Annotated in this window: 54 protein-coding genes (2 of these 54 cut by a window edge); 25 read left to right on the top strand and 29 right to left on the bottom strand. The window is 63.2% G+C overall.

Annotation, left to right across the window (positions count from 1 at the left end):
* From iolD to V7S54_RS04075, 4 genes are all read right to left on the bottom strand, one after another.
* Positions 1–1,767 carry the 5' portion of a 3D-(3,5/4)-trihydroxycyclohexane-1,2-dione acylhydrolase (decyclizing) gene (iolD, locus tag V7S54_RS04090; RefSeq protein WP_065372180.1) on the bottom strand. 87 nt of this gene lie to the left of the window's left edge, so 1,767 of the gene's 1,854 nt are visible here — the first part of the coding sequence; it begins with the start codon at positions 1,765–1,767; its stop codon lies beyond the left edge, outside the window.
* Between the two features lie 75 nt (positions 1,768–1,842).
* Entirely contained in the window at positions 1,843–3,780 is a 1,938-nt protein-coding gene (locus V7S54_RS04085; protein WP_065372181.1) for a bifunctional 5-dehydro-2-deoxygluconokinase/5-dehydro-2-deoxyphosphogluconate aldolase, read from the bottom strand.
* A gap of 124 nt (positions 3,781–3,904) precedes the next feature.
* Positions 3,905–4,759 (bottom strand): MurR/RpiR family transcriptional regulator, encoded by an 855-nt coding sequence (locus tag V7S54_RS04080; RefSeq protein ID WP_065372182.1) that lies wholly within the window; start codon positions 4,757–4,759, stop codon positions 3,905–3,907.
* Positions 4,760–4,944: 185 nt separating this feature from the next.
* On the bottom strand, positions 4,945–6,072 hold the full coding sequence (locus V7S54_RS04075; RefSeq protein WP_065372183.1) for a Gfo/Idh/MocA family protein: 1,128 nt from the start codon (positions 6,070–6,072) through the stop codon (positions 4,945–4,947).
* Between the two features lie 272 nt (positions 6,073–6,344).
* Between V7S54_RS04075 and V7S54_RS04070 the strand changes: the two genes are divergently transcribed.
* Complete coding sequence (locus tag V7S54_RS04070; RefSeq protein WP_065372184.1) at positions 6,345–7,151, top strand: class II glutamine amidotransferase; 807 nt, start codon at positions 6,345–6,347, stop codon at positions 7,149–7,151.
* A gap of 277 nt (positions 7,152–7,428) precedes the next feature.
* Here V7S54_RS04070 and coaBC read toward each other — a convergent pair whose 3' ends face one another.
* Positions 7,429–8,649 carry a bifunctional phosphopantothenoylcysteine decarboxylase/phosphopantothenate--cysteine ligase CoaBC gene (gene coaBC, locus V7S54_RS04065; protein WP_065372185.1) on the bottom strand — a complete coding sequence of 407 codons (1,221 nt, stop codon included), beginning with the start codon at positions 8,647–8,649 and terminating at the stop codon, positions 7,429–7,431.
* 345 nt (positions 8,650–8,994) lie between these two features.
* Between coaBC and V7S54_RS04060 the strand changes: the two genes are divergently transcribed.
* On the top strand, positions 8,995–10,809 hold the full coding sequence (locus V7S54_RS04060; RefSeq protein ID WP_065372186.1) for a sensor domain-containing diguanylate cyclase: 1,815 nt from the start codon (positions 8,995–8,997) through the stop codon (positions 10,807–10,809).
* A 162-nt stretch (positions 10,810–10,971) separates the two neighbouring features.
* The gene (locus tag V7S54_RS04055) at positions 10,972–12,552 is read left to right on the top strand and encodes an ABC-F family ATP-binding cassette domain-containing protein (protein WP_065372187.1); all 1,581 of its coding nucleotides are present in this window, start codon (positions 10,972–10,974) and stop codon (positions 12,550–12,552) included.
* 9 nt (positions 12,553–12,561) lie between these two features.
* Here V7S54_RS04055 and V7S54_RS04050 read toward each other — a convergent pair whose 3' ends face one another.
* Positions 12,562–13,464, bottom strand: coding sequence for a cation diffusion facilitator family transporter (locus tag V7S54_RS04050; RefSeq protein ID WP_065372188.1), 903 nt, complete (start codon positions 13,462–13,464; stop codon positions 12,562–12,564).
* 196 nt (positions 13,465–13,660) lie between these two features.
* Here V7S54_RS04050 and V7S54_RS04045 point away from each other — a divergent pair, with 196 nt between their 5' ends.
* Positions 13,661–14,440 (top strand): bestrophin-like domain, encoded by a 780-nt coding sequence (locus tag V7S54_RS04045; protein WP_065372189.1) that lies wholly within the window; start codon positions 13,661–13,663, stop codon positions 14,438–14,440.
* A 3-nt stretch (positions 14,441–14,443) separates the two neighbouring features.
* Here V7S54_RS04045 and V7S54_RS04040 read toward each other — a convergent pair whose 3' ends face one another.
* The 8 genes from V7S54_RS04040 to ubiE form a co-directional block, all read right to left on the bottom strand.
* Complete coding sequence (locus tag V7S54_RS04040; RefSeq protein WP_336408055.1) at positions 14,444–15,712, bottom strand: MFS transporter; 1,269 nt, start codon at positions 15,710–15,712, stop codon at positions 14,444–14,446.
* A 215-nt stretch (positions 15,713–15,927) separates the two neighbouring features.
* Positions 15,928–16,365, bottom strand: a complete 438-nt coding sequence (locus V7S54_RS04035) for a nucleoside deaminase (protein ID WP_442892534.1) — start codon at positions 16,363–16,365, stop codon at positions 15,928–15,930.
* Between the two features lie 65 nt (positions 16,366–16,430).
* On the bottom strand, positions 16,431–17,024 hold the full coding sequence (locus V7S54_RS04030) for an ankyrin repeat domain-containing protein (protein WP_065372443.1): 594 nt from the start codon (positions 17,022–17,024) through the stop codon (positions 16,431–16,433).
* A 400-nt stretch (positions 17,025–17,424) separates the two neighbouring features.
* Positions 17,425–18,204, bottom strand: coding sequence for an SDR family oxidoreductase (locus V7S54_RS04025; RefSeq protein WP_065372192.1), 780 nt, complete (start codon positions 18,202–18,204; stop codon positions 17,425–17,427).
* 168 nt (positions 18,205–18,372) lie between these two features.
* Entirely contained in the window at positions 18,373–18,633 is a 261-nt protein-coding gene (locus V7S54_RS04020) for a hypothetical protein (RefSeq protein WP_065372193.1), read from the bottom strand.
* Positions 18,634–18,803: 170 nt separating this feature from the next.
* On the bottom strand, positions 18,804–19,334 hold the full coding sequence (locus V7S54_RS04015) for a GNAT family N-acetyltransferase (RefSeq protein WP_065372194.1): 531 nt from the start codon (positions 19,332–19,334) through the stop codon (positions 18,804–18,806).
* Positions 19,335–19,560: 226 nt separating this feature from the next.
* Positions 19,561–21,135: a 2-polyprenylphenol 6-hydroxylase gene (ubiB, locus tag V7S54_RS04010; protein WP_065372195.1), complete on the bottom strand. Its 1,575-nt coding sequence runs from the start codon at positions 21,133–21,135 to the stop codon at positions 19,561–19,563.
* 5 nt (positions 21,136–21,140) lie between these two features.
* Positions 21,141–21,917 (bottom strand): bifunctional demethylmenaquinone methyltransferase/2-methoxy-6-polyprenyl-1,4-benzoquinol methylase UbiE, encoded by a 777-nt coding sequence (gene ubiE / locus V7S54_RS04005; RefSeq protein ID WP_065372196.1) that lies wholly within the window; start codon positions 21,915–21,917, stop codon positions 21,141–21,143.
* A gap of 173 nt (positions 21,918–22,090) precedes the next feature.
* Here ubiE and mutM point away from each other — a divergent pair, with 173 nt between their 5' ends.
* From mutM to dnaA, 4 genes are all read left to right on the top strand, one after another.
* Complete coding sequence (gene mutM, locus V7S54_RS04000) at positions 22,091–22,981, top strand: bifunctional DNA-formamidopyrimidine glycosylase/DNA-(apurinic or apyrimidinic site) lyase (protein WP_065372197.1); 891 nt, start codon at positions 22,091–22,093, stop codon at positions 22,979–22,981.
* Positions 22,982–23,031: 50 nt separating this feature from the next.
* Complete coding sequence (locus tag V7S54_RS03995; protein WP_065372198.1) at positions 23,032–23,805, top strand: enoyl-CoA hydratase; 774 nt, start codon at positions 23,032–23,034, stop codon at positions 23,803–23,805.
* A 187-nt stretch (positions 23,806–23,992) separates the two neighbouring features.
* Positions 23,993–24,259, top strand: a complete 267-nt coding sequence (rpsT, locus tag V7S54_RS03990; protein WP_034797494.1) for a 30S ribosomal protein S20 — start codon at positions 23,993–23,995, stop codon at positions 24,257–24,259.
* Between the two features lie 1,041 nt (positions 24,260–25,300).
* Entirely contained in the window at positions 25,301–26,746 is a 1,446-nt protein-coding gene (gene dnaA, locus V7S54_RS03985) for a chromosomal replication initiator protein DnaA (RefSeq protein ID WP_065372199.1), read from the top strand.
* 56 nt (positions 26,747–26,802) lie between these two features.
* On the opposite strand, the gene gcvA is transcribed toward dnaA, so the two are convergent.
* The gene (gcvA, locus tag V7S54_RS03980; protein WP_065372200.1) at positions 26,803–27,747 is read right to left on the bottom strand and encodes a transcriptional regulator GcvA; all 945 of its coding nucleotides are present in this window, start codon (positions 27,745–27,747) and stop codon (positions 26,803–26,805) included.
* Between the two features lie 119 nt (positions 27,748–27,866).
* Here gcvA and V7S54_RS03975 point away from each other — a divergent pair, with 119 nt between their 5' ends.
* The 6 genes from V7S54_RS03975 to V7S54_RS03950 all read left to right on the top strand — a co-directional run bounded on the left by V7S54_RS03975 (position 27,867) and on the right by V7S54_RS03950 (position 32,231).
* Entirely contained in the window at positions 27,867–28,841 is a 975-nt protein-coding gene (locus tag V7S54_RS03975) for a DMT family transporter (RefSeq protein WP_234792853.1), read from the top strand.
* A gap of 122 nt (positions 28,842–28,963) precedes the next feature.
* Entirely contained in the window at positions 28,964–29,338 is a 375-nt protein-coding gene (locus V7S54_RS03970; RefSeq protein ID WP_065372201.1) for a YciI family protein, read from the top strand.
* A complete protein-coding gene (locus V7S54_RS03965; protein WP_065372202.1) occupies positions 29,335–30,609 on the top strand; it encodes an RNA polymerase sigma factor in 1,275 nt (424 codons plus the stop codon). The genes V7S54_RS03970 and V7S54_RS03965 overlap by 4 nt, the downstream gene beginning before the upstream one ends.
* Positions 30,610–30,688: 79 nt before the next feature.
* Positions 30,689–31,102 (top strand): DoxX family protein, encoded by a 414-nt coding sequence (locus V7S54_RS03960; protein ID WP_065372203.1) that lies wholly within the window; start codon positions 30,689–30,691, stop codon positions 31,100–31,102.
* A gap of 35 nt (positions 31,103–31,137) precedes the next feature.
* Positions 31,138–31,503, top strand: a complete 366-nt coding sequence (locus V7S54_RS03955) for a DUF1801 domain-containing protein (protein WP_065372204.1) — start codon at positions 31,138–31,140, stop codon at positions 31,501–31,503.
* Between the two features lie 113 nt (positions 31,504–31,616).
* Positions 31,617–32,231 (top strand): glutathione S-transferase family protein, encoded by a 615-nt coding sequence (locus V7S54_RS03950; protein WP_065372205.1) that lies wholly within the window; start codon positions 31,617–31,619, stop codon positions 32,229–32,231.
* 28 nt (positions 32,232–32,259) lie between these two features.
* Here V7S54_RS03950 and hemW read toward each other — a convergent pair whose 3' ends face one another.
* From hemW to rph, 4 genes are all read right to left on the bottom strand, one after another.
* A complete protein-coding gene (gene hemW / locus V7S54_RS03945) occupies positions 32,260–33,444 on the bottom strand; it encodes a radical SAM family heme chaperone HemW (RefSeq protein WP_065372206.1) in 1,185 nt (394 codons plus the stop codon).
* An 82-nt stretch (positions 33,445–33,526) separates the two neighbouring features.
* Positions 33,527–34,171 carry an RdgB/HAM1 family non-canonical purine NTP pyrophosphatase gene (gene rdgB, locus V7S54_RS03940; protein ID WP_065372445.1) on the bottom strand — a complete coding sequence of 215 codons (645 nt, stop codon included), beginning with the start codon at positions 34,169–34,171 and terminating at the stop codon, positions 33,527–33,529.
* 17 nt (positions 34,172–34,188) lie between these two features.
* Complete coding sequence (locus tag V7S54_RS03935) at positions 34,189–34,608, bottom strand: VOC family protein (protein WP_065372207.1); 420 nt, start codon at positions 34,606–34,608, stop codon at positions 34,189–34,191.
* A gap of 14 nt (positions 34,609–34,622) precedes the next feature.
* On the bottom strand, positions 34,623–35,342 hold the full coding sequence (gene rph, locus V7S54_RS03930) for a ribonuclease PH (RefSeq protein ID WP_065372208.1): 720 nt from the start codon (positions 35,340–35,342) through the stop codon (positions 34,623–34,625).
* A gap of 160 nt (positions 35,343–35,502) precedes the next feature.
* Between rph and hrcA the strand changes: the two genes are divergently transcribed.
* A complete protein-coding gene (gene hrcA, locus V7S54_RS03925) occupies positions 35,503–36,582 on the top strand; it encodes a heat-inducible transcriptional repressor HrcA (RefSeq protein WP_065372209.1) in 1,080 nt (359 codons plus the stop codon).
* Positions 36,583–36,745: 163 nt separating this feature from the next.
* Positions 36,746–37,363 carry a nucleotide exchange factor GrpE gene (gene grpE / locus V7S54_RS03920; RefSeq protein WP_065372210.1) on the top strand — a complete coding sequence of 206 codons (618 nt, stop codon included), beginning with the start codon at positions 36,746–36,748 and terminating at the stop codon, positions 37,361–37,363.
* Positions 37,364–37,455: 92 nt separating this feature from the next.
* Here the strand turns inward: grpE and V7S54_RS03915 are convergent, their stop codons facing one another.
* Together V7S54_RS03915 and V7S54_RS03910 are read right to left on the bottom strand one after the other, a co-directional pair.
* On the bottom strand, positions 37,456–38,691 hold the full coding sequence (locus V7S54_RS03915; RefSeq protein WP_065372211.1) for a D-arabinono-1,4-lactone oxidase: 1,236 nt from the start codon (positions 38,689–38,691) through the stop codon (positions 37,456–37,458).
* Between the two features lie 11 nt (positions 38,692–38,702).
* Positions 38,703–39,470 carry an SDR family NAD(P)-dependent oxidoreductase gene (locus V7S54_RS03910; RefSeq protein WP_065372446.1) on the bottom strand — a complete coding sequence of 256 codons (768 nt, stop codon included), beginning with the start codon at positions 39,468–39,470 and terminating at the stop codon, positions 38,703–38,705.
* A 153-nt stretch (positions 39,471–39,623) separates the two neighbouring features.
* On the opposite strand from V7S54_RS03910, the gene V7S54_RS03905 reads away from it, so the two are divergent.
* Complete coding sequence (locus V7S54_RS03905; protein WP_065372212.1) at positions 39,624–40,436, top strand: helix-turn-helix transcriptional regulator; 813 nt, start codon at positions 39,624–39,626, stop codon at positions 40,434–40,436.
* Positions 40,437–40,478: 42 nt separating this feature from the next.
* Here V7S54_RS03905 and ptsN read toward each other — a convergent pair whose 3' ends face one another.
* From ptsN to lptC, 6 genes are all read right to left on the bottom strand, one after another.
* Entirely contained in the window at positions 40,479–40,943 is a 465-nt protein-coding gene (ptsN, locus tag V7S54_RS03900; RefSeq protein ID WP_057247991.1) for a PTS IIA-like nitrogen regulatory protein PtsN, read from the bottom strand.
* 172 nt (positions 40,944–41,115) lie between these two features.
* Positions 41,116–41,688 carry a ribosome hibernation-promoting factor, HPF/YfiA family gene (gene hpf / locus V7S54_RS03895; protein WP_057247992.1) on the bottom strand — a complete coding sequence of 191 codons (573 nt, stop codon included), beginning with the start codon at positions 41,686–41,688 and terminating at the stop codon, positions 41,116–41,118.
* 225 nt (positions 41,689–41,913) lie between these two features.
* Positions 41,914–43,452 (bottom strand): RNA polymerase factor sigma-54, encoded by a 1,539-nt coding sequence (gene rpoN, locus V7S54_RS03890; protein WP_065372213.1) that lies wholly within the window; start codon positions 43,450–43,452, stop codon positions 41,914–41,916.
* Positions 43,453–43,595: 143 nt separating this feature from the next.
* Positions 43,596–44,414 carry an LPS export ABC transporter ATP-binding protein gene (gene lptB / locus V7S54_RS03885; protein ID WP_057247994.1) on the bottom strand — a complete coding sequence of 273 codons (819 nt, stop codon included), beginning with the start codon at positions 44,412–44,414 and terminating at the stop codon, positions 43,596–43,598.
* A gap of 12 nt (positions 44,415–44,426) precedes the next feature.
* Positions 44,427–44,987, bottom strand: a complete 561-nt coding sequence (locus tag V7S54_RS03880; protein WP_065372214.1) for an LptA/OstA family protein — start codon at positions 44,985–44,987, stop codon at positions 44,427–44,429.
* A 15-nt stretch (positions 44,988–45,002) separates the two neighbouring features.
* Positions 45,003–45,671 (bottom strand): LPS export ABC transporter periplasmic protein LptC, encoded by a 669-nt coding sequence (lptC, locus tag V7S54_RS03875; RefSeq protein WP_057247996.1) that lies wholly within the window; start codon positions 45,669–45,671, stop codon positions 45,003–45,005.
* Between the two features lie 263 nt (positions 45,672–45,934).
* Here lptC and sppA point away from each other — a divergent pair, with 263 nt between their 5' ends.
* From sppA to V7S54_RS03860, 3 genes are all read left to right on the top strand, one after another.
* Positions 45,935–46,894 (top strand): signal peptide peptidase SppA, encoded by a 960-nt coding sequence (gene sppA, locus V7S54_RS03870; RefSeq protein WP_065372215.1) that lies wholly within the window; start codon positions 45,935–45,937, stop codon positions 46,892–46,894.
* Positions 46,895–47,023: 129 nt separating this feature from the next.
* Positions 47,024–47,323, top strand: a complete 300-nt coding sequence (locus V7S54_RS03865) for an integration host factor subunit beta (RefSeq protein WP_065372216.1) — start codon at positions 47,024–47,026, stop codon at positions 47,321–47,323.
* A 97-nt stretch (positions 47,324–47,420) separates the two neighbouring features.
* Positions 47,421–47,765: a LapA family protein gene (locus tag V7S54_RS03860; protein ID WP_065372217.1), complete on the top strand. Its 345-nt coding sequence runs from the start codon at positions 47,421–47,423 to the stop codon at positions 47,763–47,765.
* A 35-nt stretch (positions 47,766–47,800) separates the two neighbouring features.
* On the opposite strand, the gene V7S54_RS03855 is transcribed toward V7S54_RS03860, so the two are convergent.
* Positions 47,801–48,259 (bottom strand): SRPBCC family protein, encoded by a 459-nt coding sequence (locus tag V7S54_RS03855; RefSeq protein ID WP_057248000.1) that lies wholly within the window; start codon positions 48,257–48,259, stop codon positions 47,801–47,803.
* Between the two features lie 307 nt (positions 48,260–48,566).
* Between V7S54_RS03855 and V7S54_RS03850 the strand changes: the two genes are divergently transcribed.
* From V7S54_RS03850 to V7S54_RS03830, 5 genes are all read left to right on the top strand, one after another.
* Positions 48,567–49,721, top strand: a complete 1,155-nt coding sequence (locus tag V7S54_RS03850; protein WP_065372218.1) for a class I SAM-dependent rRNA methyltransferase — start codon at positions 48,567–48,569, stop codon at positions 49,719–49,721.
* Positions 49,718–50,578: a TrmH family RNA methyltransferase gene (locus V7S54_RS03845; RefSeq protein ID WP_065372219.1), complete on the top strand. Its 861-nt coding sequence runs from the start codon at positions 49,718–49,720 to the stop codon at positions 50,576–50,578. Before V7S54_RS03850 ends, V7S54_RS03845 begins: the two co-directional genes overlap by 4 nt.
* Positions 50,575–51,066, top strand: coding sequence for a signal peptidase II (gene lspA / locus V7S54_RS03840; protein WP_093234084.1), 492 nt, complete (start codon positions 50,575–50,577; stop codon positions 51,064–51,066). Before V7S54_RS03845 ends, lspA begins: the two co-directional genes overlap by 4 nt.
* 55 nt (positions 51,067–51,121) lie before the next feature.
* The gene (locus V7S54_RS03835) at positions 51,122–53,398 is read left to right on the top strand and encodes a hybrid sensor histidine kinase/response regulator (RefSeq protein ID WP_065372221.1); all 2,277 of its coding nucleotides are present in this window, start codon (positions 51,122–51,124) and stop codon (positions 53,396–53,398) included.
* Between the two features lie 120 nt (positions 53,399–53,518).
* Positions 53,519–54,409 (top strand): GNAT family N-acetyltransferase, encoded by an 891-nt coding sequence (locus tag V7S54_RS03830; RefSeq protein ID WP_065372222.1) that lies wholly within the window; start codon positions 53,519–53,521, stop codon positions 54,407–54,409.
* A 340-nt stretch (positions 54,410–54,749) separates the two neighbouring features.
* Here V7S54_RS03830 and V7S54_RS03825 read toward each other — a convergent pair whose 3' ends face one another.
* Positions 54,750–55,988: the 3' portion of an NADP-dependent malic enzyme gene (locus V7S54_RS03825; protein WP_065372223.1), read on the bottom strand. Its footprint extends 1,047 nt past the window's final position; the window shows 1,239 of its 2,286 coding nt (coding positions 1,048–2,286); its start codon lies beyond the right edge, outside the window — the gene reads right to left on this strand; its stop codon occupies positions 54,750–54,752.

Below are 55,988 nucleotides of genomic sequence, written 5' to 3'. Positions count from 1 at the left end.
GACATCCCACCAGTGGCCGCCGGCCTCGGTGGTAATCAGCGGGTCGGTGTCGATGACGATCACCGTCGTGCGCGTCTCGCCCGCCGTCTCCTTGAGGGCCGCTTCGAGCTCGGAGATCGAGCCGACCTTGCGGGTTACGGCGCCCATGGCGGCGGCATGTGCCGCGAAGTCGATCTGCGGCAGCTCCACGTGGTGCGTGTCCTTGAGCAGATTGTTGAAGTTCGCACCGCCGGTTTCCATCTGCAGTCGGTTGATGCAGCCGTAGCCGGCATTATCCAAGAGAACGATGGTGAACTTGGCGCCCAGCATGATCGAGGAGGCGATCTCGGAGTTCAGCATCATGTAGCTGCCGTCGCCGACCATGACGATCACGTCGCGCTCGGGCTTGGCGAGCTTCACGCCAAGACCGCCGGCGACCTCGTAGCCCATGGTCGAGAAGCCGTATTCCATGTGGTAGCCGCCAGGCTCTTCCGCCTGCCAGAGCTTGTGCAGCTCGCCGGGCAGACCGCCGGCGGCACAGACGAGGGTCGTCTTCTTGCCGCCGCGGGCGCGCTGGACGGCGCCGATCACCTGGGCGTCGGAGGGAAGCGCCGCATTGGTCGTTGCCGTCGCCTTGTCGGCAGCCGTCAGCCATTCGGCCTTGCCGGCCTTCGCCTTCGCAGTCCAGCTCGGATCGGCCTTGTAGCCGCCGAGCCCGCCGGAAATCCGGTTGAGGCCGGCGCGCGCGTCGGAGATCAGCGGCAGGCCGTTGTGCTTGCCGGCATCGAACGGTTGGACGTTGAGGCCGATGATCTTCAAGGCATCATTCTTGAACAGCGCCCAGGAACCGGTGGTGAAGTCCTGCAGGCGCGAGCCGACAGCAAGCACCACGTCGGCCTCTTCTGCGAGCGCGTTGGATGCGGAGGTTCCGGTCACGCCGACCGAGCCCATGTTGAGCGCGTGTGAGTGCGGCAGCGCCGACTTGCCGGCCTGGGTCTCGACGACGGGGATGCCGTGCTTTTCAGCGAAGTCGCCGAGTTCCTTGGTCGCTTCCGAATAGAGCACGCCGCCGCCAGCGATGATGATCGGCTTCTTCGCTTCCTTGAGAGCCGCAATCGCTGTCGCCAGCTCGTCGAGATCGGGCTCGATCCGGCGCGGCACCCAGACCTTCTCGTCGAAGAAGTTTTCCGGATAGTCGTAAGCCTCCGCCTGCACGTCCTGGCAGAGCGACAGCGTCACCGGACCGCAATCGGCCGGATCGGTCAGCACCTGCATGGCGCGGCGCAGCGCCGGGATGATCTGTTCAGGGCGGGTGATGCGGTCGAAGTAGCGCGATACCGGACGGAAGCAGTCATTGGCCGAGATCGTGCCGTCGCCGAAGCTCTCGACCTGCTGCAGCACCGGATCGGGGCGGCGGTTGGCAAAGACATCGCCCGGCAGGAAGAGCACGGGCAGGCGGTTGACGTGGGCAAGGGCAGCCGACGTCACCATGTTGAGCGCGCCGGGGCCGATCGAGGTCGTGCAGGCCATGAAGCGGCGGCGGAAGCTCGCCTTGGCAAAGGCAATCGCGGCATTGGCCATGCCCTGCTCGTTCTGGGCGCGATACGTCGGCAGCGTGTCCTTGATCGCATGCAGCGCTTCGCCCACGCCGGCGACGTTGCCGTGGCCGAAAATGGCGAAGACGCCGCCGAAAATCGGCACTTTCTTGCCGTCGATGACGGTCATCTGGCGCGTCAGGAACCGCGCCACGGCCTGTGCCATGGTCAGGCGCACGGTCTTCTGGCTCATAATCTGTTTCCTCCTCGTGGCGGAATCGTCCGGTTCCGCCCTGCTTGCCGCATTGTCGACGGGTGCCCGTCGATCCTATGCCGCCTTTGTTTCACCCAGTTGCAGCCAGAGATCCACCAACGCTCCAAATTTTCCGGCCATGTCGGCGATCGCCTGCTCGTCGCTCATCGTACCGCCGAGCCAGGCCTTGCCGGCATCGGCGAAGATCGTGCGGCCGACGGCGAAGCCCTTGACCGTCTTCGAGGTGCGGGCGGCTGCAAAGCCATCCTTCAGCTGCTCGTAGGGCGCTTCCAGCCCGAGCAGCACCACGCCGCGGCAGAGCGGATCGCGCGCCTCGATCACGGCGTCGATCGCCGCCCAGGCGCCGCGGCTTGCCTGCGGCTCGAGCTTCCACCAGTCGGGCTTGAGGCCGGCGTCGTAGAGTTCGGTCAGCGCCCGCGGAATGGTCTGGTCGTCGAGCTTGCCGTGCTTGCCGGCGATGATCTCGATCAGGATCTCGCGGCCGACCTTGCGGGCCGCCTCGAAGGCCGAGCGAAGCTTCGCCACCTGCTGCGCCTTGAGGTCTGCCGGATCATCCGGGTGGTAGAAGGAGAGCACCTTGATGCAATGATCGACCGGCCAATCGATCAGGCGACTGCCGAGATCCTGGCTGAATTCGAACTGCAGCGGCCGCGAGCCCGGAAGCTCGATCGGCTTGCCGATCCAGAAATCCCGGTGTGCGCCGGCGGCATAGAGCGCATCGCGGCCGTACTTGTCGTCGATCAGCATGCCGAAGCCCGAGCGTCCCGCAGCAACTTGTGCCGCAGCCTTCACGGCCAGCACCTTGAAGGCGGGAATACGAGCAAGCAGAGCCTGGTCACCGGCGGCGATGTCTTCAAGCTGGCTGCGATGGTCGATGGCGAGCGCCATCAGAAGCGGAATGTCGCGGCGGCGGGTGGTGGCCCAGTGCACGTGGTTGATCGCCTCGTCCTTGCGCAGCGCCCGCTCCTTGCTACCGTTATCGAGGAAGAACTGCAGCTCGGTCCAGGTCGGGATTTCCGGGGCGCAGAGCAGGCGCGAGACGGCAAAGGCGCCGCAGGCATTGGCCCAGGTGGCAGACGTCGCATGCGGCTCGTTCTTCAGCCAGCCGCGCAGGAAACCGGACATGAAGGCGTCGCCGGCGCCGAGCACGTTGTAGACCTCGATCGGGAAGCCCTTGCCGACGATTCCGTCCTCGAGATTGTCGGAGATCGGGCCGTCATAGACGATGCAGCCCATCGGCCCGCGCTTCAGTACTATCGTTGCCTTGGAAAGCGAGCGGATCGTCTTCAGCGCTTGCAAGAGGTCGCTTTCGCCCGATGCGATCAGCACTTCCTCTTCCGTGCCGACGATCAGGTCGCAATCAGCAAGAACGGTCTTCAGGTGCGCCGAGACGCGGTCCGACGCGATGTAGCGGCTTTCGCCGGCGTCATGGCCGGCAAGGCCCCAGAGGTTCGGGCGGTAGTCGATGTCGAAGACGACCTTGGCGCCGCTTTCCTTGGCGATGCGGATCGCCTTGCGCTGGGCGGCGTCGGTGTTCGGCTTGGAAAAATGCGTGCCGGAGACGAGGATCGCGCGGGCCGAGCGGATGAACTCTTCCGAAACGTCGTCTTCGCAGAGCGCATTGTCGGCGCAGTTGTCGCGATAAAAGAGTAGCGGGAAGGACTTGTCGTTCTCGACGGCGAGGATCGCAAGCGCCGTCAGCCGCTCCGGATCGGTGACAATGCCGCGCGTCTCGACGCCCTCGCGAGTGAGCTGCTCGCGGATGAAGCGGCCCATCTGTTCGTCGCCGACGCGGGTGAGCAGCGCCGACTTGAGGCCAAGGCGGGCGGTGCCGACCGAGATGTTGCACGGGCAGCCGCCGACCGACTTGGCAAAGCTCGAAACGTCTTCAAGCCGTGTGCCGATCTGCTGGCCGTAGAGATCGACCGAGGCCCGGCCGATGGTGATCAGGTCGAGCGGTTTTGCTCCCTGTGCCGAAACGTTCTGGCTCACTGCTTCCTCCCCGCGGACACCTTGGCGGGCCCGACCATTTTCGTACTGTGGGTGATGGCGGTATGAAACATAAATTCCGACGTTTCGTCAATATGGAATTTTCATTCTATCTGTTCCGTTTGACCTAGCCACCTTCGGCAAGGCGCTGACGCTTCTCGGCGATGGCGACGGTCAGCGCCATGGCGAAGGCCATGCTCGCGGAGAGCGAACGGAACCCGGCATGGTCGGCCTCGACCAGTTCGAACCAGACCTTCGAGGATTCCGCGAGCGGCGAGAAGGCCGAATCCGTCAGCGACACGACCTGCACCTTGCGTTCGGCGAGAAGCCTCGCCTGGGCGGCGCTTTCGGAGGCATAGGGTGAGAAACTGACGGCAAAGGCCGCATCGTTCTTCGTCGCCATGGCCAGCACATCCTCGTCGATGCCGGCAGCCGTGCCGACGAGCTGGTACTTCACCTTCAGCTTGCCGAAGGCATAGGCCATGTAGCTGGAGATCGGGTAGGAGCGGCGCTTGGCGATCAGATAGATCGTGTCTGCCTTGGCGAGGATATCGACGGCCCGCTCGAAGGCCTCCGGGTCGACCGAGGAGGCGATGTTGTCGAGCGAGCGGTGGGCTGCCGCGACGAAGCCGTTGAAGATCGACCCGCTTTCGAGCCTGCTGTGATCGTTGTTGCTCAGCGCCTTCAGCCGATCCTCGTAGCCGGGCGTGCGCTCGCGCAGACGCGCGCGAAAGATCTGTTGCAGGCTGGAGAAGCCCTCGAAGCCGAAATGCTGAGCGAAGCGCACCAGCGTCGACGGCTGCACTTCGGCGGAGGTGGCGATGCTCGCCGCCGTGCCGAAGGCGATTTCGTCAGGATTGTCGAGCGAATAGGCGGCCACCTGGCGCAGCCGTTTCGGTAGCTGCGCCTTGCGTTCCAGAATGGCGGCCTTCAGCGCCTCGAAATCCTGCGGGACCTCCGTCGTCGTTTCCGGCATGGCCATGTCTTATTCGTCTCCTCGGTCTTCGCTGTCGTTTGCATCCTCACTCTAATCGATTAGTCGGGAACGGCATAGAACAGACGTTCCATTTTTCCGGGAGCACTTCCAGCAAAAGTGCGCAGCGGTTTTGCGTCCGGAATGCGCACCAGGATAGAGCGCCCCCAAGTGACCGCAGTCGTTGGAACGGTCTAGATATGCACCCATTCATTGGTCTTGGCCGACTGATAGGTCGCCGACAGCACCTTCTGTACCTCAAGGCCTTCGCGGAAATTGGTCGAGGGTGATTTGCCCCCGGCGATGGCGTCGAGAAACTCCTTGACCTCGATCGCCTTCAGGTCATTGAAGCCGATCTGGTGGCCGGGCGCCACGCAGAAGGCGCCATAGGGCGGATGCTCCGGTCCGGCCCAGATGGTGCGGAAGCCACGGGTGCGGACGTCGTCGCCGGTCTTGTAGAGACGGATTTCGTTCAGCCGCTCCTGGGTGAAGACGATGCTGCCCTTCGAACCGTAGATTTCGAAATCGTGCTGCATCTTGCGGCCCGTTGCGATCCAGCTTGCCTCGAAGCTGCCGGTGGCGCCGTTTTCGAAACGCACAAAGGCACGGGTGATGTCGTCGACTTCGACAGGACGGGTCTCGCTGGAGCCGGCGGCAACCGGGCGTTCCGGAATCTGGATGATGGTCTCGGCGAGCACCTGACTGATCGGGCCGACGAGGTGGCGCATGGAGGCGATGATATGGCTACCGATATCGGCGAGCGCGCCGCCGCCGCTGGCCGGGTTCAGGCGCCAGCCCCACGGCACGTTGGCATCGGCCATGAAATCTTCCGCATGAATGCCGCGCATCGAGCGGATCTCGCCAATCTCGCCGCTTTCGATAATGTCCTTGGCCAGGAAGATCAGAGGGTTCTTCAGATAGTTGAAACCAACCTGGGTGACGACGCCGGCCCTCTCGGTGGCCTCGACCATCTCGCGGCATTCAGCGACGGTCGGCGCCAGCGGCTTCTCGCAATAGACATGCTTGCCATGCGCGATCGCGGCCAGCGCCATATCCTTGTGCAGCAGGTTCGGCGTGGTGATGTCGATGATGTCGATATCCGGATCGGTCAGCAACTCGCGCCAGTTGGCCGTCGCCTTGCGGAAGCCGAGCTGGCCGCGGGCACGCTCCGCGCTTTCGACGGTCACGTCGGCGACCGAGACGAGGTCGAGCTCGAAGGGCAGGTCGAAGACCCGCGCGGCAATGGTGAAGCCGAGCGCATGGGCCTTGCCCATGAAGCCCGTGCCGATGAGCCCGATCCCGAGTTTGCGCTTGCTGGCCATGTTGAAGTCCTCCCGGTCGGCGTCGCTGCAATCGGTCTAAAATGAAATGAATTGTGCATGTTTTGTCAATATGGAATATTTATTCGAAATACGATGGTGATACGGGAACGGTGTCCATCGAAACAGCCAAATCTGTCCCTTCCGGCCAGGCTCATCTTGACGAAGGGGGAATGTGTTAACGCATTTTTACCATGTTCCGTTGGAACATCGCACTTCGTCATGGTTAACGAATCGCTCCGGAGTCTACGGGGCGGAGCTGGAGTGAAATCAGCATGTGCCGCTGGGCAGCCTATCGCGGGGACCCGCTCTATCTCGAGGAACTGGTAACCTCTCCCGCGCACTCGCTGATCGAACAGTCCCATTGCGCGACGCGGGCGAAGACGGCCACCAATGGCGACGGCTTCGGCATCGCCTGGTATGGCGATCACCCGGAGCCGGGCCGCTACCGCGATATCCTGCCCGCCTGGTCGGACTGCAATCTCAAGAGCATTGCCCGCCAGATCCGCTCGCCGCTGTTTCTTGCCCATGTGCGCGCCGCGACCGGCGGCGGTACCAGGCGCGACAACTGTCATCCTTTCGTCTTCGGCCGCTGGTCCTTCATGCACAACGGCCAGATCGGCGACTTCGAGCATCTGCGCCGGCCGATGGAGAGCATGCTCGACAACGATCTCTATTCGGCCCGTACCGGCACGACCGACTCGGAGCTTCTGTTCCTGCTTGCGATGCAGTTCGGGCTCGACCGCGATCCGCTCGGCGCGATCGCCGAGGCACTCGCCTTCGTCGAGCAGCTTGCCGAACATCTCGAACGCCAGGTGCTGGTCCGCTTCACCGCCGCCTTCTCCGACGGCCAGGATCTCTACGCCGTGCGCTATGCCTCCGACTGGAAGGCGCCGACGCTCTACGCCGCCCCCATGGGCCCGAGCGGCGGCTATTGCCTCGTTTCCGAGCCGCTCAACGACGACGACAGCGCCTGGGTGGAGATCCCGGACGGCACGGCGGTCATCGTCGGTGAGAATGGTGTCGATGTCCGGCTGTTCTCGACGCAAGGGGCGCCGGTGAAGACACGTCAGATGGCTTGAGGCACGTCAACTAGATGTGTAGCTGGTGTGCCCCCCATCCGGCTGCCGCCACCTTCTCCCCGCAGGCGGGGAGAAGGGCCGTGTGGCGCTCGCTCGTCCGCCAGCCAGTTTACAAAAACAACCCTGCGAAAGCGCACTTACCCGCAGATCCGATCTCTGCTGCGTTCGGCGATACAACTCCGCCGACGTGAGCGGTAGAAAGAGATCTGTGCGTATGTCACGTCCCCGCGCCCCGCCTGCGGGGATAGGGCTAGGGTGAGGGGCAATCTTCGATTGCTCAGCCCTTATCGATCCGCGCCAGTTGCTCGGCAATCATCACGGCCAGCTTTTCCGCAACCGCGTCCTTATCCATCTCCGGCCAGTCGTCATTGCCGGCAGCGGAGATCAGCTTCACCCGGTTGCGGTCGCCGCCCATGATGCCGGTCGAGGGCGAAACGTCGTTGGCGAGGATGAAGTCGGCGCCCTTGCGCTCGAGCTTGGCGCGGCCGTTGTCGGCGACGTTTTCGGTCTCGGCGGCAAAGCCGATGACAAGCTTCGGACGCTTGGCATGATGCCCGACGGTCTTCAGGATATCGGGGTTTTCGGCAAGCTGCAGAGGCGGCGGGGCCTCGCCCGGCTTCTTCTTGATCTTGTTGCCGGCGGCCGTCGCGACCCGCCAGTCGGCAACCGCTGCGACCATCACGGCGACATCGGCGGGTAGGGCTGCAAGCACCGCGTCGCGCATTTCCTCCGCCCGCTCCACATGCACGACCTTGACGCCCGCGGGATCCGGGATCGTCACCGGGCCGGAGACCAGTGTGACATCGGCGCCCAGTTTTGCGAGCGCGGCGGCGATCGCATGGCCCTGTTTGCCGGAGGATCGGTTGGCGATGTAGCGCACTGGATCGATCGGCTCATGCGTCGGCCCTGATGTGACGATGGCTCTGCGTCCCGCAAGCGGCTCCTTCGTGCCGCCGAGAAGATCCTCGACGGCGGCAACGATTGAAAGCGGCTCGCTCATGCGGCCTTCCCCAGCCTCGCCGCTTTCCGCCATCTCGCCGGCTTCGGGGCCAATGAAGCGGATGCCGTCCTTTGCGAGCGTCGCCCGGTTGCGGCGCGTTGCCGGATGCGCCCACATCTTCGGGTTCATCGCGGGAGCTATCAGCACCGGCCGGTCGGTCGCGAGCAGGATGGTGGAGGCCAGATCGTCCGCATGGCCGTTCGCCATCTTCGCCATCAGGTCGGCGGTCGCAGGTGCTACGACGATCAGGTCGCACTCGCGCGCCAGCCGGATATGGCCGACATCCTGCTCGTCCTCGCGCGAAAAGAGGTCGATATAGACATGCGAGGCCGACAGCGCGCCGACGGCAAGCGGGGTCACGAACTGCTGCGCGCCGGCCGTCATCACCGGCCGCACGCTCGCCCCGCGTTCCCGCAAACGGCGGATGAGATCGAGGCTCTTATAGGCCGCGATGCCGCCGGAGATGATGAGGAGAATACGCTTGCCCGACAGTGTCATTTGCACCCGGCCTTTCAGCCGTCCTCTCGCCCGGCATGGGCTGCCGGGTCCTACGCGATACCACAATATTCCAGCGGCTGGCCTCACCAGTGCCTTCGAGATCGAACCTACTTGAGCGATCCGCTGGGCGCAACGTGTCCCACCGGAGGAGGTTGCCTGCGCTGACATCCGTGCGATACGGCGTTTCGCTACACTAGCCCCTGGGTATCACCACCGATTGTTCCCGTCCGTGGTGCGCAATGGAACAAAAGCCGTGCCGCCCGCGTCAACATGCTCCGGGCCTGTTGCCGAAGCCAGGGAATGCGATTAATGCGCTCTCAATCCGCGGGGGCTAAGCTTCATTCCATGCGAATAAATGCGATCACCAACTGGGCCTACGGCGTAACCGTGCTTTTGACGGGGCTTTCGGGCGCGGCCTTCATCCTGTCGACCGACAGCGCGATCAGGGAGCGCCAGGCAGTGGAGCAGCATCTGGTGCTCGACACGCTTGGCGAAGAGCTTGCGCTCGGAGCAGAGGTGCGATCCGACGAGGCCCGCCTTTACGTCATGCGCGGCGGCGACGAGCGTCACCTCGAAGCCTTCCATCGCGCGGAGGGAGAGGAGCGCAAGCGCGAAGAGGCGATCAAGACGGCCACGAGTTTCGGCGCGTCCCAGGGCGAGATCGCAGCGCTTCAGGAGATCATGCGCGAGGCAGAGGCACTCGACAAGATCGAGGTTGCCGCCATCGAGGCCCATCAGAAGGGCGATCGCACGACCGCCCAGGAGAAGCTATTCGACCCGGAGCACGAGCGCCTGCAGACAGCGCTCCTCGACACGGTCGCCCGGTTACGAGACTTGACCAACGCCCGTACGGGCGGGGCGCTCAACGAGGCACAGGCGCGCAGCGACTGGTTCGCCGTCGCGGCCAAGACGATGCTTGGCATCACCGCTGCCCTGTTCCTGAGCGTGCTCTATTTCATTCTCAAACGCCGCGTCGCCATGCCGCTCACCCGCATGAGCGGCATCGTTACGCGTCTCGCCGAACAGGACTACGCTGTGGAGGTTCCGCTTGATCGGCGCCGCGACGAGATCGGCGAGATGAACAAGGCGATCCACATCTTTCGGGAAAACGGTATCGAGCGTGATCGGCTCGATGCGGAGCGGCGCCTGGACCAGCAGACCAAGGACCTGATCCTGCAGATGATGCACCGGCTGCAGGCCTGCCAGAGCCAGGACGAACTGGCCGAGGTCGTGGCCCGCTTCGCGCCGCAGGTCTTTCCCAATCTTGCCGGCCATCTCTACGTGCTGAACGACAGCCGGACGCTCTTGACCCGCGTCGGCAGCTGGCTCGATCCGCAGCATTCTGCGCCATCCTTCCCGTCCAGCGCCTGCTGGGGACTTCGCCGCGGCCGGCCGCATGTCAGCAATCGCGGTCATAGCGACATCGCCTGCCAGCATCTCGACGACGATGGCGCCGTCGGTCTCTGCGTGCCGCTGACAGCCCAGGGCGATACCATTGGTCTCCTCTATTTCGAGGAGCGCTCTGACGAAACATTCGCAGTCGAAGCGTCGCGCCTCTATCTCGAATTGATCGCCGAAAACATCGGGCTCGCCGTCGCCAATCTTCAGCTGCGCGAGAAGCTCACCAGTCTGGCGGTGCGCGACGCGCTGACGGGCCTGCTCAACCGGCGCTGCCTCGACGAGGCGCTGAATCGTGAGCCGCGCGGGCAGGGCGGCAAGCCGCTCACCTGCCTGATGATCGATATCGACCATTTCAAGCGCTTCAACGATGAGTTCGGCCACGATGCCGGCGACGTCGTCATGCAATATGTCGCGCAGATCATCGTCGATACGGTGGCCGACGCCGGCAGCGCCTATCGTTTCGGCGGCGAGGAATTTACGGTGTTGCTGCCGGAAGCAGGCGAGGCGGCCGGCTTCGAGCTTGCCGAGCGGCTGAGGACCAGGATCGGCACCACCCCGCTGTCGCATCGCGGCCGGATCCTGGGCACGGTTGCAGTCTCGGTCGGCATTGCCTCGGCTCCGGACGACGGGCCCGTCGCCACCCTGTTGACACGGGCTGACGCCGCTCTTCTCGACGCCAAGAACCACGGCCGAAACCGCAGCGTGCGGGCCTCCGGGCTGACTTTCGGCGATGACGAGGCGCGGCGCAGTCTCGCCTGATCCTCCGCTTACCGCCGCGCGGCAATCGAATGTCCCGCCTTGAAACGGGCGCATTCGATGCTATCTATTGCCGCGATAGAAATTTGAACAGGATACACGCATCGATGGATTTCACCCTGACCGCCAAGCCGAACCGTCTTGCCATCAGGGAAAACCGTATCCATGCCTGCTTCGATTTCACTCTCCCAACTTTCGTGGTCCACGCCTGAGGGCCGAAGCCTCTTCTCCAATCTCGACCTGAGCTTTGGTGCTTTGCGCACCGGTCTCGCCGGCCGCAACGGCGTCGGCAAGTCGACGCTGCTGCGGCTGATCGAAGGTTCACTCGCGCCGCAGGCCGGCAAGGTCACCGTCGCGGGCAGCCTCGGCATGCTCAGCCAGACCGTCCAGGTCGCGGCCGACGAGACCGTCGCTGATCTCTTCGGCGCCTCCGACGCGCTTGCCGTCCTCAGGCGGGCGGAAGAGGGGTTGGCAGGCATAGGCGAGCTTGCCGCCGCCGACTGGACACTCGAATCCCGGCTGGAGGCGGCACTTGCCCGCGTCGGTCTGGATGCGTCGGCTGGGACGCGCCTTGCTGCACTTTCCGGCGGGCAGATGACCCGCGTGAAGCTTGCCGCCCTCGTCTTCAAGGAGCCGGATTTCATCCTGCTCGACGAACCCACCAACAATCTCGACCGCGAGGGGCGGGCTGCCGTTGCCGCGTTGATGGCGGGCTGGCGCGGCGGCGCCATCGTCGTCAGCCATGACCGCGAACTCCTGGAGACGATGGATGCGATCGTCGAGCTGACGTCGCTCGGCGCCACGACCTATGGCGGCAACTGGAGCCACTACCGCGAGCGCAAGGCGATCGAGCTCGCATCGGCCCGTCACGATTTCGCCGACGCGGAGCGCCGTCTGGCCGAGGTCCAGCGAAAAACGCAGGAGATAGCCGAGCGCAAGGCCCGCAAGGATGCCGCCGGGCGCCGCAAGCGCGCCAAGGGGGACGAGCCGCTGCTGCTGCTTGATGCGAAGAAGGAGCGCAGCGAGAAGACGGGCGGCGACAATGCCCGTCTTGCCGAGCGCCGCCGCAATACTGCGATCGGCGATCTGGCCGAGGCGCGCGAACGCATCGAAATCCTGCAGCCGCTGACCGTCCGCCTGCCTTCGACCGGCCTGCCAGCCGGCCGGGGCGTGCTGCAGGTCGATGCCGTCAGCGCGGGTTATCAGCCGCGAACGCCAGTGATCGACCGGCTGTCGCTCTCGATCGTCGGCCCGGATCGCGTAGCACTCACCGGCCGCAACGGCTCGGGCAAGACGACGCTGCTGTCGCTGTTGACCGGTGATCTCAAGCCATGGTCCGGCAATGTGCGCGTCCTGGTCGAATACGCCATGCTTGACCAGCAGGTGAGCCTGCTCGATCCCGACCTCTCGATCCGCGACAATTTCCGGCACCTCAATCCTGACGCCAGCGAGAACGACTGCCGCGCGGCGCTCGCCCGTTTCATGTTCCGGGCGGACGCGGCCTTGCAGGTCGTTTCGAGCCTCAGTGGCGGCCAGATGCTGCGTGCCGGGCTTGCCTGCGTGCTCGGCGGCCGCCGCCCGCCGCAGTTTCTGATCCTCGACGAGCCGACCAACCATCTGGACATCGATTCCATCGAGGCGGTCGAGGCAGGCCTCAGAGCCTATGACGGCGCGCTGCTCGTCGTCAGCCACGACCGCGCCTTCCTGGAGGCGATCGGCATCGACAGGCGGATCGAGCTTTCCTGACGGGAGAAATTACTCCGCCCAGCGCGCTTCGCCGGTAAAGGCGATCGTCAGCCAGCGGTCGTGGCCGGGATCGCCGATCTCTTCGCCGACCTCGGCGCGGATCCGGTCGAGGTCGGCGAGCGTGCCGACCTTGGTTTCCGGCGTTCCGATCAGGTAGACCTCGATCGTCTTGGAACGCCCGACCTTGGCGACATAGGTGCGATAGTCGGCGAAGCCGTGGCGGGCGACCGCATTTGCCGCCGCCTGGCGCACGCGCTCGTCGAGCTCGGCAGGCGCGACCAGGAAGATCTCCTTCAAGGCCTGGAACACAGTGCGGATCGGCAGCGGGATAAGGCAGAGTGTCAGCACGATCAGGATCGCCGGGTCGACATAGGGCGTCCAGTGTTCGTAAGCCGTGCCCTTCAATGCCGCGGCGATCACGAAGGCGACAAGCAGGGCCGAGGTGATCGCGCCGGACATCGCCCAGGCACGCACGTCGAGCGCCAGGAACTCCGAGCCGATCGGCCGGTTTGCCCGGCGTATGTAGACGAACATGACGAGGCAGATCACCACGACGACGGCGGCATAGGCAATCGCCCAGTCGAAGGCGAGATGGTTGCCACCCGACAGCAGCGATCCGACGGCGTTGACCATCGCGTAGAAGGAAAGCAGCGTCAGCAGCCCGGCATTGAAGAGCAGCACCATGGGTTCGATGTGCCAGAAGCCCATCTGGAACCGCTTGCTCTGCTTCGGGATCAGTTGCGTCACGCCGAGCGCAAGCACGGTCATGGAGGCATCGACGGCCGAGAACACGCCGTCGAAGACGATGGAAACCGAGCCCGAAAGCAGACCGAAGATAACGCCCGTCACCCCGACGACGACGGTGGCCGCGATCGATTGCTTGAGGACTGTCTGTTCGCTTGGGGCGGGCATGATGTTGTTTTTACTCCTGTTTCGGCGCGGTGCTTAGGGGCCGGCAATGTCGAAATGGTGGCGGCGGCTGCAAACATAGCGGTTTGCCTGCAGGCAAGACAGCTGTTGCGTGCGTTTGCTAATAAAGCGAGGCGTTGTGTTTCCAGGCCTCGACGCTCAGAATTGCCGATGTTATCGGCGGCCGGCGGAGGGGAAAATGATCGTCGAGATGTTGCTCGGTGCCTTATTCGTCTTCGGCACGGTCGCCCTGACGCTCGCGTCCTATTTTGCAATGCGGCTGATCATGGGCGGCGAGGCGGAAGGGCACGAAAAGGAACTTGCCAGTTTGGTCATCTTTCGCATTTCGGCGCTGCATGGCTTGATCCTCGCGCTGGTCTTTGCGCAGGAGATGGTCGAGTACCAGCAGCTCAAATACGAGATGGCTACCGAAGCCGGGGCGACCGCTGACATCTTCTACGACGCCGAACGTTACGGCGAAGCCGTCAAGGCGCCGATCCAGCAGGCGATCTCCGCCTATGCGGCCGAGGTGATCGATGGTGAATGGCAGTCACTGGCGGACAAGGGACGTCTTTCACCACAGGCTTGGGTGCACTGGGATCGCGCCTATCAGCACGTGCTGAACCTGGTCCCGGCCGACAAGCGCCAGGAGAGCCTGCGCAGCCAGATGCTGGAGCGGCTGCACGACATCTCGCAAAGCCGGACCAAGCGGGAAAGCAATGTCGCGGACTCGATCGACAGTATCTTCTGGTTCGCGGCACTCTCCGGCGTCATCTTCATCGCGCTCGCCTATTATTCCTTCCCGCCAATGCGGCGCAATCTGCTGCTGCTCTGCCTCTTCGGCGCCTATACCGGCATCATCCTCTTCCTGATCTACGCCTTTTCCAATCCGTATCAGCCGCCGGCGGCGCTAGCGCCGGGGCCGCTCGAACGGGTGCAACAGGAGATCAACGCCTCGCGGCCTGCGAACGGCGGATAACGGCTAGGCGAATTGACCCAGCCGCAGGAGATCTCCGTTGAGGGCGCCACCGCCGAGCCTATCGGCGCGTGCGGCCTCAGGGCGCGGCGGCGGAATGGAATGGCCGATCGCAAACAGAAGCGCGCTGGCCGCCGAAAGCAGCGCGAACAGCAGGAACATGCCGGCGCCGCCGATGGTGCCAAGTGCCAGGCCGCCGATCAGCGGCCCAAGGAAGTTTCCAACCGACGAGAGCGAATGGGCGCCGAAATAGGTGCCCCGGTTGCCAGCATCGGAGATACCATCGACCAGCACATATTCCGAGGGCACGACGAGCACCTCGCCGATGGTGAAGAGGATCATCGAGGCGACGAGCATTTCCATTCCGGACGAGGCCGCGAAGCCGATTTCGCCGAGCAGGAAAAGCAGGCAGCCGAGCGACAGCGCCGGCAGCGCACCGATCCGTTCGATGACGAACCGGGCAGGCGTGCTCGCGATCAGCACCGTTGCGGCATTGGTCGAAACCAGGAGCGCGAAGAGGGTGACGCCATCCGCAAAGCCAGTGTTGAGATACTGCGACAGGGTCACCGACCACTGGCCATGAACGGCCAGGAGCAGCGTGCCGCCGATGACGAAGAAGACCAGCCTTCGGTCGCGCAGGGCGGCAACAAGCCCGCGCCAGCCGCCTGAAGCCTGTGATGCCCCTTTGGTCTGGATCATCTGCCTGTTGCCGGCCTCGGGCACCGTGAAGAAGAGCACTAGGCCGAAGGCCACGTGCATGACGCCGGCGCTGACGAACAGCGTCGAATAGGCGGCACCGACCCAGACGCCGATCAGCGGCCCGATGGCCCAGCCGGCATTGATGGCGAGATAGCGCCAGGAGAAGACCTTAAGTCGCAGATGCTCAGACGCTGCATCGCTCATCAAGGCACGCGCAACCGGTTCATAGACGGCAGCTGCGACGGCAGACACGATGTGCGCCAGCGCGAAGGCGGCGATCGATTGCGCCAGTCCGAGCCCCGCCAGCGCCAGCCCGGCCATGAAAAGCGCTGCGGTCAGCACCCCTTTTCGGCCGATGCGATCGGACAGCGTGCCGGCAAAGGGACTGACGATTGCGCCGAGCAGCGGGCCGGCGCCGATGAGAGCGCCGATGCCTGCGGGGCTGAGGCCAAAATCACGCTGGAGGCGGATCGCGAGGAAGGTCAGGCTCATGCCCTTGGCGATCGTCACCACGCCGGAACCCGCGATGAGAAGCAGCGCAACACGGCGACCCGCTTTTTCGGAATAGGCATTCATCACGGGCACCTGCAGGCCGGGAGCGCTCGGTTTCCGTGGGAATGTCGAGCGACGGGAGTAGGGAAGAAGACTCCCTTTGCGATTACATCCGTCGCGTGTACTCGGCAAGTGGGACAGCTATCCAGCGGCAATCTGTCTGTGTGGTGGAGGGCGTCGGTTTCCCACTCGGCCGTGGTCTGAACGAAAATGCAAGGCGGTCACCGGTCGTGGCCGCCTCAGGGCTGTTTCGCCTGCCGGCTATTCGTTCCCCTGCCGCTTTGCCAGATCACGTAGAGCGGTGTTGTGTCGGTATCGTCGACCGGTACATGGCGGAAGCGCATGGCCTGCTCGGCAAGCGGTTTTGCCAGTTCCGCGTAGATCGCCGCGGTCGACAGGCCGAAAGGTTCGGCATCGGCGTTCGAGTTCGCATAGGCGATCTCGGTGATCCCGGCCATGCGCATGGCTGCAAGGCACATCGGGCAGGGTTGGCCACTGGCATAGACGGCAGCACCTTCGAGCCGCGGGGTGCGGAGCGTCCGGGCGGCGGCAGGCAATGCGTTGAGTTCCGCATGCGAAGTCGGGTCCCCGGTCGACAGCATCTCGTTGACGCCGCGGCCGACGATCTCGCCGTCCTTGACGACGACGGCGCCGAAGGGCCGTCCGCCATTCTCGATGTTGCGGCGGGCAAGCGTTACCGCCTCGGCCAGATAGGTCTGTTCCTGGTTCAGGGTAAATCCCTCTAGCGGGCGCCGGCGTCGACCAGCAATTTCTCGATCTGGCCGTAGCCGCGCTGGCGCGCATGGGTCAGCGGGCTGACGCCTTCGCCATCGGCGAGCTTGACGTCAGCGCCGGCCTTGATCAGCAGCCGTACGATCTCGGTGTGTTTTTCGCCGCCGGTGCCGAGGATGATCGCCTCAAGCAGCGCCGTCCAGCCGAGGCGATTGACGTGGTCGATATCGACGCCCGCTTCGATCAGCGTCTTGACGGTCTCGACATGGCCGCGCTCGGAGGCCGGAATGAGCGCCGTGCCGCCATAACGGTTGGTGCTCTTGAGGTCTGCGCCATTCGCGAGCGTCAGCTTCAGGATTTCGAGATGGCCACGCGCTCCGGCGTAGAGGTAGGGACTGTCCTGGATCTTGTCCTTGGCGTTGACGTCGGCGCCGGCCTCGATCAGCGCGCGCGCCGCATCGACGCGGTTTTCGTGGGTGGCGACGAGAAGGGCCGTGGCGCCGCTGGCATCACGGGTCTCGACGCTTGCGCCCTGTTGCAGCAGCGATTTGACCTTGTCCGCATCACCGGCCTCGGCAGCTGAAATCAATTGGGTTTCGAGCATGGAGGCCCCCACAGCTGCGGGTGAAAGGCTGAAGGCGGCGATCGATGCGCCAACCAGCGAGCCGAAAAGTCTTGGTCGCATTTCGTCTTTCCGATCATGCCGACCGGTCGAACAGGCCGACCGATCGCAGTGGTTCCGGTTGAGGGCGAGACGTGGAAACCCGGAAGTGGCCGCGCCCTCGTCCCGCTCTCGCTCATTGCGATCTCGTGCTTACTTGAGCCGGCCCGTGACCTTTTCAAGGGCGCAAGATGCGCGTCTTGCCGAACCTGTCCCGCGCCCGGCATGGCGCCCTCGACGCCGACCGTAGGTGGCGGGCCATCCATTTGGAAATTAAATGTATGAATGATAAAAAGTGGAAATCTGAATGCGTTGCCGTTCGACCTGACTGTCCTGAGTGGCCCTAGAGCATCGAGCGGCTGAGGCCACCGTCGACGGGCAGTGCGACGCCGGTGATGTAGCTTGCTTGGCGGCTGGCGAGGAAGGCCGCGGCCGCGCCGAATTCCGCCGGCGTGCCGTAGCGCCCGAGCGGGATCTCCTGCTGGCTGCGCGCCGCGACTGTGGCGATATCGACGCCCTCGCTTTCGGCATCCATCCGGTCGAAGCTGAGCGTGCGGTCGGTGGCAAGTCGCCCCGGAAGAAGCAGGTTGACGGTCACGCCGTCGGCTGCGACCTCGCCGGCAAGTGTCTTCAGCCAGCCTGCGACAGCGCTTCTGAGCGCATTCGAAGCGGTGAGCCCGACGATCGGCTCGCGGATGCTGGTGGAGGCGACGGCGATGATGCGTCCGAACTGGCGTTGCCGCATGCCGGGCAGCACCCGTCCGGTGATGCGCATGCCGGCCAGCACCATAGTTTCGAATTGCGCGCGCCAGAAATCGGGCTCGATCGCCGAGGCAGGCGAGGGCGGCGGTCCGCCGCCATTCAGCACCAAAATGTCGATCGTGCCGAAATCGGCCTCGAGCCGATCCAGCAGGCCGTCGAGCATATCGGGTTTCGAGAGGTCGAGCGCGTAGCCCCGCGCCGACGGGCCGATATCGCTTGCGACCTTGGCCGCCGATGCGGCATCGCGACCGGTCAGCGCAACGATGACGCCTTCGCTTGCCAGCGCCTCGGCGATGCCGCGGCCCAATCCCTTGCTGCCGCCGAGCACTAGCGCCCGCTTTCCAGCAATACCAAGATCCATGACCGGTTCTCCTCGATGTGGACTTCAGAATGACCAGGAATTGGAGCTACTACAGTTTTGCTCCAAGCGGAATCGAATTGACCGTCGGCGAATGGCGAAGGCAGGCCGAACAGAAAAGCCCGGCCGGAAAACCGGCCGGGCTTTTGCCCCTCGCCCTTCTTGCGCGGATCAGCGGCAGATGCGAATTTTCTTGAAGTAGACGTTGCCGTAGTGGTCGTAGCGCTTGACCTTCTTGATGAAGCAATAGGGTACATCTTCGTAATAGTAGGGGCCGCCATAGTAGCCGCCGACATAGCCGACATGCCCACCCCAGCCATGACCGTAGTGGCCATTGCTGAAGCCGATCGAGAAACCGCCGGCCTGCGACGGGGCGGCAAAGGAGACGGCGGCGGTAACGGCAACAACGGCTGCGATGATGATCTTGCGCATGATGTTCTCTCCTCTGGATTGGTTGGGATGATCGCTTCGTCATCCATGAGAAGATGGTCTCACATCGCGGATAAGCGCGCAGTTCCGGATGGAACACGGTCATGGCCGGCTGCTGCCAAGGGGGCTGCGAACGCGGCCATGACCGGTGCCGATCGGCGCATTGCCGCCCGTCAGGCAGCGCGCGATCCGCTAGGAGTGCGGATGCGCGCCATCGCGAAGACGTCGGCCAATGCGCCGTTCCTGAGCGCATAGGCCCTGTGCGTGCCCTCCATCTCGAAACCCGCCTTGCGGTAGAGCGCGATCGCAGGCTCGTTGTCGGTGAAGACCGTGAGCTCGATGCGGCTGATGCCCAGCCAGTTGTCGGCGGCATCGATCAAAGCCGTAAGCAGTGCCTTACCGATGCCCTCGCCACGGTGATTGTCGTCGACGCTGATGCCAAGGGCGGCCGAATGCTGACGCCGTCCCTTGCTGCGGTGCAGGCCGGCCATGCCGATTATATGCCCGTCGCGTTCGGCAACGATGACCGTGTCGTCGTCCGATCTTGTCTCCATCCACTTGCGTGTCTGTTCCGGGGTGGAGAATGGCAGCCGGAGTGTTCCGGATCGGATGCCGGGCTGGTTCATCAGAGCGGCGACCGCCTCCCAGTCGACGATGCGCGCCGCGCGGATCTTGGTTTCAGGAGGAGCGTGCGTTTCGGTCATTGTTTCCTCTCTTTACTCCGAGGAAACAGGACCCAACCCTGCTCGCCTCGGCAGGGTTGGTGGGGGACATTTCGCTTAAATCAGCGCAACAGGTCTCCCGCACACCCCTGGGGTATGCGTGCAAAGCACCATTGCGATCGTCGAGCGATTGTCCATGGCGGAAGAATAACAAGCGCAAGTGGAAAGGCAAGTCCGCAGAACGCGCCGAACGCTCTGCGCGCCGCGATCAGGTGACCTGCCAAGCGATATAGACGAGCGTGGCGGCGATCAGCCAGAGGGCGACGCGGCCTGAACGGGTATGCCGGGCCTCCGCCTTGCCGATCGCATGCGCGGTCTCGGCGTCGAAGCGCAGGCCGTTTTCGCTCATCGCCATGATCTCGCTGGAGAATTTTTCCGTGCGGGCGGCGATCTCGGGGGCGGCCTCGGCGAGCCGGAGCGCCGCGTGCAGGCCGTCGCGCAGATCCGTGACGATGCGCTTCGGCCCGAGATTGTCGCGAATCCATTTGCCGACGACCGGTTCCGAAGCCTTCCACATGTTGAAGCGCGGATTGAGGGTGCGGGCGACCCCTTCGACGACGACCATGGTCTTCTGCAGCATGACGAGTTCGGGGCGCGTCTGCATGTCGAAGAGCTCGGTGACCTCGAAGAGCAGCGTCAAAAGCTTCGCCATCGAGATGGTTTCGGCCGGCTGTCCGTGGATCGGCTCACCGATCGCGCGGATCGCCTGGGCGAAGCTCGCGGCGTCGTGATGCGAAGGCACATAGCCCGCCTCGAAGTGCACGTCGGCGACGCGCTGGTAGTCGCGGGTGATGAAGCCGAAGAGGATTTCCGCCAGGAACCGGCGCTCTTTCTTTCCAAGTCTTCCGACGATGCCCATATCGACGGCGACGATATGGCCGGCATCGTCGACGAAGAGATTGCCCTGGTGCATGTCGGCATGGAAGAAGCCGTCGCGCAGCGTGTGGCGCAGGAAGGACTGGATCAGCACTTCGGCAAGCTGGTTGAGGTCGTGTCCGGCGGCCTTCAACCCCTCGATATCCGACATCTTGACGCCGTCGATCCATTCCATGGTGACGACGTCGCGCCCTGTCCGTTCCCAGTCGACCTTCGGCACGCGGAAGCCGGAATCATCCTTGGTGTTTTCGCCAAGCTCGGAAAGGGCTGCCGCCTCCAGGCGAAGATCCATCTCGATCTTCGTCGTCTGCTCCAGCGTCTTGGTGACCTCGACCGGCTTCAGCCGGCGCGTATAGGGCAAGAACCGCTCCTGCATATGGCTGACGAGATACATCGCCTCGATATCGGAGGCGAAGCGCTGGCGCACCCCGGGGCGGATGACCTTGACGGCGACCTTTTCGGGCTTGCCGTCGCGAAGCACGATGGCCGGATGCACCTGCGCGATCGACGCGGCCGCCATCGGTTCGGAGAGTTCGACATAGAGGTCCTCGACCTTGCGGCCGAGCGAACCTTCGATTGCGGCCTTCGCCTCGCTTTGCGGGAAGGTCGCCATGCTGTCCTGCAGCAGCGACAGGTCGGCAGCGAACTCCGCGCCGACGACATCGGGACGCGTCGCCAGGAACTGACCGATCTTGACATAGGAGGGCCCGAGGCGAGCGACGGCGCGTGACAAGCGGTCGCTGCGCTCCTCGCCCGGCACCCTGCGGCGCGCCAGAAGTCCCGCCGCCTTCTGGGCGAAACGGGCAAAGGGCGGCAGATGCTCGGTTGGGACGGCTGAGACGACGCCTTCGCGCACGAGAACCCACCCGATCCGCGCAAGGCGGACATATGTTCCAGGCGTGCTCATCGGGTTCAGATTTTCCAGCCGGAATGCAGCGCTGCGATGCCGCCGGTGTAATTGGTGAAGGAGACGCGGGAGAAGCCGGCCTCCTTGATCATCGTCGCGAAGTCGCGCTGGTTCGGGAACTTGCGGATCGATTCCACCAGATACTGGTAGGGCGCCTCGTCGCCGGTGATCAGCTTGCCGAATTTCGGGATCGCGTTGAACGACCAGGCATCATAGAAGCGATCGAGCAGCGGCATCTCCACTTCGGAGAATTCCAGCACCAGCAGGCGGCCGCCGCGCTTCAGCACCCGGTGGGCCTCTTTCAGCGCCACGTCGATGCGCGGCACGTTGCGGATGCCGAAGGCGATCGTATAGGCGTCGAAGGAGTTCGCCTCGAAGGGCAGCTCCTCGGCATTGGCCTCGACGAATTCGAGATTGGCGGAAAGCTTCCTCTTCTCCGCCCGTTCGGCGCCGACGGCGAGCATCGAGCCGTTGATGTCGAGCACGGTCGCATGCGCCTTGCGGTCGGAGGCCTCGATGATACGGAAGGCGATATCGCCGGTGCCGCCGGCGACGTCCAGCACCTTATAGTCTTCGCGGCGCGGCGGGTTGAGGGCGGCGATCATCGCGTCCTTCCAGGCGCGGTGCAGGCCGGCCGACATCACGTCGTTCATGATGTCGTAGCGCTTCGCCACCTTATGGAACACGTCGTTGACGAGCGGCTGCTTTTCGCCGGCGTCGACATTGCGGAAACCGAAGGATGTTTCCATGCCGCCATCGGCAGATACGCGCTGATCCGTCATACGAAGAACTCCATCTGAACCAATTTTTCCGGCACCATAGCGAAAAGGCCCCATCCGCGCTATCTCGTGGACGGGACCGCGCCTGCGGCATAGCGCACTCCCTATAGGATAAGAAGGCCGCCAAGGAAATGCCAACCACCGCATCCGGTGGCTGCGATCGTAGGAGTGCATTTATGCCGGAGTTGCCCGAGGTCGAAACCGTCAAGCGCGGCCTGGCGCCGACCATGGAGGGCGCGCGGATCGTCAATGCGGAATTGCGCCGGGCGGACCTGCGCTTCCCGTTTCCGGAGAATTTTTCCTCGACCGTTGCCGGCCAGCGCATCGTTTCGCTGTCGCGGCGGGCGAAGTACCTGATGATCGATCTGGAAGCCGGCGACGTCATTATCGCCCATCTCGGTATGTCCGGGTCCTTCCGCATCGAGGCAGGGCCGGCTGCAGCGACGCCGGGCGAGTTTCACCATCCGCGCGGCAAGGACGAGAAGCACGATCACGTCATCTTTCATCTCGACGGCGCCGAAGGCCCGGTGCGGGTGATCTACAACGACCCGCGCCGTTTCGGTTTCATGGATCTTGCCCGCCGCGACACCGTGGCGAGCCACGCTTATTTTCGCGCGCTTGGCGAGGAGCCGACCGGAAACGCGCTCGATGCCGCCTATCTCGCCGCACGCTTTTCCGGCAAGGCGCAGCCGCTGAAGGCGGCATTGCTCGACCAGAAGAATATCGCCGGTCTCGGCAATATCTATGTCTGCGAGGCGCTCTGGCGCTCGAGCCTGTCGCCGGTGAAGCCGGCGGGCGAACTCGTCGACAAGCGCGGCAAGGCGAAGGACGGGCTTTTGCGCCTCACGGACGCCATCCGCGAGGTCATCGCCGATGCCATCGCGGCCGGCGGCTCGTCGCTGAAGGACCACATCCAGGCCGACGGCTCGCTCGGCTACTTCCAGCACTCCTTCTCCGTCTACGACCGCGAAGGAGAGGCTTGCCGCACGCCGGGCTGCAACGGTACGGTCACCCGTATCGTGCAGGCGGGCCGGTCGACCTTCTATTGCCCGCATTGCCAGAAATGAACGCCGGGCGGTCCGCGACCTGGCGTCTGAGATGAACCGGAGGAACAGGAATGACCTACGAAACGCTGCTGGTTGAAACGCGCGGCCGCGTCGGCCTCGTGACGCTCAACCGTCCGCAGGCGCTGAATGCGCTGAATTCGACCGTCATGCGCGAGCTTGCCGCAGCGCTGAAGGCCTTCGATGCCGACAAGGAGATCGGCGCCGTCGTCGTCACCGGCTCTGAGAAGGCCTTTGCCGCCGGCGCCGACATCAAGGAGATGCAGGCGCTCGATTTCGTCGACAGTTATCTCGGCGACTTCATCGGCGGCTGGGACCAGGTGGCTGCGGCCCGCAAGCCGGTGATTGCCGCCGTTTCCGGCTATGCGCTCGGCGGCGGCTGCGAGCTGGCGATGATGTGCGACTTCATCATCGCCTCCGAGACCGCGAAGTTCGGCCAGCCCGAAATCACCCTCGGCGTCATTCCCGGCATGGGTGGCTCGCAGCGCCTGACACGCGCCGTCGGTAAGGCGAAGGCGATGGACCTGGTTCTGACCGGCCGCATGATGGACGCGGCGGAGGCGGAGCGCGCAGGACTCGTATCGCGTGTGGTGGCGCCGGAGAAATTGATGGAGGAAGCGCTGGCCGCCGCCGAGAAGATCGCATCCTTCTCGCTGCCGGCGGTTATGATGGCGAAGGAGGCGGTGAACCGTTCTCTCGAGCTGACGCTCGCCGAAGGCCTTCGTTTCGAGCGGCGTCTCTTCCACTCGCTGTTTGCGACCGAGGACCAGAAAGAAGGCATGGCCGCCTTCGTCGCCAAGCGCAAGCCGGAGTTTAAACATCGCTAGCTCAAGGGGGGCGCAGATTCTGGAAAATGCGCGTTGACGGGGCGGCTGTTTCCCGCTATACGCCGCCCTCAGTTTGGAACGCCATTTTGGGCTTTCCGGAAATATTCCCGAATTGCTTTGATGACAGGTCGCAGTGACCCGGCACGGCGAGGGCGGAGTTCATGTCAGTTTTCGAAGAGAGGCACCAATGGCCAATACAACTTCGGCGAAAAAGGCGACCCGCAAGATCGCACGCCGCACCGCAGTGAACAAGGCCCGTCGTTCGCGCGTTCGCAACTTCATCCGCAAGGTCGAAGAAGCGATCGCTACCGGCGATCAGGCAGTTGCAGCCGCAGCGCTCAAGGCAGCTCAGCCCGAGCTGATGCGCGCAGCCACCAAGGGCGTCCTGCACGCCAACACTGCATCGCGCAAGGTTTCGCGCCTCGCGCAGCGCGTGAAGTCGCTTTCGGCCTAATCCGGCTAAGAAAAATCTGTTGATGAAAAGCCCGGCCCTTGCGCCGGGCTTTTCGGATTCATACTTGTGTCATCGCGATGGTTAATCCGGCGGTATTACGTTGTGTCAATGCGATGACAAAATTTATGAAATAAATTCAATGGCATACGCGAGGTCCTTATCAAAAGGATGTCTCTGGCCGGGGGTCTCCTGACCCCATAATGAGTCAAGCGATTTTTTATTTTTTTTCTTTTTCGCCAGCTAAGCAAAGGGCGAAAAATCAAAACCCTTGATTCAAAAGCGATTCTTCACGGACTCGGAATGCGGCAAGCAAAAGGCAGGCTGAGAGTCAACGGTCAGTGCTTACGGTTGCTTAAAAATCGCGATTGATCTTGCCCATCGATCCTGCCTAAATGCCCTCCACAGGGGACACGGACCACATCTGTAAAGGAAGCAGAAGACGCCATTTTGAAGAAATGGTTTCGATGTTTCTGTCCTTTGTATCAGGGCGGCTCCGCGTCGTTCAATCAGACAAGTCGAAGGTGAAAAAACCGGATGGTTCATTCCACTCCGGATGAGGAGCTTTCGTCCTATGGTTGTGGAGCGGGGCTTAGTTCGTGACGGCGGGTGCAAGCGGCGCCTGCCGGCAGGCAAAGGTCCAACGCGCGGCTCATCGCTTCGTACGAGGGTGCGAAGAGCTGTTGACGAGGAGGAGGATCCGAGGCGGTGCGGGAGCGCATCGGAGGATTGTTGACAAGAGGCGCGAGGGGACATCTCCGGCCACAGGTGGGCTGGTGGATGCGCGTAGCGCGCAGCGAAGCGGGAGATGAGGAGCCCGGCGTCGACTGCGACTGTGACGTTCGGCGAGTGCGGCATGGCCTTTCGGGGCGCCGCGGGCGACGGACATAAGAGGTGACGCCGGCAGTGATGACGGCATCTGAACATGAACTGGAAGGCGGCAAAATGCAGATGAATTTGGTGACGGCGGGCGCACTTCAGAAAGAAGGAGACGCATTCCAAGCCGGAAGCAATCTATCTCAGGCGGCGGGGGAAAAAGTCGACATGAGGCACGACGCACTGTTCGAGCGGGTAAGTGCGCGTCTCAAGGCTCAGGTTGGTCCGGATGTCTTTGCAAGCTGGTTTGGGCGTCTGAAGCTCCATTCCGTATCCAAGAGCGTCGTGCGCCTCTCGGTGCCGACCACATTCCTGAAGTCCTGGATCAACAATCGTTATCTCGATCTCATCACGTCGCTCTTCCAGCAGGAAGACGGCGAGATTCTGAAGGTCGAAATCCTGGTGCGCACCGCGACCCGTGGCGCCCGGCCGACGACACAGGAAGATGTGTTGCCGCAGGCGACCGAAGCGGCTCCAGCCGCACCTGCGCGCCGCCCGGCAGCAGCCCAGCCGGTCGCAACCGTTGCCGCAGCGGCGATTGCGAGCGTACAGAGGCCGGCCCAGGCGCCGCTTTTCGGCTCGCCGCTCGACCAGCGCTATAATTTCGAAAGCTTCGTCGAGGGTTCCTCGAACCGCGTGGCGCTTGCTGCTGCCCGGACGATCGCGGAAGCCGGCGCCGGTGCCGTGCGGTTCAACCCGCTCTTCATCCATTCGAGCGTCGGTCTCGGCAAGACGCACCTCCTGCAGGCCATCGCCATCCAGGCGCTGCAGAGCGCGCGTGCACCGCGCGTCGTCTATCTGACGGCCGAATATTTCATGTGGCGTTTCGCCACCGCCATTCGCGACAACGATGCGCTGTCGCTGAAGGAGTCGCTGCGCAACATCGATCTGCTGATCATCGACGACATGCAGTTCCTGCAGGGTAAGTCGATCCAGCACGAGTTCTGCCATCTCTTGAACATGCTGCTCGACTCCGCCAAGCAGGTCGTCGTCGCCGCCGACCGCGCTCCGTGGGAACTGGAATCGCTCGACAGCCGCGTTCGCTCGCGTCTCCAGGGCGGTGTCGCCATCGAGATGGACGGCCCCGACTACGACATGCGCCTCGAAATGCTGAAGCGTCGGCTGGATGTCGCCCGCCAGGACGATGGATCGCTCGACATTCCCGGCGATATCCTGAGCCATGTCGCCCGCAATGTGACTGCGAGCGGTCGCGAGCTGGAAGGCGCGTTCAACCAGCTTCTGTTCCGTCGTTCCTTCGAGCCGCAGCTTTCGATCGAGCGCGTCGACGAACTGCTCGGCCACCTCGTCAATGCCGGTGAACCGCGTCGCGTCCGCATCGAGGACATCCAGCGCGTCGTCGCCAAGCATTATAACGTCTCGCGCCAGGAGCTCGTCTCCAACCGCCGCACCCGCGTTATCGTCAAGCCGCGCCAGATCGCCATGTATCTGTCGAAGACGCTGACGCCGCGCTCCTTCCCGGAGATCGGCCGTCGCTTTGGTGGACGTGACCACACGACGGTGCTGCATGCCGTGCGCAAGATCGAAGAGCTGATTTCGGGCGATACCAAGCTCAGCCACGAGATCGAGCTTCTGAAGCGTCTGATCAACGAATAGTCGCGGCTGACTGTTTCAAAGAAAAGGCCCGGTTTTCCGGGCTTTTTCGTTTTGGGCTAACGCACCGCCTTCAACGCCGGTCGCTGAGGCGTCCTGATCGGCGGGTTCTCGACGACCTGCGATGTGCGGGCCTCCGCGATGATCCAGCTGCGAAAGGCGACGACTGGCGGTCGGTCGAGAGCGGCCGGCGGATAGACGAGGTGATAGGCAAGGCCGGTCATCACCCCCTCCGGGAAGGGGGCAACCAGCAGGCCTTCCGCAAGCTCCCGCGCCACGAGCGACAGGCGCACCAGAGCGACCCCGTCGCCGGCCTTGGCCGCCTCGATGGCGCCGTTGCTGTTGACGAAGACCGGCCCGCGCCCGGGATCCACCCCTTCGGCTCCTGCCGCATCTAGCCACAGCCTCCAGTCCTGGCGGTGCACATCGTGCAACAGCGCATGGCGGGCGAGGTCGCTGGGCGTGTCGAGCGGCAGTTTGGCCCGGAGAGCCGGATGGATGACCGGAACCGGGTCGTCGTCGATCAGCCGTTCGCTGACCAGGCCGTCATAGCGACCGAGCCCATGCCGGACGGCGACGTCGACGCCGTCGCTGGCAAAATCCGTCAGCCGGTTCGTGGTGCTGATGCGCACATCGATACCGGGCACCTGCAGCTCGAAAGTGCCGATGCGCGGCACCAGCCATTGTGCGGCGAAGGTCGGCGTGCAGCTCACCGTCAGCACCGGCGCACGTTTGCGCGCCGTCAGTTCCTCGGTCGCCTCCCGCATCATGCGGAAGGCGCGTCGGAGCGTCGCGAAATAGAGGCTGCCGTCTTCCGTCAGAACCAATTGCCTGGGCCGCCGTTCGAAGAGCGTGACACCCAGCGTCTGCTCCAGCTCCCGCACCTGCAGGCTGACGGCGCCCGGCGTGACGTTGAGTTCGTGCGCGGCCTTGGTGACGCTTGAATGACGCGCCGTCGCCTCGAAGGCGCGAAGCGATGCAAGGGAGGGAAGGGATGTGGTCATGGTTTAGCCAAACTCAATCATACAGCGAGAAATGATCGTTTGTCCGAAGCATAATATGCTGAGAATAATGGCATAAATTCACGACGGTCAACACCGTTTTGATTTAGTCAGATAAACAAATGAGGGTTTTCGCGATGGTGCAGCCGGTTCAGGCCAAGGTCATGGGAGCGCGGGAATGGGGCATGTTGATCATGCTCTCTCTCCTCTGGGGTGGCTCCTTCTTTTTCATCGGTATCGCCGTCAAGGCGCTGCCACCCATCACCATCGTGGCGCTGAGGGTCAGCCTCGCGGCGATCGCGCTGCTCGTCATCGTGCGTCTGATGGGATTGTCGATGCCGCGGGACCGTCGCGTCTGGCTGGCCTTCTTCGGCATGGGTCTGCTCAACAACCTCATCCCCTTCTCGCTGATCGTCTGGGGCCAGACGCATATCGCCAGCGGCCTCGCCTCGATCCTCAACGCCACCACGCCGCTTTTCGGCGTGATCGTCGCGCATCTTTTGACCGATGACGAGAAGCTGACCGTCAACCGCTTCGCTGGCGTGGTCGTCGGTTTCCTGGGCGTTGCCATGATGATCGGCCCGGCGGCACTCGGCGGGCTCGGCTCCAACCTTGTTGCCCAGCTTGCCGTTCTCGGTGCGGCGCTCTCCTATTCGCTCGCCGGTGTCTTTGCCCGCCGCTTCAAGCGCATGGGCGTGGCACCGATCGTGACGGCCACCGGCCAGGTCTCCGCATCGAGCATCATGCTGGTGCCGCTGTCTCTGCTCATCGATCACCCCTGGGCGCTGCCGATGCCCGGTCTCGATGTCTGGGCGGCGATCGTCGGCATCGCACTGGTCTCGACGGCGCTCGCTTATGTCCTGTTCTTCCGCATTCTGGAGACGGCAGGGGTCACCAACCTGATGCTGGTGACCTTCCTCATCCCGGTCAGCGCCATCTTGCTCGGCGCCATGTTCCTCGGCGAAACGCTGGAACCCAAGCATTTCCTCGGCATGACCTTGATCGCAGCCGGTCTGGCAGCAATAGACGGGCGACTTCTGCGCCTCTTTTCTCGGCCGCCGGTCGACCCCAAGTTAGAGTGCCGCGAGAACGTCTGATCGTTCGCGTCCACACGCATTGCGGGCCGGTAGGCGAAAGCGCTACCGGCCCTGTTTTTTTCATTTGGGTTGTCGGCTATTCCTTGCCGCCACCGTCTTTGATTTGAGGAGCAGGAGTTCCGATGCTTTACGCCGTGTTTTGCTACAACCAAGAAGATGTCACGAGCGCCTGGACCAAGGAGCAAGACGAGAAGGTCATGCATGATCTGGTGGCCGTGCAGAGCAAATATGCCGAGGCCGGCAGGCTTGGACCGGTGGCGCGCCTGATGCCGACGTCAGCGGCGACGACGCTGCGACACAGCCACAGCGAGACGATCGTCATCGATGGCCCCTTTGCCGAGACGAAGGAGCAACTGCTCGGCTTCTATGTCATCGATTGCGCGTCTCTCGACGACGCGCTTGAGTTTGCTCGTGATTTGAGTTCCGCCAATCCGGCGGCCGGCTCCTACGAAATCCGACCCCTTGCCATCTACAAACCCAGTGAGCTTGCTTCATGACAGACACAGCCTGGATAGACCTCGCACTCGTTTCAGCCCGGCCGCAGGCAGTGGGCGCTTTGCTGCGCTACTTCCGCAATCTCGATACGGCCGAGGAAGCGTTTCAGGAGGCTTGCATCCGGGCTTTGAAGACCTGGCCGAAAAGCGGCCCGCCGCGCGATCCTGCGGCGTGGCTGATTTTCGTCGGGCGCAACAGCGGCATCGACAAGGTCCGCCGTCAGTCACGCGAGACCGCACTGCCGCCCGAAGAAATTCTCTCCGATCTTGAGGATCAGGAGAGCAATCTCGCCGACCGGATCGACGGTTCCCACTATCGAGACGACATTCTTCGGCTTCTGTTCGTCTGCAGCAACCCGGCTCTGCCGGCGACCCAGCAGATCGCGCTGGCTCTGCGCATCGTCTCGGGCCTTTCGGTCAAGCAGATCGCCCGCGCCTTTCTCGTCAGCGAGGCGGCGATGGAGCAGCGCATCACCCGCGCCAAGTCGCGCGTCGCCGCCGCGGGCCTTGCGTTTGAGACGCCGGACGCGGACGATCGCGCCGACCGGCTCGCCGCCGTCGCAACGATGATCTATCTCGTCTTCAACGAAGGTTATTCGGCGATGAACGGCCCGGAAAGCGTCTCGGCCGATCTCTGCGAGGAGGCGATCCGTCTTGGGCGCCTGCTGCTGCAGCTCTTTCCCGCCGAACCGGAGATCATGGGGCTGACGGCGTTGATGATGATACAGCACTCCCGCGCGCGCGCCCGTTTCGATGCCGATGGCGCCGTCATCCTGCTCGAAGACCAGGATCGCGGATTGTGGAACCAGCCGCTGATCAGCGAGGCGCTGGCGCTGATCGACAGGGCGATGCGCCATCGCCAGCCCGGCGCCTATCAGATCCAGGCCGCAATCGCTGACCTGCATGCGCGGGCGGAGCGCCCTGAGGACACCGACTGGGCGCAGATCGATCTTTTGTACCAAGCGCTCGAACGGCTGCAGCCCTCGCCGGTGATCACCCTCAATCGGGCGGTGGCTGTGTCGAAGCGTGACGGTCCGGAAGCAGCGCTCGCCATGATCGAGCCGCTGGCCGGCAAACTGTCTGGCTACTTCTATTTCCATGGCCTCAGCGGCCACCTCCTGAAGCAGCTCGGCAGGGTTCGCGAGGCACGCGTCGCTTTTGATCATGCCGTCGCGCTTGCGACCAACGCTGCCGAATGCGCCTATATCCGCATGCAGCTCGACAAACTCGACGAGGAGCCAGGCGTCGAAGACGCCGTCGTCAAAAAAAGATGAAAAAGCCACGAGGCGGCTGTCGGGGCGGGCCGCATTACTTCGTCCTTGGACTGAAAACGAGATCCAAGGAGAAATCCCAGTGAATACCAGCCTTGCCATTCCCGCCCCGACTGCCAAGTCCGTCATCCTCGGCCGCGTCCTCAGTGGCGTGCTCGTCGCCTTCCTGGTCTTCGATGCCGTCATCAAGCTCGTGCCGCTCCAAGTCGTTACCGAAACCATGGTGGCGCTTGGTTACTCCGCAGATCAGAACCTGGCGCGTCTGCTCGGGGTGCTCACTCTGCTCTGCACCGTGCTTTACGTGATCCCGCGGACCTCGATCCTCGGCGCCATTCTGCTGACCGGTTATCTCGGCGGCGCGATGGCGACGCATCTGCGCGCCGGCAGCCCACTCTTTTCCCACCTGCTCTTTGGCTTCTATCTCGGCGTCATCGCCTGGGGCGGCCTGTGGCTCCGAGATCCGCGGCTGCGCAGCCTGATCCCGTTCAAGAACTGAAAACTACCTTCCCACCGAACAAATGAAAGTCGACCATGACCAAGACCGTCGAAGATTACATTGCCGGCCTCTCTGGTACGCCGGCCGAGGTGGCAAAACGCCTGCACGCAGCGCTCATCGCCGCAGGCGGGCTGACCGACATCGTCAAATGGGGCCACCCCACCTATGAGGCCGGAGGTGCGGTCTGCCTTCTCAAGGGGGCGAAGGATCACGTGACCTTCGGCTTTTGGCGCGGCGCCGAGATGCTCGATCTCGATTCTCGCCTGGAGAGGGGCGGCGGCAAGGGTGACATGGCCTATATCCGCCTGCGCGCGGCCGAAGACATCGACGATGGCCAGGTTGCCCGGCTCGTCGCGAGAGGCATCGAACTCAATCGGCTGAAAGGCGATCCGATGAAGTGATCCCTTACGAAACAAACTTGCAACCGGACCGGTGAAACAGAGCGCATTTATCGGTCACGATGCAATATCTCTTCACGGGAACAGGAATTCACGCCAGATCCCGCGAGGCAAACATGATCCTCTACTATCAGACCCATTCTCCCTTCGCTCGCAAGGCGCTCGTCTTCGCCCACGAGGCCGGTCTCGCCGAACGGCTGAAGGTCATCCACCACGAGACGAGCCCGACGCGGCGCAACGACGAAGTCTATGCCGAAAACCCGCTCGGCAAGGTTCCGGTGCTGTTGCGTGAGGGCGAAGAGCCGATCTTCGACAGCGACGTCATCTGCGCCTATTTCGATACGCTGCATGAGGGACGCAAGCTAATCCCCGAGGCCGGCGAGCCTCGGTGGCGGGCGCTGCGCATGCAGTCGGTGGCGCAGGTCCTTGCCCAGACCGGCATCGGTCTTCGCTGGGAATGGGAGAGGCGCCCGGAGCACCTGCGTTTTCCGGAACTCGCCAAGGGCTACGAAGAAAAGATCGAAGCGACCTACGATTGGCTGGAGCAGACGTTGTCGCCCGAGGAAGACGTCGATATCGGCCAGATCGCGCTGGCGACGGCGCTCTCCTGGATGGCGTTTCGCAACCTGCCATCGTTCCGTAACCGCCCAACGCTGACACGCTGGTTCGACGCGTTCGAGGAGCGCGCCTCGATGCGGGCCACGCCGCTATCGGGTGAAACGTTCGATTGAGTCTGTAGCCGGCGAAGACCGCCTGCCCTCAGGGGCAGGCGAGGTCCGCCACCACGGCGTCGAGGATCAGCATGCCGGCCGGCGTGCAGCGCAGGCGCGAATTGCCGAGCCGCTCGATGAAGCCGTGGTCGATCAGGAACTGCTCGCGCTCCGGGTCCGGATCGCGGCCGGAAAGGGTCTGCCAGCGGGCAAGATCGACGCCTTCCTTGAGGCGCAGGCCCATCAGCAGCAGTTCATCCGACTGCGCTTCGAGGTCGAGCGCCTCGCGCTCGATCATGCCGTGGCCGTAGGTCTCGACGAGGCGCAGCCATTCCTCGGGCTTGCGTTCGGTGGAGGTCGCAATCTTGCCGCTGCCGATGCCGAGGCGGCCGTGGGCGCCGGGGCCAATACCTGCATAGTCGCCATAGCGCCAGTAGGTGAGGTTGTGCCGGCTTTCAGCACCCGGACGTGCGTGGTTGGAGACTTCATAGGCCGGCATGCCGATCGATGCGGTGATCTCCTGCGTTGCCTCGTAGAGTACGGCCGATTGTTCGCCGTCCGGAACGATGAGCTTTCCGGCCTTGTGCAGGCCGTAGAAGGGCGTGCCCTCCTCGATCGTCAGCTGGTAGAGCGACAGGTGATCGACCGCATAGGAGACCGCCTCCTTCAACTCGCGTTCCCACTCCTCGACCGTCTGGTTGGGGCGGGCATAGATCAGGTCGAAGGACATGCGTGGGAAGATCTCGCGTGCGAGCCGGATCGCCTTCAGTGCATCCTCGACATTGTGCAGCCGCCCGAGAAACTTCAGATCTCGGTCGTTCAGCGCCTGGACGCCGAGCGAGACGCGATTGACGCCGGCGGCGCGATAGCCGTGGAAGCGCGTCGCCTCGACGCTCGAAGGGTTCGCTTCCATGGTGATTTCGATGCCGTCCGGCACGTGCCAATGGCGAGCGATACCGGAGAGGATCGCGTCCACCGTTGCCGGCTCCATCAGCGACGGCGTACCGCCGCCCATGAAGATGCTGGTGACGGTGCGCGGGCCGGAGAGCTCGCGGACTTCTTCCATCTCCTTCAGGAAGGCGGAAACGAAACGCGGCTGGTCCACCGGTTGGTGGCGCACATGGCTGTTGAAGTCGCAATAGGGGCATTTGGCCGCGCAGAACGGCCAGTGTACATAGACCCCGAAACCGGGGTCCATGCCGTCACCAATCGCCGATAGCGTGGCCGTCTGCATCGTTGCGTCTCTCATGGTCACTTTCAGTAGGGAGCGGGATGCGGGCGGAAAACCGCTCACACTTTTCCTCATCCCGCTCAGATCAGGCTCCGAGGCAGGTCTCGGCAAAAATCTTGAAGGCGCGGGCGCGGTGCGACAGGGCCTGCGCATCGCCCGGCTTCCAGCCGTGTTTTTCGTCGGCGCTCATTTCGCCGAAGGTGGTCTCGTAGCCCTTCGGCTGGAAGACCGGATCGTAGCCAAAACCCTGGCTGCCGCGCGGTGGCCAGACCACGAAGCCTTCGACCTCGCCACGGAAGAGCTCGACATGGCCGTCCGGCCAGGCAAGGCAGAGCACCGAGACGAAGCGGGCGGCGCGCTCGGAAGGCGTCGTTGCGCCCTTTTCCTGCAATGCTTTTTCGACCTTCTCCATGGCCATCGCGAAATCGCGGCTGCCGTCCTCGCGCTCGGCCCAGTTGGCGGTGTAGACGCCGGGCGCGCCGTTGAGTGCGTCGATTGAAAGACCGGAATCGTCCGAAAGCGCCGGCAGGCCCGAAGCCTTGGCCGAGGCGAGCGCCTTGATGGTGGCGTTCTCCTCGAAGGTGGTGCCGGTTTCGTCGGGCTCGATGAAATTGAGGTCCGCCGCCGACTTCGCCTCGAAACCGAGCGGGCCGATGAGATCGCGGATCTCGCGAATCTTGCCGGCATTGTGGCTGGCGACGATCAGCGTCTTGTTGTCGAGTTTGCGCATGGTGTCTCGCTTCGTATTCATTCGATGGACCAGAGGCCCGGTTCCGCACATTCGAGGCTGTTGCCGGCCGGGTCGCGGAAATAGAAGGATCGCGCCCCGTTCGGCCAGCGCAGATCGCTTTCGATCTTGATACCGGCCGCTTCCAGTTTCGCTTTCCAGGCGTCGAGCGCCTCGGCGCGCACGCGAAAGCACATATGTCCCCGGCCGGTCGTGCCATGCGGTGGTACCGGCAGGGTGGCGTCCGGTGCTGGCGGTTTCACCGTCTCGACCGGATTGAAGATCAAAAGCACGCCTTGGCCGCAGCGGAAGAACACGTGCCGGTTTCCAGCGCGGGTGATCTTCTCAAGGCCGAGAACGCCGCCGTAGAAGGCCTCGGCGGCATCGAGATCGGTCGCGTAGAGCGCAGTCTCGAGTATGCCTTCCAGTGCCGGGGCCATCTTTTCTCCTGTGGTCAGCCTGCAATCGCCTGCTTCTGCAGCGCGACCAGTTCGGCAATGCCGTTCTTTGCCAGGCCCATCAGGCTTGCGAATTCCTCTTCCGAGAACGGCTTGCCTTCGGCCGTACCCTGGATTTCAACGATGCCGCCGGAGCCGGTCATGACGAAGTTGGCATCGGTCTCGGCCGCAGAGTCTTCGAGGTAATCGAGGTCGATCACGGACTGGTTGGCGAAGATGCCGCAGGAGATGGCGGCGACATGGTCCTTCAGGACCTTCTCGACCTTGACCATGTTACGCGCTTCCATCCACTTCAGGCAATCGTAGAGCGCGACCCAGGCGCCGGTGATCGAGGCCGTGCGGGTGCCGCCATCGGCCTGGATGACGTCGCAGTCGATCGAGATCTGGCGTTCGCCAAGTGCAGGAAGATCGACGACAGCGCGCAGCGACCGGCCGATCAGCCGCTGGATTTCCTGGGTACGGCCGCTCTGCTTGCCGTTTGCCGCCTCGCGCTTCATGCGCTCGCCGGTGGCGCGCGGCAGCATGCCGTATTCCGCCGTCACCCAACCCTTGCCGCCGTTGCGCAGCCAGGCCGGAACCTTCTCCTCAAGGCTGGCGGTGCACAGCACGTGCGTATCGCCGAACCGCACCAGACAGGAACCTTCCGCGTGCTTGGAAAAATTGCGCTCGAAGGAAACCTTGCGCATTTGGTCGGTTTTTCTGCCGGATGGCCGCATCGTCAACTCCTATCGTATCTGGAGAGCCTTCTAGAGCATGGCGCAGGCAAAGGGAACCGGTGGATAGCCGGGGGACCAGTCGATTTTTCCCTTTTGCCATCGGGCGGCAGGATCACTATATTCCGGGCACGGCAGGATGTGCCTGCGAGTGTGGAGTGACATGGTACTGCGCAATCCCGGAGCAAAGGAAATCGCAGCGGCGCTGGATGAGCGCTCGGGCGAAATTTTCCGTCGCATCGTGGAAACCTATCTGACGAGCGGCGAGCCGCTCGGCTCGCGCAATCTGTCGCGGCTCCTGCCCATGTCGCTCTCTCCCGCTTCCGTTCGCAATGTGATGAGCGATCTCGAAGATCTCGGTCTCATCTACTCGCCGCATGTCAGCGCTGGCCGTCTGCCCACCCAGACGGGGCTACGCTTCTTCGTCGACGCCTTTATGCAGGTCGGCAATCTCTCGGTCGAGGACCGGGCGTCGATCGACCGTCACGTGCGGCGCGATGACCATACGCAGCCGGTCGATGCGCTGCTGACCGAAGCCAGCCAGATGCTGTCAGGCATGTCACGCGGGGCCGGCCTCGTCATCACCGCCAAGGCCGATCCCGTGCTGAAGCATGTCGAGTTCATTCGCCTGGCGCCGACCAAGGCGCTGGCCGTTCTCGTCGGCGAGCACGACCAGGTGGAAAACCGCATCATCGAACTGCCGGCAGGGGTCACCAGCTCGCAGCTCACCGAAGCCGCGAACTTCCTCAACGCCCATCTTGCCGGCCAGACGATCGGCGAGGTGCGCACCCAGCTCGAAAAGGTGAAGCGGACGGTGCGCGGCGAACTCGACGCGCTGTCGCAAGACCTCGTCGAGCGCGGTCTCGCCATCTGGTCGGGCAATGAAGGCGACGAGAAGCCGGCGCGGTTGATCGTGCGCGGGCGGGCCAATCTGCTCGAAGGACTGGAGGGGGCCGAGGATATCGATCGGCTCCGCATGCTCTTCGACGATCTCGAAAAGAAGGACAGCCTGATCGAGCTGCTCGATCTTGCCGAGAGCGGCCCGGGTGTCCGGATCTTCATCGGCTCGGAAAACAAGCTCTTCTCGCTCTCCGGCTCCTCGCTGATCGTCGCGCCCTATCGCGATGGCGAGGACCGTATCGTCGGCGCGGTCGGCGTCATCGGTCCGACGCGGCTCAACTATTCCCGCATCGTGCCGATGGTCGATTATACCGCGCAGCTGATGTCGCGGCTCTCCCGCTAAAGGCGGGCTTTTGGCCGCGCGCGCGATTGAACCCTTGATTTTTCGGCCCCAAACCTCGATATCGGCTTCAAATCCAGCCACAGGGCATTTTTGCTGACACGCAGGCTCGCGCTTGCGGCGTGGAAATGCGAAGGACGATAGAGACGACACTGCGGAGAACGTCATGACCGACGATACGAACAAGCACGGACCCGAGGCTACCGACGAGGTATTCGATGCCGCGCCTGATGCTGCCGACGCCGCTGAAGCTGCGCCGGTTGCCGAGCCCGATCCGTTGGAGCTCGCAAGGGCCGAGAGCGCCGAGCTGCGTGACAAGTACCTTCGGCTTGCCGCCGAGATGGACAACCTGCGCCGCCGCACCGAACGCGACGTGAAGGATGCGAAGTCCTATTCCGTCGCCGGCTTCGCCCGCGACATGCTCGCCGTTTCGGATAACCTGCGCCGCGCCCTCGATGCCATTCCGGCAGAGGCCAGGGAAGCAGGCGAGGCTGGCCTGACCGCCCTGATCGAGGGCGTGGAAATGACCGAGCGCTCGATGCTTTCGGCGCTTGAGCGCCACGGCGTCAAGAAGCTGGAGCCGGAAGGCCAGAAGTTCGACCCGAACTTCCATCAGGCGATGTTCGAGATTCCCAATGCGGACGTGCCGAACAACACGGTGCTGCAGGTGGTTCAAGCCGGCTACGTGATCGGTGACCGTGTTCTGCGTCCGGCCATGGTCGGCGTCTCCAAGGGCGGACCGAAGGTCGTGGCCGCCGAGAACGGCGACGCACCGTCTGCTTGATCCAACCGAACAGAGTTTAAAGAAAACGCCGCGCGAACTTCGCGCGGCGTTTTTGTTTGGGCAGAAGACGGGAGCGGCGTCAGCCGCAAACGCTATCCGAAAAGCTGGTGCAGGTGATCGTTGAGGAAGCGGCCCTCCGGATCGACCTTGGCCCTGAGCGCCCGGAAATCGCCTGCGCGGGGATAGAGCGCCGTCACATCCTCGGCGCCGAGGAAATGCAGCTTGCCCCAGTGCGGCCGTGAGCCGTACTGCCGCAGGATCATATCGACGTCCCCAAGGTAGCCCCAATAGTCGGTTCCCGGCTCGCCCGAGACCGAGAGCGTGATCGAGTCTTGCTCGAAGAAGGGGCTGATCCAACCCGTGTCTCCGGCGGTGAAACGATACTCGATCGGATAGATGCAGGTGGGGTGCTTTTCCAGCATCAGCTTGCGCACCGCCTTCACTGCGTCCTTGCCGTGGGCGACGGGGACCGCGTATTCGAGCTCGTGGAAATTCGGCACGTACTCGATCGGGTAGATCTCCGAGGAGTATGCGATCTTCTCGAAGCGGCGCTCCGTCGGTGCTTCCTCGGTGATGTCGATCACCTTCATCTCGCAGACGTCGGAGGTGCTGTCTGTGGTCGAGACCGATGCGGTGTCCGGCAGGCAATAGCAATGCCGGCTCTCGGGCACCGGGCACCAGAAGAAGCCAAAATGGCGGTGCTTGGCGGCCAGTTCGTCGTGCTGCTCGATCATTTCATCGAAGGTGCAGCGCCAGAGCCTTTCATGCAGATTGTAGCTGTCCATCGCCTGCAGCGTGATCTCCGAGATCACACCAAGCATGCCGACCGATACCCGCGCCGCCTCGAGCAGATCCGGTGTCGTCTCATCGACGACGAGAATGCTGCCATCCGGCTGTACCAGGCGCATGCCGACGATCTGCGAGGCCATGTTGCCGAGCTTGGCGCCGGTCCCGTGCGTCCCGGTCGTCAGCGCGCCAGCCAGCGCCTGGCTGTCGATGTCGCCCTGATTGATCAGCGACAGGCCGTTGGATTTCAGCACCTTGCCGAGCTGATTGATGGTGGTGCCGGCCTTTACCGCGACGCGCTTGCGCGCGTAGTCGATGCCGACGACGCCCTGCATGCTGGAGAGCGTCAGTTGCAGCCCGCTGGTCAACGCCACCGGGGTGAAGGAATGGCCGGAACCGGCGCAGCGCACGTTCAGTCCTTGCGACGTCGCCTCGCGCACCATTTCGGCAAGTGCTGCCTCGCTCTCCGGCGCGCCGCGATGGCGCACGATGCATGATTGGTTTCCGACCCAGTTGCGCCAGTGGCCACCTGCCTGAAGCATTTTCCCCTCCCTCAAACCGCGGTGAAGCAATTGTCGACGAACAGATGCGTGCCGTTGATGAAGCTCGCCTCATCGCTCGAAAGAAACAGCGCCGCGTTCGCCACCTCTTTCGGGTCGCACATGCGGCCCTGCTGCGCGGCGATGGCCGCCTCCGAAACGTCAACCCCGTATTTGCTGAGGCCGACGAGCTCGCGCTTGCCATGATCGGTGGCGATGAAGCCGGGGCAGACGGCGTTGCAGCGGATGCCGCGGTCGCGGAACTCGACGGCGATGGCGCGGGCGAACATATGGCAGGCGCCCTTGGTCGTGTCGTAGAGCACCTCCATCGGCGTTGCCGCCACGGCCGAGATCGACGAGGTGCAGACGATGCTACCGCCGCCGGCGGAAAGCATGCCGGGCAGAACCGCCTTGGTCATCAGAAACATGCTGCGCACATTGACCGCCATCAGCCGGTCCCATTCGTCTTCCTCGACCTCGAGGAAGGGGCCGACGGCAAGAATGCCGGCGTGGTTGAAGAGCACCGTGATGGCGCCGAACGCCGCCTCCACCGCCTTGACCGCGGATGTCACCTCTGCGGATACCGAGACGTCGGCAGGGGCAAAAATCGCCTCGCCGCCATTGGCGCGGATCGATGCCGCGACCTCTTCGCCCTTGCTGCGCGGCAGGTCGACGATACCGACCTTGGCGCCTTCGCGCGCGAAAAGCTCTGACGCCGCCAGGCCGCAGCCTCCCGCGCCACCGCTGATCAGCGCCACCTTGCCTGAAAGCCTGCCTGCCATTGCGCCCTCCTCATCGGCGTTCGTCGCAGCGTTCGCCAAGGGCGACCCGTTTCGCGACGACCTGTTGCTCTCTCCCGGGGGGAATTATTGTTGACGAAGCAGGGCCTGTCGATATCCCATGGGGGATACGAGGAGCGGGGGGATGAAACCGGAATGCTGGCAAGAGAGTCCGCCGATATTTCGGCGATGATCGGTCTGATCGGCACGCAGGATTTCGGCCAGGCGCTCGACCGGATGCTGCGATCGGTCACCAGTTTCGATCTCTCCGTCGCCTTTGCCTATCCCTACGATGCCAGGCCGATCGTGCTGCACGACGGCTACACGGCAAAGGTATCGGCGCGTGCGCTTTCCGCCTATCTCGGCGGCGCCTATCTGCTCGATCCCTTCTACGTCGCCTGCTCCGCCGGCCAGCCGGCCGGCCTCTGGCGCATGCGCGAGCTGGCGCCGGACCGGTTCTTCCAGTCCGACTTCTCGTCGTCCGCCGAGGTTCATCCCTGCGTGTCGATGGAATCGGGTGTGCTGGTGGAGGAGGTCGGCTTCGTCATCCCGCTCGATGGTGGCCTTCAGGCGACCTACTCGCTGATGCGCGGCCGCGGCGGCGAGCCTTTCAGCGAGGCCGAACTCGAGCGACTGCGCGTCTATGAGCCGATCGTGCGCGAGGCGGTCCGCTCGAACTGGCGCCAGCACGGCCGGAGCTTTGCGCCGCCGCCCTCCGAAGAGGGCGACAATGTAATGGAAGCGGCGTTCGACAGCCTTTGTTCAGACCGGCTGACGAAGCAGCAGCGCAACATCGTGCGGCTGATCCTTCGGGGACACAGCAACCTTTCGATCGGCAAGGTGATGAACATTGCCGAGGGAACGGTCCGGATCCATCGCAAGAACATCTATCGCCGGCTCGGCATTTCGAGCCAGGGCGCCTTGTTCCGGATTTTCATAGATCATTTGAACGGTCGTCAGCTTTACTGACGCAGGCACTGCGCGTCCGGCGGACGCGCGCCGTTGCTATTTTCAGGCGGCGTGCGAGGTCGCGTCGTCGTCGAGCAGCGTGTAGATCGCGCTGGCGGAATCGCTCGAGCGGATCTTGGCGACCATGTCCTGATCACGCAGGACGCGGGCAATGCGCGACAGGGCCTTGAGGTGATCGGCGCCGGCGCCTTCCGGGGCGAGCAGCAGGAAGACGAGGTCGACCGGCTGGTCGTCGAGCGCTTCGAAATCGACAGATGTTTCCAGTCGCGCGAAGATGCCGATGATCGAGGGAAGATTGTTGAGCTTGCCGTGCGGGATGGCGATGCCATTGCCGACACCGGTGGAGCCAAGACGCTCCCGCTGCAGGATCACGTCGAAGATTTCACGCTCGGGAAGCCCGGTGATCTTTGATGCTTTTGCCGCCAATTCCTGGAGGAGCTGTTTTTTCGAGTTGGCCCTCATGGCCGGGATGATCGCATTTTGATGCAGTAGACCTGCCAATGCCATTCTTTTGTCCTCGTTCGCCGGTTAGAGCCGGACAACATCATCATAAATGCGTCGCAATGGCTCTAACCATCTTTGTCATGGCGGGTTCCATGCACAGAAAAGTCACATTTTCCGGCCTGCCCGCTGATTCTGGGCGCGGGGAGTGCCGGCGTGCCGGCACTCCCCTATCCGCTCATGCTTTGATATTGGCAGCGTCAATCCAGCCAATATTTCCATCGTTGCGTCTGTAGACGATATTCAGATCGTCCTTGCCGGGGCTACGGAACATCAGAACGGGTTCATCGGTCATGTCGAGTGCCATCACGGCACTGGCGACAGACATCGTCCTCAATTGTTTCGTGCTTTCGGCGACGATCGTCGGTGCATAATCCTCGGGGACCTCATCGTCCTCGAACGGCACCGAATCCATCACTGTGTAAGCCACTTCGGCAGCATTCGTACCGTTGCCGTTATGGTGGTCCTTCAGCTTCCGCTTGTAGCGGCGCAGACGCTTTTCGATGCGATCCGACGCCGCGTCAAACGCAGCCTGTGGGTCGTTCGCCTGACCGTTCGCCTGCATAACCACGCCCGTATCGAGATGAAGCTTGCAGTCGGCGCTGAAGCGCGGCCCGGATTTTTCCACAGTGACCTGGCTTGAATATCCTCCGTCGAAATATTTGGTAACGGCCTGCTCGATCTGCTCGCCGATGCGGGCTCGGAACGAATCGCCGATTTCCATCTGTTTACCGGATACACGCACACTCATGGAGTTTCCTCTCTCGTTCGTGATTTGCGCAGCCAGTCTATTCCAAGCGGTCCCGTCATCCAAGCCTTTCAGACTTGCGGGCGCGCCTCTGTCGCAGCTACCGGTCGTACCGGTCCGCTTCCGGGGCGAGCTTGTCCCCGGCAATTGCGGCGGGCTCATATCGCCTGTGTCGGAGAGAGTCAATCGAAGGTCGCAAAAAAGTTAACGCGGCTTAACTTCCGGCGCTCAAAAACCGGAGGCCTTGGCCAGCGCCCGCTTTTCCCGTCGCCGCTGTACGGAGGAAGGGATGCTCATCGCTTCGCGATATTTGGCAACAGTGCGGCGGGCAATGTCGATGCCAGCCTTCTTGAGGACGTCGACGATATCGTCGTCGGAAAGTACCGCTTCGGCGCTCTCCTCCTGGATCATCGCGCGGATCCGGTGGCGCACGGCTTCCGCCGAATGGCTGTCGCCTCCCTCGGCCGAGCCGATCGAGACGGTGAAGAAATATTTGAGTTCGAACAGCCCGCGCGGCGTCAGCATGTATTTGTTCGAGGTGACGCGGCTGACGGTCGATTCATGCATCTTGATCGCGTCAGCGACGGTCTTGAGGTTCAGCGGCCGCAGGTGACCGATGCCGTTGGCCAGGAACGCGTCCTGCTGGCGAACGATCTCGGTCGCAACCTTCATGATTGTTCGGGCGCGCTGGTCGAGGCTGCGTGTCAGCCAGTTGGCGTTCTGCAGGCATTCGTTGAGGAAGGCTTGGTCGGCGCTGTTTTTCTGCGTCCCGCGCGAGACCTTGGCGAAATAGTCCTGGTTGACCAGCACGCGCGGCAGGGCGTCCGGATTGAGTTCGATCATCCAGGAGCCGTCGGGCGCGCCCCGCACGACGATGTCGGGCACGATCGCCTCGCTGACGCTGGTCTCGAAGCTGGTCCCGGGTTTCGGATCGAGCTTGCGGATTTCCGCCAGCATGTCGATCAGGTCCTCTTCATCGACGCCGCAGATCTTCTTGAGCGTCGCGAAATCGCGCCGCGCCAGTAGTTCGAGATGGGCGAGCAGTGCCTCCATCGCCGGATCGAGGCGGTCGCGGGCGCGCAACTGGATCGCAAGACATTCGCCAAGCGAACGCGCGAAGACGCCGGGCGGGTCGAACTGCTGCAGCGTCAGCAATACCCGCACAACATCCGTATGCGCGGCGCCCAGCCGTTCGGCGACTTCGACTAGGTCCGCCTGGAGATAGCCGGCGTCGTCGAGCTGATCGATAAGGTGCTGCGCGATCAGCCGATCCGAAGGGGTGGGCAGCGCAAAGGGCAATTGCTCCGTGAGCGTCTCGCGCAGGCTCTTGCGGCCGGCAACGAAGTCGTCGAGGTCATAGTCGTCGCCTTCGCCGCCACCCGGCATCGACTTCCACTGGCCGAGCAGTTCCGGCGCATCGGCGCGCTGCGGCGTCGTGTCGTCCTGGAAGACATTGGCGAAATCGGCATCGAGCTGGTCGCCGAGCCGCTCGCCCGTCGGCGATGTCGCGCTGTCGTAGAGATCGGCCTGCGCGCCGAAGTCGTCGCCGGCAGGCTCGTCCCCGGCCGTGCTCTCGCCGCGCTCCAGCGTGCCTGGCAGATCGTCATTCGCCTGAAATTCGAGCAGCGGGTTCTTTTCGACTTCCTGGGCGATGAACTGATTGAGCTCGAGATGCGTCATCTGCAGCAGCTGGATCGACTGCATCAGCTGTGGCGTCATCACCAGGGACTGGGACTGGCGCAGATGAAGGCTGGCGGACAGTGCCATGCTGACGCGAAACTCCCGAGAAATCTCCTGGGCCGCGGTGCTTCTCCGGTCGCCGGGGTGGCCCTTATCAATTGGCCCAAAAATTGCTTATCGAGAAGGTTTGGTCAAGCGTGGTCGCGGGCGGAATCGCCCGCGAAGCGGTCTCAAAGGCTGAAATTGTCGCCGAGATAGAGCCGGCGCACGTCAGGATTGGTGACGATATCGTTGGCGCGACCATGAGTCAGCACTTCGCCGGCATGGATGATATAGGCGCGGTCGATGAGGCCGAGCGTCTCGCGGACGTTGTGGTCGGTGATCAGCACGCCGATGCCACGCGAGGTCAAGTGACGGACAAGCGCCTGGATATCGGCGACCGAGATCGGATCGACGCCGGCAAAGGGCTCGTCGAGCAGCATGAAGGTCGGATCGGTCGCAAGCGCACGGGCGATTTCGAGACGCCGCCGCTCGCCGCCCGAAAGCGCAATCGCGGGGGACTTGCGCAGGTGCGTGATGTTGAACTCGCCGAGCAAGTCGTTAAGCTTGCTCTCGCGCCGCTCCAGGTTCTTGTCATGGACCTCGAGCACGGCGCGGATGTTTTCCTCGACCGTCAGCCCGCGAAAGATCGATGCTTCCTGCGGCAGGTAACCGACGCCAAGACGGGCACGCCGGTACATCGGCATGGTCGTGACGTCGTTGCCATTGATCTCGATCGAGCCTTCGTCGACCGGTACGAGGCCGGTGATCATATAGAAGCAGGTGGTCTTGCCGGCGCCGTTCGGTCCGAGCAGGCCCACGGCTTCGCCGCGCCGCACCACCAGTGAAACGCCGTTGACGACCCGGCGCTCGCGATAGGCCTTCGTCAGGCCGCGCGCGATCAGCGTGCCGTCGTAACGCGCCTTGTCGACCGCGTGTCCGGAAACGACCGCAGCTGTCGCCGACGGCTTGCGGACCCGTTTGCGCTTGTGAAGGAAGGGAAAGTGCACGAGCGGTCTACGTCAGTTCTGCTTGCGGGATTTCGGGTCGAGCTGGATCTGCACGCGGCCGCCGCAGGCTTCGAGCTGAGCCTCCCCGGTTTCCATCTGGACATTGAGCTGGCAGCCGACGAAGACGTTCTTGCCTTCCGACAGCACCACCTTTTCGCCTTTCAGCACGAAGACCTGCTTCGTCATGTCGAAGGAACCGGTGTCCGCCGTTGCCTGCTGCGTGCCCGAGCTCAGGAAAACCTTTTCGCTGACCTCGATGCGGTCGATGTCGGCGTCGCCGCTCGAAACCGAGCCGCCACCGGACTTGTAGAAGACCACCATATTGCCGGCCTGGAGCGTCGTCGTGCCCTGCACGACCTTGACGTTGCCGGTAAAGATCGCCTTGCTCTCGGGATCCTTGATTTCGAGCTTGTCGCTCTCGATCTGGATCGGCTTGTCGTTGGAGAGTTCAAGGCCCTTCATCTTGCTGGATGTGGCCTGCGCCGAAGCGCCGGAGGCAATGATCAAAGCGCTGACACCGGCAATCGCCAGGCTGGCGGAAATCTTGAAAAAAGAGGCGGTTGTGACCGACATGGAGTGCACCGGGTCCTATTTCGCGTTCTTGCGGATGGCGGTGGGCTCGACGTTCACCCTCACCATGCCCTCAAATATTACAATACGTCCCTTATCCGTCATTCGCAGCGTCTGCGCAATGATCGAACCGCCCTTCATGCTGATCGCAACGGGCTGTTTCGTTTCCATCTCGCCGGCATTGATGTCCAGATAGGCCGACTGGAAGTCGGCGTTGATGCCATTATTGACGGAAATGGTGAACGGGGCGTTCATATCGAGCGTATTGGCGCCGCGGTCGTAGATGCCGTTGGTGGCGTCCACCGTCGCGACCATCGAATCCTTCATCGGCATTTCCGCATGGATCGTCTGCAGCGTGATGATGTCAGGATTGGCGATGTCCTGGAGCGCCCGCTGGGCCTTCATCGAATAGCTGATGCCCTGCTTGTTGCGGCCGGAGATGGCCGGATTCTGCATCACGATCTTGCCGTCCTCGATCGTCGCCGTTTCGAGTTGCAGATCGACGGGCATGAAGGCCCGGACGAAGGAAACGGCGGCGAAGATCACCGCGATGACGCCGGCGACCACGGGCAGGATGACCTTCAGCCGCCGCACGCGCACGGAGTGCCTCGCGGCGAGCGCATAGGCGTCGGCGGAGCTCTCACCCGTATCGGCAAAAATGCCCGGGGCTGGCGCGTGGTTCAACATGAAAGGGCCTGTCGGTTCTACTGCTTTTATCGCTGAACCCATCAAGGGATCATATACATACAATGGTGTAAGTCGTCGCAAATATGGATATTTTTTGCTGCTGCACAATGGCGCTGCAAAAAAACTCGGGTGAAGCACGAAAACGCCAGCCGCGGCTTTCAACCGTGGCCAAGCGCGTTTATGGAATATGCCTCTGCGCGCGCAGATAGCACGTTCCCGCGGAAACTGACAGAAGCTGCGCCAACAATTCGGGAGAAACCCACATGGACGAACTCGCCATCGCCGATCGCCGCAGCCTGCGCCGGAAGCTGAGTTTCTGGCGCTGGGTGGTGGCGGGGCTGCTTCTTGTCGCCGCATTCGTAATCTTTGCGTGGTCGGGTGCTGCTGATGACGTCGGTCGCAGCCGGCAGCATGTTGCGCGGGTCACCATTACCGGTCTGATCCAGGACGACCGGGAGCTTCTCGATCGCCTCCAGAAGATCGCCGACAACGACAGCGTCAAAGCCCTGGTCGTGACCATCTCGTCTCCGGGCGGCACCACCTATGGCGGCGAAGTGATCTACAAGGCGATCCGCAAGGTTGCCGCCAAGAAGCCTGTTGTCTCCGATGTGCGCACGCTCGCCGCTTCGGCGGGCTACATGATTGCGCTCGCCGGCGACACGATCGTCGCGGGCGAAAGCTCGATCACCGGCTCCATCGGCGTCATCTTCCAGTATCCGCAGATCAAGGACCTGATGGACAAGCTCGGCGTGTCGCTGGAATCGATCAAGTCGCGGCCGCTGAAGGCCGAGCCGTCGCCCTTCCATCCGGCCAGCGACGAGGCGAAGGCGATGATCCAGACGATGATCGATGACAGCTATGCTTGGTTTGTCGACCTGGTTGCCGAGCGCCGCAAGCTTCAGCGCCCCGAGGCGCTGCTGCTCGCCGACGGCCGCATTTTCACCGGCCGCCAGGCGCTGAAGGCGAAGCTCGTCGACACGCTCGGCGGCGAGGACGAAATTCGCGCCTTTCTGACGGAGAAAAAGGTATCGAAGGACCTGCCGATCGTCGATTGGGAAGCATCGCGCAAGACCCTGCCTTTTGGCCTCGGCGCGCTGGTCGGCAACTGGATCAAGATGTTGGGATATGACGCTTTTCCGGCAATGAGCGGGCTCGAAAAAATTGCGGGCGACAAGTTGTTTCTTGACGGTCTTGTTTCGGTTTGGCAGGTTGATGGCCAATGAGGAAGGCGACATATACCCAGCCTGAGCCGTCAGGAGATGCCGGCGTTCTTGCAAGCGTCGGCCACACACTTGCGGCAATCACAATGCAGACCGAAAAAGCAAAACAAACAAGAATTTGAGGGGGCGACAGTGATCAAGTCAGAACTGGTGCAGATTGTTGCAGCTCGCAATCCGCATCTCTATCACCGCGATGTCGAAAACATCGTCAATGCGGTTCTCGATGAGATCACGGACGCGCTCGCGTCAGGCAACCGGGTCGAACTGCGCGGCTTCGGTGCCTTCTCCGTCAAGAACCGGCCGTCGCGCTCCGGGCGCAATCCGCGCACCGGCGATTCCGTCTTCGTCGAGGAAAAGTGGGTGCCGTTCTTCAAAACCGGCAAGGAATTGCGCGAGCGCCTTAATCCCGGCATGAACGACGAAGAGGACTGATCGTCTTTCTCGGTCTCAGCGGCCTGGCGCAATTTACGCCCGTTGTCCCGCGTGGCCAACGAAAACCACGCGGCCGCTCGCAAGCTGGAGCGCTTGAATGTTCAAGAAACTGATCAATATCGTTGTTCTCATTCCGGTTGGCGTGATCCTGATCGTTCTCAGCGTCGCCAATCGCCAGAGCGTGACGCTGGCACTGAACCCCTTCCGCCCGGAAGACGGCGTGCTTTCGGTCAGCGCACCCTTCTTCGTCTTCCTGTTTCTTGCCGTCATCGTCGGCATGGTCCTCGGCGCGGCAGCGACCTGGTTCAGCCAGGGCAAGTACCGTCGCCGTGCACGCACCGAGGCGAACGAAGCGGTGAAGTGGCATCGCGAAGCCGAGAAGCATCGCAGTCAGGCTGAAAAGCTCGCCACCCAGGCAACGTTGGCTGCCCCTCAGAACTGAACGCTTGCCTTGACGCTGCCGAGTGGCTGAGACGTTCAGCTCGCCGCTTCCGCGGTACCGCTTACGGCGGCGCCGAAGTCGGTAAAGAACTGCTGGGCCAGCTTCTTTGCGGTCGAATCGATGAGGCGCGAGCCGAGCTGAGCGAGCTTGCCGCCGATCTCCGCCTTGACGTCGTAACGCAGCACCGTGTCTGCGCCATCCTCCGTCAAGGTGACGTCGGCGCCACCCTTGGCAAAGCCGGCGATCCCGCCCTTTCCTTCGCCCGAGATCGTGTAGCCCTCCGGCGGATTGAGATTGGAGAGCACGACATTGCCGGTGAAGGAGGCAGAGACCGGGCCGATCTTGATCTTCACAACCGCTGCAAGTTCGGTCGGCGACGTCATTTCCAGCGACTGACAGCCGGGGATGCACCGTTTGAGGATTTCGGGATCGTTGAGGCCGCGCCACACTGCGTCGCGCCCAGCCGAAATCCGCTCTTCGCCGGTCATGTCCATGCGCTTTCCTCCCATTGGAGCGCCGCGCATCGACATCGACGCGCAAAGATCGCTGTAACACACTAGGCCTGCTGCAAAATATTGTCCCCAAGCCGGTTCCGACCCAAGGAAATTTGCCGCGGGTTCTCCCGCGCTGATCTTCGCAAAACGGAAACGACTTTGCCAAGTGCATCAGCGATGCTATTTGCACCTTCAATAGATGCCGCGGCTGAAGGCTGCGGCGACAAACCTCGTGGCGTCCGCCCGCTCGCGCTCGATACTGCGAAGGGCAGGCTGCACATGCACTAACAAGTCCAGGGATCTCAGCGTGAAGGAAAAGGACCGGCGGTCGAAGAATGCCTCCGTGACGACGGCCAAAAGCCGCGGCGCCGAGGCGCGTGGCGGCGGTCGCCACGAGCAGAAGCGTCCGGCACCGCCGAAAGGCGGCGGCTTCAAGGAACGGCCGGCGCGCCCGGTGGCAGCGCAGGCCGCCGAGGCACGCGACAGGCCCGCCAAGCAGGCACCCGTGCAGGAAACACCTGTACGGGCGATTGCCCGGCGAACCGGCGAAAAGCCGGCCGAGCGCGTGCCGCTCATTCTGGAGACCGTGGGCGCTTCCGGCTACCATCTGATCGACAGCGGCGCCGGCGAGAAGCTCGAACAATACGGTCCCTATCGCATCGTGCGACCCGAGGCGCAGGCGCTGTGGCCGCGTAGCCTGCCGGACGGCGTCTGGGAAAAGGCCGACGCGATCTTCACCGGCGACACCGACGAGGACGGCATGGGCCGCTGGCGGTTTCCGGGTGCCGTGCTCGGCGAAACCTGGCCGATGCAGCTTCTCGACACCGATTTCCACGGCCGCTTCACCTCGTTCCGCCATGTCGGCGTCTTTCCGGAACAGCTCGCGCACTGGAGCTGGGTCAAGGACCAGGTGGAAGCTGCAGGGCGGCCGCTCAAGGTTCTGAACCTCTTCGGCTATACCGGGGTCGCCTCGCTGATCGCCGCCAAGGCCGGCGCCGAGGTCACCCATGTCGACGCGTCGAAGAAGGCGATCGGCTGGGCACGCGAGAACCAGCAGCTGGCGCGGGCCGAAAAGCTGCCGATCCGCTGGATCTGCGACGACGCAATGAAGTTCATCCAGCGCGAAGAGCGCCGCGGCAGCCGCTACGACATCATCCTCACCGACCCGCCGAAGTTCGGCCGTGGTCCAAATGGTGAAGTCTGGCAGCTCTTCGATCACCTGGCGGCGATGCTCGACATCTGCCGCGAGATCCTCGCGCCGGAGGCGCGCGGCCTGGTGCTGACCGCCTATTCCATCCGGGCGAGCTTCTATTCGATCCATGAACTGATGCGCGAGACGATGCGCGGCCGCGGCGGCCGGGTGGAATCGGGCGAGCTCATCATCCGCGAGGGCGGGCTTGACGGCCGTGAGCCGGGCAGGGCGCTTTCGACCTCACTCTTCAGCCGCTGGGTACCGCAATGACGAACGACAGAAGCGAACACGGCACCGGTCGTGTCGGTCAGGTAAAGGAGGTCACGAGCCTCACCAACCCGATCATCAAGGACATCCGCGCGCTGGCACAGAAGAAGCATCGCGATGAAACGCGGTCCTTCATGGCCGAAGGCCTGAAGCTGGTGATCGACGCGCTCGATCTCGGCTGGAAGATCAAGACGCTGATCTATGCCAAGGCGGCCAAGGGCAAGCCGCATGTGGAGCAGGTGGCGGCGAAGACCGTCGCCAAGGGCGGCCTGGTGCTGGAAGTCAGTGAAAAGGTCCTGTCGACGATTACAAGGCGCGACAATCCGCAGATGGTCGTCGGCATTTTCGAGCAGCGCTACCAGTCGCTGAAGGATCTGAAGCCGCAACTGGGCGAAACCTATGTGGCGCTCGACCGGGTGCGCGATCCCGGCAACCTCGGCACCATCATCCGCACGGCCGATGCCGCCGGTGCCTCCGGCATCATCCTCGTCGGCGAGACCACCGACCCGTTTTCGCTGGAAACCGTGCGCGCGACCATGGGCTCGGTCTTCGCGATGCCGGTGGCGCGCGCCAGCGTGGAAGATTTCATCCGCTGGCAGAAATCCGCCGGCGTGAAGGTGGTTGCTACCCATCTAGCCGGTGCCGTCGATTACCGCACCATCGATTACAAGTCGAAGCCCGTGGTGATCCTGATGGGCAACGAACAGGCGGGTTTGCCGGAGGAGCTTGCCCGTGAGGCAGGTGCGCTCGCACGCATCCCGCAGGCCGGACGCGCCGACTCGCTCAACCTAGCGATCGCCACCGGCATCATGCTGTTCGAGGCGCGCCGTCATCTGCTGACGCTGGACGCCCGCGCATGAGCGAGAAGCAGGTTCTGTTTTCGCGGCCGCTACCGATCGCGGTCTTCATCCTTCTCGCGCTCATCGCCGATCAGCTGATCAAGTATCTGGTCGAGATCTACCTGCCCTTCAACCAGGCGGTCCACGTCGTGCCGATGCTGGCGCTCTACCGTACCTACAACTATGGCGTCGCCTTCTCGATGCTGTCGGGCATGGAAGGCTGGTTCATCGTCGGCATGCGGCTTGCCGTCGTCGCTTTCGTGCTCTGGCTCTGGAAGCGCACGCCGAAGGACCGGTTCTTTGCGCATTTCGGCTACGCGCTGATCATCGCCGGCGCACTCGGCAACCTCGTCGACCGGCTGATCTTCGGCTACGTGATCGACTACATCCTTTTCTATACGGAAACATGGTCCTTCGCCGTCTTCAATCTGGCCGATACCTTCATCACCATTGGCGCCGGAGCCATCATCCTTGACGAACTGCTGCACGCGAAAAAGGCCGATCGTTAAGATTTTACCAGTGCATTGAAGCCATTCGGAACGCTTGTCGTGTTAACCGGATTGCATGAGCGAACCGTCACGATTGCTGGAGCGGATCGAATCCGGCTTCCGGACAGGAAGCCGGACGGGCGCCGCGCCGCCGGCGGCTCCGCTCCCTGTCGAGGCATCGCCTCCGGCCCACGGGCAGGAAGCACCCGTCAACGGCAAGCGCCATGCGCTCAATCAGGCGTCGCTGGCATTGCTCGGCCTTGTCGCCTCCGGTCTCATACTCGTCATCGGCATGAGTGCCGGCTTTTACCTGTTTTCCGCAGCGATTGCGGCAGCAGGCTCTGTCGGCGTGTTCCTGCTCGTCGTTGAAGCCATACGGTCGTTCGATGGCAGGCACGCAGGCGACGAAGCGGACCGGGATCGCGATTGGCACCGCTCCGAAACGTCGGCATTGCTCTCGACCATTCATGATGCGCTGGGTGACCTCGCGATCATGCGCGGCATGGACGGAAAGATCGTTCATGCCAACGCGGTCTTCCATCAGGTCTGCGGCCACTCCGATGTCCGCGGCCTCGATTGCGCAGCACTTGGCCTGAGCTTCGAGCCGAAGGCTGCGCCCAATCACTATCTGGTCCGGATTGCGGCATCGGACGGCGTGCGCCTTTACGACTGGCACGACGTGATCGCCCGCGATCCGGCCAGTGGCAGGCTCATGCGCCACAGCATCGCGCGCGACGTCACCGAGGAGGCCAAGGCGGCGCGCGAGCGCGAAGCGGCACGCCGGCGGGCAGAGGAGGCGAGCAAGGCGAAGTCGAGACTTCTCGCCACCGTCAGCCATGAGATCCGCACGCCGCTTTCCGGTATCCTCGGCATGAGCCACCTGCTCGGCCAAACCCGGCTGTCGAGCGAGCAGAAAAACTACCTTGCCGGCATGCAGCAGTCCGGCCATGCGCTGGTCCAGCTCGTCGAGGACCTGATCGATTTCTCGTCGCTGTCAGCCGGTCGCTTCCAGTTTCGCCCGACCCGACAGGATCCGCGCGGCGTCATCGAGAGCGTGGTGGAAATGCTCTCCAACCGGGCGCATGAGAAGGGCATCGAGATCGGTGCGACGGTCGCCGTCGATGTGCCCGCTGAGATGGCCTTCGATGCGGCGCGCCTGCGCCAGGTGCTCTTCAACGTGATCGGCAATGCGGTGAAGTTCACCGAGGTCGGCGGCGTCTTTGTCGGCGCCGATACGGTCGACGAATGCGTCCGGATCCGGATCGACGACACCGGCCCGGGCATGTCGCCTGACGACCTGAAGCGCATTTTCGAGGAGTTCGAGCAGGCCGGAAACGACGAACAGCGGGCAAAGGGCACCGGCCTCGGCCTCGCCATCTCCCGCAGGATCATGCAGGCCTGCGGTGGCAGCCTTACGGCCGCAAGCGCGCCGGGGCGCGGCAGCCGTTTCGAAATTCGCCTGCCATTTGCCGAGATCGAGGCGGTCGCACCGGAGCGCCGGACCTGCCTTGCCGGCTCACATGTTCTGGTGATGGCGCCCGATGGTCCGGCCTCGGCGGCGCTCGCCGCGACGATCGCGACACTCGGCGGGCGGTGCCATCGTGCCACCACGCTTGCCGCGGCCCAGCATGTCCTTGCGGACGTGCTCGCCGGCGGCGCGCCTCTGACGGACGTGATCGTCGACCACCGCCATGCCCAGCAATACAAGCAGCTTCTTTCCCTGCAGCCGTCCGTTGCACGGCTGGAGGTGCGGCGCACCTATCTGATCAATCCGGAGGAGCGCAACAGCCACCCCGTCAACCAGATGGACGGCTACGAGGCCTGGCTGATCCGGCCCTTACGCGAAAAGTCCCTGGTCGAGGTGCTGCTCGGTCGCCTGAAGGGTATCGAGAAGCGTGACGCGATCAACGACAACCGGCCCGTTCTGCGAGAGGAGCCCGCGACCACGCCTGTTTACAACAGGGCGAATGGGATCCTGCTGGCCGAAGACGATCCGGTCAACGCGCTGATCGTTCGCACGGTGCTCCAGCGCTCGGGGCATTCGGTCCGCCTTGTCAGCGACTTCGGTGCCGTTGCTGAGGCCCTGCATGCGCCCGGCGAGCGCTTGCTTCCGGAGCTGTTGGTGACCGATCTCAACATGCCGGGTGGCGACGGCCTTTCGCTGCTGCAGCGCCTGCGCGCCGATGAGGCTGCGCGATCCGCGCCCCGGCTGCCCGTCATCGTCCTGACGTCGGATGTTCGTGCCGACATGCGCGACAGGCTGATGGGCGCCGGCGCCGACGCCGTGTTGTCGAAGCCCGCCGATCCGCAGCTGCTGACGTCGGAGATCGCTCGCCTGCTGCGCAAACGGTAACTTCGGCAGTGGTAACGGTAACCATCGAGGCGTAGGGGTTGTATGCCGCTTTCATGTCACTATGTTGTTGCAGAAACGTGGTCTAAGCCCGGCAGATAGAATTGATTCGGGATGACGCGGATGGCCATCGAGCTACTGGAACCAGCGAACGTGGTTGACACCTCTCAGGCTTGCATCGGCAAGAAGGCCGCCGCCCCGACGACTGACGTTCTCGGCAGGATCGCCAATCTCGAGACGCGCCTGGCACGCACGGCATCGGAGATCGATGCCGCCCAGGCCGTACGCTACAAGGTCTTCGTCGAGGAAATGAAGGCGCAAGTCGGCCCTGATCTGGATCGCCGCAAGCGCGACGTCGACAGCTATGACGCGATCTGCGACCACTTGCTGGTTCTCGACACCTCGATCGAGGGCGACGCGGAAGACCAGATCGTCGGCACCTATCGCCTGCTGCGCCAGGATGTGGCCGAGCGCTCGGGCGGTTTCTATTCGGCTTCCGAATTTGCCATCGACCAGCTTCTCGCCCGCCATCCGACCAAGCGCTTCATGGAACTCGGCCGTTCCTGCGTGTTGCCGGACTACCGTACCAAGCGGACGGTGGAACTGCTTTGGCAGGGAAACTGGGCCTACGCGCTCAAATACGGCATGGACGCCATGTTTGGCTGCGGTTCGTTCCCCGGCGTGGTGCCGGCCGAGCATGCACTGGCGCTTTCCTTCCTGCATCACAACATCCGCGCCCGTGACGAATGGGCCGTGAGCGCACGTCCGGAACTGCATCGGACCATGGATTTGATGCCGGCCGAGGCGATCAATGCGAAAAAGGCGCTCGCCGCCCTGCCACCCCTGATCAAGGGCTACATGCGCCTCGGCGCAATGGTCGGCGACGGCGCGGTGGTCGATCATGCGTTCCATACGACGGATGTTTTGATCGTGCTGCCGATCAGCAATATCTCCGGCCGTTATCTCAATTATTACGGCGCGGACGCTGGGCGGTTCGCGACCTCAGTCTCCTGACGGGCGCGTGACAGGATTAACCAAATATTAATGACGAGTTTGACTTTCGAGCCTGAAAGAGAGACTTGTATTGTCAAGTTCTTCTCTAATTTCATGACGAGAGAATAGAGAAAATAACGGAGGAATGGCCGATCATTTCCGGAGGTCGGCCGGCATTGAATTCCAAATCCTCCGTCTTTCATTACCTGAAACGTAGATCGGTTGCCTGATTCTGAGCTCGCCTCTTCTCTCCAGGGGATGCGGGCTCTTCTTTTTATAAGTTGTAGCGATTTGTTACTATTTCGGCAGGCCTGGCGACTTTGAGTGCCAGGCCTGTGCCAAAATAGTACATCCGTCGGTGTCACATGCCGGCGTTGTAGGCGGCAATCGCCGCCATGTTGACGATGTCGGAGTCCTTAGCCGACATCGAGACGATCTGAACCGATTTGTCTAGGCCGACGAGCAAGGGGCCGATCACGGTCGAACCACCGAGTTCCTGGAGCATCTTGGTCGAGATCGATGCCGAGTGGAATGCCGGCATCACGAGCACGTTGGCGGTGCCCGAGAGGCGGCAGAACGGATATTGCTCCATGACGCGCGCGTTAAGCGCCACGTCGGCCGCCATTTCCCCATCATATTCGAAGTCGACGCGACGCTTGTCGAGAATATTGACGGCTTCGCGCACTCGCTCGGAGCGTTCACCCGAGGGATGGCCGAAGGTGGAATAGGCCAGCATCGCCACGCGCGGCACGTAACCGAGCCGCTTGGCGAGGCCCGCTGCTTCCTCAGCGATCTCTGCCAGTTCCTCGGCCGTCGGCATGTCGTGCACCGCCGTGTCGGCGACAAGCACGGTGCGGCCGCGGCAGAGCGCGATCGAGACACCGATCACCCGATGGCCGGGCTTCGGATCGATGCAGCGACGCACGTCCTCGAGCGCGGTCGAATAGTTGCGGGTGAGGCCCGTGACCATGCCGTCGGCATCGCCGAGCGCCACCATGCAGGCGGCAAAGTGGTTGCGGTCGTTGTTGATCAACCGCTGGGCATCGCGGAAGAGGAAGCCCTTCCGCTGCAGGCGGGCATAGAGATAGTCCGTATAGGCGCCGACGCGCTTGGAAAGGCGTGCATTGACGATCTGGATGCCGGGGCGGTCGAGGTCGATGCCCTCGCGCTCCGCCGTCTCGCGCATGCGTTCTTCGCGGCCGAGCAGGATCGCGGTGCCGAGCTGCTGGTTGGCATAGGCGATCGCCGAGCGCATGACCTGCACCTCTTCGCCTTCGGCAAAGACAATGCGCTTCGGCTGGCGCCGGACGCGCTCATAGATACGCTGCAGCGTCGAGGCGATCGGGTCGCGGCGGGCGGAGAGCTGGCGGCCATAGGCCTCGAGATCGGTGATCGGCTTGCGGGCGACACCGCTTTCCATCGCCGCTTTCGCAACGGCCATCGGGATCGACGAGATCAGGCGCGGATCGAAGGGAACCGGAATGATGTATTGCGGTCCGAAGCGCGGCCGGTTGCCCTGATAGGCGGCGGCGACGTCATCGGGAACGTCTTCCTTGGCAAGGCTTGCGAGCGCTTCCGCTGCCGCGATCTTCATCTCGTC

Origin of the sequence: Ensifer sp. CCNWLY38 (assembly GCF_037120565.1) — a bacterium.
GTDB lineage: Bacteria > Pseudomonadota > Alphaproteobacteria > Rhizobiales > Rhizobiaceae > Ensifer > Ensifer adhaerens_H.
The sequence above is the reverse complement of the archived record's forward strand: the minus strand, read 5'-3'. Positions and strand labels throughout refer to the sequence as shown.

Bases quoted from the DNA above. Each gene is read 5' to 3' on its own strand.
- ubiB (WP_065372195.1), bottom strand. From the start codon at position 21,135: ATGAGCACGCCTGGAACATATGTCCGCCTTGCGCGGATCGGGTGGGTT.
- V7S54_RS03995 (WP_065372198.1), top strand. From the start codon at position 23,032: ATGACCTACGAAACGCTGCTGGTTGAAACGCGCGGCCGCGTCGGCCTC.
- V7S54_RS04045 (WP_065372189.1), top strand. From the start codon at position 13,661: ATGATCGTCGAGATGTTGCTCGGTGCCTTATTCGTCTTCGGCACGGTC.
- V7S54_RS03950 (WP_065372205.1), top strand. From the start codon at position 31,617: ATGATCCTCTACTATCAGACCCATTCTCCCTTCGCTCGCAAGGCGCTC.
- V7S54_RS03915 (WP_065372211.1), bottom strand. From the start codon at position 38,691: ATGCTTCAGGCAGGTGGCCACTGGCGCAACTGGGTCGGAAACCAATCA.
- V7S54_RS03975 (WP_234792853.1), top strand. From the start codon at position 27,867: ATGAGGGTTTTCGCGATGGTGCAGCCGGTTCAGGCCAAGGTCATGGGA.
- V7S54_RS04070 (WP_065372184.1), top strand. From the start codon at position 6,345: ATGTGCCGCTGGGCAGCCTATCGCGGGGACCCGCTCTATCTCGAGGAA.
- mutM (WP_065372197.1), top strand. From the start codon at position 22,091: ATGCCGGAGTTGCCCGAGGTCGAAACCGTCAAGCGCGGCCTGGCGCCG.
- rdgB (WP_065372445.1), bottom strand. From the start codon at position 34,171: ATGCGCAAACTCGACAACAAGACGCTGATCGTCGCCAGCCACAATGCC.
- V7S54_RS04025 (WP_065372192.1), bottom strand. From the start codon at position 18,204: ATGGATCTTGGTATTGCTGGAAAGCGGGCGCTAGTGCTCGGCGGCAGC.
- V7S54_RS03860 (WP_065372217.1), top strand. From the start codon at position 47,421: ATGTTCAAGAAACTGATCAATATCGTTGTTCTCATTCCGGTTGGCGTG.
- V7S54_RS03880 (WP_065372214.1), bottom strand. From the start codon at position 44,987: ATGTCGGTCACAACCGCCTCTTTTTTCAAGATTTCCGCCAGCCTGGCG.
- V7S54_RS04080 (WP_065372182.1), bottom strand. From the start codon at position 4,759: ATGGCCATGCCGGAAACGACGACGGAGGTCCCGCAGGATTTCGAGGCG.
- ptsN (WP_057247991.1), bottom strand. From the start codon at position 40,943: ATGGCATTGGCAGGTCTACTGCATCAAAATGCGATCATCCCGGCCATG.
- grpE (WP_065372210.1), top strand. From the start codon at position 36,746: ATGACCGACGATACGAACAAGCACGGACCCGAGGCTACCGACGAGGTA.
- lptC (WP_057247996.1), bottom strand. From the start codon at position 45,671: ATGTTGAACCACGCGCCAGCCCCGGGCATTTTTGCCGATACGGGTGAG.
- V7S54_RS03970 (WP_065372201.1), top strand. From the start codon at position 28,964: ATGCTTTACGCCGTGTTTTGCTACAACCAAGAAGATGTCACGAGCGCC.
- ubiE (WP_065372196.1), bottom strand. From the start codon at position 21,917: ATGACGGATCAGCGCGTATCTGCCGATGGCGGCATGGAAACATCCTTC.
- dnaA (WP_065372199.1), top strand. From the start codon at position 25,301: ATGAGGCACGACGCACTGTTCGAGCGGGTAAGTGCGCGTCTCAAGGCT.
- rph (WP_065372208.1), bottom strand. From the start codon at position 35,342: ATGCGGCCATCCGGCAGAAAAACCGACCAAATGCGCAAGGTTTCCTTC.
- V7S54_RS03855 (WP_057248000.1), bottom strand. From the start codon at position 48,259: ATGGACATGACCGGCGAAGAGCGGATTTCGGCTGGGCGCGACGCAGTG.
- hemW (WP_065372206.1), bottom strand. From the start codon at position 33,444: ATGCAGACGGCCACGCTATCGGCGATTGGTGACGGCATGGACCCCGGT.
- V7S54_RS04030 (WP_065372443.1), bottom strand. From the start codon at position 17,024: ATGCTCGAAACCCAATTGATTTCAGCTGCCGAGGCCGGTGATGCGGAC.
- V7S54_RS03955 (WP_065372204.1), top strand. From the start codon at position 31,138: ATGACCAAGACCGTCGAAGATTACATTGCCGGCCTCTCTGGTACGCCG.
- rpsT (WP_034797494.1), top strand. From the start codon at position 23,993: ATGGCCAATACAACTTCGGCGAAAAAGGCGACCCGCAAGATCGCACGC.
- lspA (WP_093234084.1), top strand. From the start codon at position 50,575: ATGAGCGAGAAGCAGGTTCTGTTTTCGCGGCCGCTACCGATCGCGGTC.
- coaBC (WP_065372185.1), bottom strand. From the start codon at position 8,649: ATGACACTGTCGGGCAAGCGTATTCTCCTCATCATCTCCGGCGGCATC.
- V7S54_RS04040 (WP_336408055.1), bottom strand. From the start codon at position 15,712: ATGAATGCCTATTCCGAAAAAGCGGGTCGCCGTGTTGCGCTGCTTCTC.
- V7S54_RS03910 (WP_065372446.1), bottom strand. From the start codon at position 39,470: ATGGCAGGCAGGCTTTCAGGCAAGGTGGCGCTGATCAGCGGTGGCGCG.
- V7S54_RS04020 (WP_065372193.1), bottom strand. From the start codon at position 18,633: ATGCGCAAGATCATCATCGCAGCCGTTGTTGCCGTTACCGCCGCCGTC.
- V7S54_RS04060 (WP_065372186.1), top strand. From the start codon at position 8,995: ATGCGAATAAATGCGATCACCAACTGGGCCTACGGCGTAACCGTGCTT.
- gcvA (WP_065372200.1), bottom strand. From the start codon at position 27,747: ATGACCACATCCCTTCCCTCCCTTGCATCGCTTCGCGCCTTCGAGGCG.
- hrcA (WP_065372209.1), top strand. From the start codon at position 35,503: ATGGTACTGCGCAATCCCGGAGCAAAGGAAATCGCAGCGGCGCTGGAT.
- V7S54_RS04055 (WP_065372187.1), top strand. From the start codon at position 10,972: ATGCCTGCTTCGATTTCACTCTCCCAACTTTCGTGGTCCACGCCTGAG.
- V7S54_RS03830 (WP_065372222.1), top strand. From the start codon at position 53,519: ATGGCCATCGAGCTACTGGAACCAGCGAACGTGGTTGACACCTCTCAG.
- V7S54_RS03835 (WP_065372221.1), top strand. From the start codon at position 51,122: ATGAGCGAACCGTCACGATTGCTGGAGCGGATCGAATCCGGCTTCCGG.
- V7S54_RS03965 (WP_065372202.1), top strand. From the start codon at position 29,335: ATGACAGACACAGCCTGGATAGACCTCGCACTCGTTTCAGCCCGGCCG.
- V7S54_RS03845 (WP_065372219.1), top strand. From the start codon at position 49,718: ATGACGAACGACAGAAGCGAACACGGCACCGGTCGTGTCGGTCAGGTA.
- V7S54_RS03905 (WP_065372212.1), top strand. From the start codon at position 39,624: ATGCTGGCAAGAGAGTCCGCCGATATTTCGGCGATGATCGGTCTGATC.
- hpf (WP_057247992.1), bottom strand. From the start codon at position 41,688: ATGAGTGTGCGTGTATCCGGTAAACAGATGGAAATCGGCGATTCGTTC.
- V7S54_RS03935 (WP_065372207.1), bottom strand. From the start codon at position 34,608: ATGGCCCCGGCACTGGAAGGCATACTCGAGACTGCGCTCTACGCGACC.
- V7S54_RS04015 (WP_065372194.1), bottom strand. From the start codon at position 19,334: ATGACCGAAACGCACGCTCCTCCTGAAACCAAGATCCGCGCGGCGCGC.
- V7S54_RS04050 (WP_065372188.1), bottom strand. From the start codon at position 13,464: ATGCCCGCCCCAAGCGAACAGACAGTCCTCAAGCAATCGATCGCGGCC.
- V7S54_RS04075 (WP_065372183.1), bottom strand. From the start codon at position 6,072: ATGGCCAGCAAGCGCAAACTCGGGATCGGGCTCATCGGCACGGGCTTC.
- rpoN (WP_065372213.1), bottom strand. From the start codon at position 43,452: ATGGCACTGTCCGCCAGCCTTCATCTGCGCCAGTCCCAGTCCCTGGTG.
- sppA (WP_065372215.1), top strand. From the start codon at position 45,935: ATGGACGAACTCGCCATCGCCGATCGCCGCAGCCTGCGCCGGAAGCTG.